At 63.7% G+C, this 52555-nt stretch carries 45 protein-coding genes, 2 tRNA genes and 1 pseudogene; 20 read left to right on the top strand and 28 right to left on the bottom strand.

Features of this window, described 5'->3' with window-relative positions; all coding sequences use genetic code 11:
• Nucleotides 1-214: 214 nt before the first annotated feature.
• The 3 genes and pseudogenes from AB1451_12770 to AB1451_12760 form a co-directional block, all read right to left on the bottom strand.
• A pseudogene (locus AB1451_12770) lies at nt 215-319 on the bottom strand (nucleotidyltransferase).
• Nucleotides 316-606: a nucleotidyltransferase family protein gene (locus AB1451_12765; protein MEW6683775.1), complete on the bottom strand. Its 291-nt coding sequence runs from the start codon at nt 604-606 to the stop codon at nt 316-318. The pseudogene AB1451_12770 and the gene AB1451_12765 overlap by 4 nt, the downstream one beginning before the upstream one ends.
• Nucleotides 607-650: 44 nt before the next feature.
• Nucleotides 651-725: transfer RNA gene (locus AB1451_12760), tRNA-Cys, on the bottom strand.
• A gap of 100 nt (nt 726-825) precedes the next feature.
• Between AB1451_12760 and hisS the strand changes: the two genes are divergently transcribed.
• Together hisS and AB1451_12750 are read left to right on the top strand one after the other, a co-directional pair.
• Nucleotides 826-2094, top strand: a complete 1269-nt coding sequence (hisS, locus tag AB1451_12755) for a histidine--tRNA ligase (protein MEW6683774.1) — start codon at nt 826-828, stop codon at nt 2092-2094.
• Between the two features lie 28 nt (nt 2095-2122).
• Nucleotides 2123-3850, top strand: coding sequence for a hypothetical protein (locus AB1451_12750; GenBank protein MEW6683773.1), 1728 nt, complete (start codon nt 2123-2125; stop codon nt 3848-3850).
• On the opposite strand, the gene AB1451_12745 is transcribed toward AB1451_12750, so the two are convergent.
• The 5 genes from AB1451_12745 to AB1451_12725 form a co-directional block, all read right to left on the bottom strand.
• Nucleotides 3847-4767, bottom strand: a complete 921-nt coding sequence (locus tag AB1451_12745) for an LD-carboxypeptidase (protein MEW6683772.1) — start codon at nt 4765-4767, stop codon at nt 3847-3849. The two genes, AB1451_12750 and AB1451_12745, sit on opposite strands and share 4 nt — an antisense overlap.
• Complete coding sequence (gene mpl / locus AB1451_12740; protein MEW6683771.1) at nt 4764-6200, bottom strand: UDP-N-acetylmuramate:L-alanyl-gamma-D-glutamyl-meso-diaminopimelate ligase; 1437 nt, start codon at nt 6198-6200, stop codon at nt 4764-4766. The genes AB1451_12745 and mpl overlap by 4 nt, the downstream gene beginning before the upstream one ends.
• Before the next feature lie 196 nt (nt 6201-6396).
• On the bottom strand, nt 6397-7029 hold the full coding sequence (locus AB1451_12735) for a DJ-1/PfpI family protein (protein MEW6683770.1): 633 nt from the start codon (nt 7027-7029) through the stop codon (nt 6397-6399).
• Nucleotides 7019-7942, bottom strand: a complete 924-nt coding sequence (locus AB1451_12730) for a kelch repeat-containing protein (protein ID MEW6683769.1) — start codon at nt 7940-7942, stop codon at nt 7019-7021. Before AB1451_12730 ends, AB1451_12735 begins: the two co-directional genes overlap by 11 nt.
• Nucleotides 7939-8502, bottom strand: coding sequence for a YqhA family protein (locus tag AB1451_12725; GenBank protein ID MEW6683768.1), 564 nt, complete (start codon nt 8500-8502; stop codon nt 7939-7941). Before AB1451_12725 ends, AB1451_12730 begins: the two co-directional genes overlap by 4 nt.
• Before the next feature lie 171 nt (nt 8503-8673).
• On the opposite strand from AB1451_12725, the gene AB1451_12720 reads away from it, so the two are divergent.
• The 15 genes from AB1451_12720 to xerD all read left to right on the top strand — a co-directional run bounded on the left by AB1451_12720 (nt 8674) and on the right by xerD (nt 24305).
• On the top strand, nt 8674-9657 hold the full coding sequence (locus tag AB1451_12720) for an EamA family transporter (GenBank protein MEW6683767.1): 984 nt from the start codon (nt 8674-8676) through the stop codon (nt 9655-9657).
• Nucleotides 9654-10205 (top strand): NUDIX hydrolase, encoded by a 552-nt coding sequence (locus tag AB1451_12715; GenBank protein ID MEW6683766.1) that lies wholly within the window; start codon nt 9654-9656, stop codon nt 10203-10205. The genes AB1451_12720 and AB1451_12715 overlap by 4 nt, the downstream gene beginning before the upstream one ends.
• A 19-nt stretch (nt 10206-10224) precedes the next feature.
• Nucleotides 10225-13179 (top strand): proline dehydrogenase family protein, encoded by a 2955-nt coding sequence (locus tag AB1451_12710; GenBank protein ID MEW6683765.1) that lies wholly within the window; start codon nt 10225-10227, stop codon nt 13177-13179.
• A 62-nt stretch (nt 13180-13241) separates the two neighbouring features.
• Nucleotides 13242-13793 carry a YIP1 family protein gene (locus AB1451_12705; protein MEW6683764.1) on the top strand — a complete coding sequence of 184 codons (552 nt, stop codon included), beginning with the start codon at nt 13242-13244 and terminating at the stop codon, nt 13791-13793.
• A gap of 4 nt (nt 13794-13797) precedes the next feature.
• Nucleotides 13798-14364: an orotate phosphoribosyltransferase gene (gene pyrE, locus AB1451_12700; protein MEW6683763.1), complete on the top strand. Its 567-nt coding sequence runs from the start codon at nt 13798-13800 to the stop codon at nt 14362-14364.
• Between the two features lie 45 nt (nt 14365-14409).
• A complete protein-coding gene (locus AB1451_12695) occupies nt 14410-14595 on the top strand; it encodes a hypothetical protein (GenBank protein MEW6683762.1) in 186 nt (61 codons plus the stop codon).
• 73 nt (nt 14596-14668) lie between these two features.
• Nucleotides 14669-14905 carry a hypothetical protein gene (locus AB1451_12690; protein ID MEW6683761.1) on the top strand — a complete coding sequence of 79 codons (237 nt, stop codon included), beginning with the start codon at nt 14669-14671 and terminating at the stop codon, nt 14903-14905.
• Nucleotides 14906-14962: 57 nt separating this feature from the next.
• Entirely contained in the window at nt 14963-16225 is a 1263-nt protein-coding gene (locus tag AB1451_12685) for a ChaN family lipoprotein (protein ID MEW6683760.1), read from the top strand.
• On the top strand, nt 16213-17103 hold the full coding sequence (locus AB1451_12680; protein MEW6683759.1) for a pyruvate, water dikinase regulatory protein: 891 nt from the start codon (nt 16213-16215) through the stop codon (nt 17101-17103). Before AB1451_12685 ends, AB1451_12680 begins: the two co-directional genes overlap by 13 nt.
• A gap of 176 nt (nt 17104-17279) precedes the next feature.
• Nucleotides 17280-19229: an acetate--CoA ligase gene (acs, locus tag AB1451_12675; protein MEW6683758.1), complete on the top strand. Its 1950-nt coding sequence runs from the start codon at nt 17280-17282 to the stop codon at nt 19227-19229.
• A gap of 41 nt (nt 19230-19270) precedes the next feature.
• The gene (gene rpiB / locus AB1451_12670; protein MEW6683757.1) at nt 19271-20977 is read left to right on the top strand and encodes a ribose 5-phosphate isomerase B; all 1707 of its coding nucleotides are present in this window, start codon (nt 19271-19273) and stop codon (nt 20975-20977) included.
• Nucleotides 20978-21088: 111 nt separating this feature from the next.
• Nucleotides 21089-21571, top strand: a complete 483-nt coding sequence (nrdR, locus tag AB1451_12665; GenBank protein ID MEW6683756.1) for a transcriptional regulator NrdR — start codon at nt 21089-21091, stop codon at nt 21569-21571.
• 80 nt (nt 21572-21651) lie between these two features.
• Nucleotides 21652-22722, top strand: coding sequence for a histidine kinase (locus tag AB1451_12660; protein MEW6683755.1), 1071 nt, complete (start codon nt 21652-21654; stop codon nt 22720-22722).
• A 14-nt stretch (nt 22723-22736) separates the two neighbouring features.
• A complete protein-coding gene (locus tag AB1451_12655; GenBank protein MEW6683754.1) occupies nt 22737-23411 on the top strand; it encodes a response regulator transcription factor in 675 nt (224 codons plus the stop codon).
• Between the two features lie 6 nt (nt 23412-23417).
• Nucleotides 23418-24305 carry a site-specific tyrosine recombinase XerD gene (xerD, locus tag AB1451_12650; protein ID MEW6683753.1) on the top strand — a complete coding sequence of 296 codons (888 nt, stop codon included), beginning with the start codon at nt 23418-23420 and terminating at the stop codon, nt 24303-24305.
• Nucleotides 24306-24352: 47 nt separating this feature from the next.
• Here xerD and AB1451_12645 read toward each other — a convergent pair whose 3' ends face one another.
• From AB1451_12645 to ald, 7 genes are all read right to left on the bottom strand, one after another.
• On the bottom strand, nt 24353-24979 hold the full coding sequence (locus tag AB1451_12645; GenBank protein MEW6683752.1) for an outer membrane beta-barrel protein: 627 nt from the start codon (nt 24977-24979) through the stop codon (nt 24353-24355).
• Nucleotides 24980-25001: 22 nt separating this feature from the next.
• The gene (locus AB1451_12640) at nt 25002-26798 is read right to left on the bottom strand and encodes a fibronectin type III domain-containing protein (protein MEW6683751.1); all 1797 of its coding nucleotides are present in this window, start codon (nt 26796-26798) and stop codon (nt 25002-25004) included.
• A 6-nt stretch (nt 26799-26804) separates the two neighbouring features.
• Nucleotides 26805-27317 (bottom strand): adenine phosphoribosyltransferase, encoded by a 513-nt coding sequence (locus AB1451_12635; GenBank protein MEW6683750.1) that lies wholly within the window; start codon nt 27315-27317, stop codon nt 26805-26807.
• Nucleotides 27318-27339: 22 nt separating this feature from the next.
• Nucleotides 27340-28398 carry an RNA polymerase sigma factor RpoD/SigA gene (locus AB1451_12630; GenBank protein ID MEW6683749.1) on the bottom strand — a complete coding sequence of 353 codons (1059 nt, stop codon included), beginning with the start codon at nt 28396-28398 and terminating at the stop codon, nt 27340-27342.
• The gene (locus AB1451_12625) at nt 28391-28675 is read right to left on the bottom strand and encodes an acylphosphatase (protein ID MEW6683748.1); all 285 of its coding nucleotides are present in this window, start codon (nt 28673-28675) and stop codon (nt 28391-28393) included. The genes AB1451_12630 and AB1451_12625 overlap by 8 nt, the downstream gene beginning before the upstream one ends.
• A gap of 15 nt (nt 28676-28690) precedes the next feature.
• A tRNA-Pro gene (locus tag AB1451_12620) sits at nt 28691-28764 on the bottom strand.
• 11 nt (nt 28765-28775) lie between these two features.
• Entirely contained in the window at nt 28776-29879 is a 1104-nt protein-coding gene (gene ald / locus AB1451_12615) for an alanine dehydrogenase (GenBank protein ID MEW6683747.1), read from the bottom strand.
• 347 nt (nt 29880-30226) lie between these two features.
• Between ald and mtnA the strand changes: the two genes are divergently transcribed.
• The gene (gene mtnA / locus AB1451_12610) at nt 30227-31312 is read left to right on the top strand and encodes an S-methyl-5-thioribose-1-phosphate isomerase (GenBank protein ID MEW6683746.1); all 1086 of its coding nucleotides are present in this window, start codon (nt 30227-30229) and stop codon (nt 31310-31312) included.
• A 23-nt stretch (nt 31313-31335) separates the two neighbouring features.
• Here the strand turns inward: mtnA and mscL are convergent, their stop codons facing one another.
• The 12 genes from mscL to AB1451_12550 form a co-directional block, all read right to left on the bottom strand.
• Nucleotides 31336-31779, bottom strand: a complete 444-nt coding sequence (mscL, locus tag AB1451_12605; protein ID MEW6683745.1) for a large-conductance mechanosensitive channel protein MscL — start codon at nt 31777-31779, stop codon at nt 31336-31338.
• A 78-nt stretch (nt 31780-31857) separates the two neighbouring features.
• On the bottom strand, nt 31858-32205 hold the full coding sequence (locus AB1451_12600) for a diacylglycerol kinase (protein MEW6683744.1): 348 nt from the start codon (nt 32203-32205) through the stop codon (nt 31858-31860).
• 192 nt (nt 32206-32397) lie between these two features.
• Entirely contained in the window at nt 32398-33867 is a 1470-nt protein-coding gene (locus AB1451_12595; protein MEW6683743.1) for a galactose oxidase-like domain-containing protein, read from the bottom strand.
• An 84-nt stretch (nt 33868-33951) separates the two neighbouring features.
• Nucleotides 33952-34305, bottom strand: a complete 354-nt coding sequence (locus AB1451_12590; protein MEW6683742.1) for a hypothetical protein — start codon at nt 34303-34305, stop codon at nt 33952-33954.
• A 183-nt stretch (nt 34306-34488) separates the two neighbouring features.
• Complete coding sequence (locus AB1451_12585) at nt 34489-36966, bottom strand: glycosyltransferase (GenBank protein ID MEW6683741.1); 2478 nt, start codon at nt 36964-36966, stop codon at nt 34489-34491.
• A 269-nt stretch (nt 36967-37235) separates the two neighbouring features.
• Nucleotides 37236-37847 carry an FmdE family protein gene (locus AB1451_12580; protein ID MEW6683740.1) on the bottom strand — a complete coding sequence of 204 codons (612 nt, stop codon included), beginning with the start codon at nt 37845-37847 and terminating at the stop codon, nt 37236-37238.
• Entirely contained in the window at nt 37844-38206 is a 363-nt protein-coding gene (locus tag AB1451_12575; GenBank protein ID MEW6683739.1) for a hypothetical protein, read from the bottom strand. The genes AB1451_12580 and AB1451_12575 overlap by 4 nt, the downstream gene beginning before the upstream one ends.
• A 167-nt stretch (nt 38207-38373) precedes the next feature.
• Nucleotides 38374-39900, bottom strand: a complete 1527-nt coding sequence (locus AB1451_12570; protein MEW6683738.1) for a sigma 54-interacting transcriptional regulator — start codon at nt 39898-39900, stop codon at nt 38374-38376.
• Between the two features lie 116 nt (nt 39901-40016).
• Entirely contained in the window at nt 40017-41426 is a 1410-nt protein-coding gene (glnA, locus tag AB1451_12565) for a type I glutamate--ammonia ligase (protein MEW6683737.1), read from the bottom strand.
• Nucleotides 41427-41622: 196 nt separating this feature from the next.
• Complete coding sequence (locus tag AB1451_12560) at nt 41623-48396, bottom strand: CARDB domain-containing protein (protein MEW6683736.1); 6774 nt, start codon at nt 48394-48396, stop codon at nt 41623-41625.
• A gap of 99 nt (nt 48397-48495) precedes the next feature.
• Entirely contained in the window at nt 48496-48855 is a 360-nt protein-coding gene (locus AB1451_12555) for a hypothetical protein (GenBank protein ID MEW6683735.1), read from the bottom strand.
• Nucleotides 48856-48967: 112 nt separating this feature from the next.
• Nucleotides 48968-49435 (bottom strand): hypothetical protein, encoded by a 468-nt coding sequence (locus tag AB1451_12550; GenBank protein MEW6683734.1) that lies wholly within the window; start codon nt 49433-49435, stop codon nt 48968-48970.
• A 67-nt stretch (nt 49436-49502) separates the two neighbouring features.
• Between AB1451_12550 and AB1451_12545 the strand changes: the two genes are divergently transcribed.
• Nucleotides 49503-50024 carry a winged helix-turn-helix domain-containing protein gene (locus AB1451_12545; protein MEW6683733.1) on the top strand — a complete coding sequence of 174 codons (522 nt, stop codon included), beginning with the start codon at nt 49503-49505 and terminating at the stop codon, nt 50022-50024.
• Nucleotides 49949-50524 carry an IS630 family transposase gene (locus AB1451_12540; protein ID MEW6683732.1) on the top strand — a complete coding sequence of 192 codons (576 nt, stop codon included), beginning with the start codon at nt 49949-49951 and terminating at the stop codon, nt 50522-50524. Before AB1451_12545 ends, AB1451_12540 begins: the two co-directional genes overlap by 76 nt.
• Here AB1451_12540 and AB1451_12535 read toward each other — a convergent pair.
• The coding region (locus tag AB1451_12535; protein MEW6683731.1) for a transglutaminase-like domain-containing protein at nt 50490-52555 on the bottom strand (2066 nt) is incomplete at its 5' end. The two genes, AB1451_12540 and AB1451_12535, sit on opposite strands and share 35 nt — an antisense overlap.

Raw genomic sequence — 52555 nt, 5'->3', positions numbered from 1 at the left:
CGAATGCCTTTCCCGGCCTTCGACAACTCCACGGCACGACGACGACGCCTTTCCAAGCTCGCGGCTGATCCGAGGGGGCGCATGCCTCATAATACCACCGTTCTATTACTTACGCAAAACTCAATAAGAAACCGTTTGTACAACTCCCATAGTTCCGACTTCGACACGTCTTCCCTCTCGTTCTTCAGTCAGCCCCTGTTGTCGTGATGGACAGAATCAGTTCGTCTTGTCCAAAGGCGTCTCGCCCACGTTTCGCGTAGCGTTCGATATACTCGATCGCTCCCAAAATGTCGCGAAGGCGTTCTCGGGGATCTCTCACAGACCGACGGCCTCTCGAAGAATCCGTTCCCGGATGCGCGGCTTCAAACCACGCACCGAGACAACGTTCACGTTGCGGCCGAGCAAGTCGCGGAGGTCCATGAGTAGCCCCCCCATATCGAACAGGGTCCGTCCCGGCTCCATCTCGACAAGAAAGTCCACGTCGCTCTGTTCATCGGCCTCACCGCGCGCCACGGACCCAAACACCCGGATGCTACGCACCCCGTGTTTCGCGGCAATCCGCAGGATGTCTTGCCGCTTCGCCTTCAGGAGGTCGTCAACGCCCATTGTTCAGCTTCCGAGGACTCGATCGGAGATGTAAGGAATTCAAATGGAGGCGGCGAGCGGGTTCGAACCGCTGCATCGCAGTTTTGCAGACTGCTCCCTTACCACTTGGGTACGCCGCCGCGGACGTTCCTTATAACAGAGAGCGGAAAATCGTGTCAAATTGACTTCCCGCACAACTGAACGGTAGGATTGGCATCCTGCAGGACGGGCCCGGTCGAGGTGAGCACTCCCAAAATCCAATCCATCCGCGGTGTCAAGGACATCCTGCCCGGCGAGATTCCATTGTGGCATCTCCTGGAAACGACCACCAGGCGGCTTCTGGAAACGTCGGGCTACGCGGAGATCAAAATCCCCGTGTTTGAGGCCACCGAATTGTTTGCCCGGAGCATCGGGGCCGCCACCGATATCGTGGAGAAGGAGATGTACACCTTTCCGGATCGCGACGGCAAATCGCTCGCGCTTCGGCCGGAAGGCACGGCGTCCGTGATGCGCGCGTACATCGAGCACCACATGTGGGCCGAGTCCCCGCTGACCAAACTTTACTACGTTGGGCCCATGTTCCGTCACGAGCGGCCGCAAGCCGGCCGGTTCCGCCAGTTCCACCAGATCGGGGCCGAGGCAGTGGGGTCGTCCAGCCCGTTGCTCGACGCCGAGCAAGTGATCGTGTTGGACCGGTTGTTTCGCGCGCTGGGCGTTACGCCCACCACGCTGCTGCTCAACAGTCTTGGCTGCCCGCTCTGTCGCCCGCGGTATCGGGAAGCGCTCAAAGCGTTCCTTGCGCCGCGGGTCAGCCGTCTCTGCGACGCTTGTCAACGCCGGTTCGAGACCAACCCGCTGCGAATCCTGGACTGTAAACGCGAGGAGTGCCGCGCCGCCACCCAGGGCGCGCCCGCCATCACCGACTACCTCGGCCCGGAGTGTGTGTCGCACTTCGACGCGGTGAAAGCCGCGCTCACCGACGTCGGCGTCGCGTTTCGTATCGAGCCACGCCTGGTCCGCGGCCTGGACTATTACACCAAGACCGCGTTCGAGTTCACGGCCGAGGGGCTCGGCGCCCAGAACACGATTGCGGCTGGCGGGCGCTACGACGGCCTCGTCGAGGCTTTGGGCGGCCCGCCTACGCCTGGGGTTGGGGTCGCGTTGGGAATAGAACGCGTGGTCGCGCTGTTAAAACAGGGGAGCGCAGCCCCCCGCCCTCCCGGCGTCTTCATCGCCACCCTGGGCGAGGCCGCCGGTCGTCGGCTCGCGCCGTTGTTGACGGCGCTACGCGATGCGGGGATCCGGACCGAAACCGACTATGACCGGGGCAGCCTCAAGAGCCAACTACGCAAAGCGGACAAGCTCGGCGCCCGTCACGTCGTCATCCTGGGCGACGACGAGATCGCCGGGGAAACAGCCGTTGTTCGAGACATGGAGACCAAGGCGCAGCAACAGATCCCGTTCCGCGATCTGCTCGCGTACCTCACCGCACGGGTCTTGTCTCGCTGATTATCTGGCGATTCTCACCACGCTGGTGATGCTCCTCGCCGGCTGCGGGAGTCCGATCGAGCTTCCCGCGCCCCCGGCGCCGCCGTCACCCGCGCCTCCGGCAGCTCCCCCGCCACCGCCCGTCCAAATCGTTGCCGCGCCCGTGCTCGTGGCCATGCCGTCGAACCTCTCGGTGACGGCAAGCGACGGGGCCGCGGATCTGTTGTGGGATCTCGTTAACGGCGCCCAGTCCTACCGGCTCGACTGGTTCTCGGACCCGGAACTTCTGGCGGGCGCTGCCAGCGGAACGGTCAGCCACGACACGCTCACGAACGGCCTTCGGTACGTCTACACCGTCGCGACCGGCGTGCAAGAGAGCGTGCTCTCAGCCGCTCCGGTGGCCGCTGACTCGACCGCGCCGTCGCAGGTGTCCATTTCGGCCGGCCTGAGAGACACCACGGTCTCCTGGTCGGCGGTGGCGGGGGCGACCGCCTACCGGATGTACTGGAGTTATGAGCCGAACGTTTCGCCATCCACCGGCGCGCGCATCGACGTCGACGGCAGCCAAACCGCGTACACGCACAGCGGCCTCGATCCCGAAACCCACTACTACTACGTGGTGACCGCGATCCTGTCGGACGGAACACAGGGCGTGGTGTCGGCTGAAGTGGGAGCGCGACCCGGACAAACCGCGGCGATCACGGCCACGGCGTCCGACGGCCGCGTGGACCTGACCATGCCGAGCAACGTGAGCGGCTCGGTCGAGGTGTCCACGTCTCGCACGTTCGACGTGCCGTTCCTTCCGTTTCCACTCCAGGATGGCGAGCCGGTCCCGATCCACGTTGGCGACCTGAGAAACGGAACTCGGTACGCGTTCCGCGTGCGGCCCGTCTTTACCGGAGGCGCGGGCCCCGCGTCGACCACGGTGTACGCCACGCCCAAAGCTTCTGCGTCCGACATCCCGCAGACCGTGACACTCACGGCTGGACGGGGCGTGAACACGCTATCGTGGACGCCTGTGACCAACGCGTCGAGCTACGACGTCACCTGGTCGGTCGTTTACGAAGACGGGCAGAGCGACTTCGGATCAGTGACGGTGGACCAACCCCTGTTCCGGCACTCCGAGCTTCGAATGTGCTCAACGTTCGGACCCGCCTGTCAACCCTACGTGTATCTTGTCCGCGCTTCGTCGTCCAGCGAAATCGCCCCGGTGACCGAGGCGCTCCCGGTTGATCTGCGTCCAGTGCCGCCATTGGTCACCAACACGCCCTATGTCATCCTGGCAGGGGTCAAGCCGTCGGGATCGCGTGTCGAGATCAAGGACGCTGCCGGCTTGGTCATTGAGACGGTCCCGTTCGACCGTGAGACGGGCTGGACCGCCACGGTACCCCTCGCGTCGAATGGCACATTCGTCTTCCGGCTCGTTGCGATCGACGAGACCGGCCTGGCGAGCACCGAGACCGTGTACCAGGTGACCCGCGACATGGACCCGCCGAACGCGCCGGCTTTTCAGATCGTCTCGTGCGATCCAATCACGACATCGCCCCGAGAAGTCACGCTGTCCGGCGACAAAGACTCGGGAAGCGCCGTGTTCCGACACCTGGAGCCGAACGACCCGGATCAACAGATCGTCGGCGCAACCGTCGGCACCACGTGGTCAGGGGTCATCGAGGTGGAGGGTCAGACCTTCGAATTGATCGCGAAAGATGCGGCGGGGAACAGCTCCGATCCAGTCCTGGTCGATCTCGCCGACCCTCTTCCCGCCGGCTGTTCCTAGCTGACCGGCGCTTCCAACACGCTCAACGTCGTCCCGTCCACCGCCGCCCGCACGCCGAACGGCAGCGTGAGGTTGGTGCCCCCGTGCCCGGACGGGAAATCAAGAAGGATCGGACACGGCAGGTCGCCGAGCGCGTCGCGGACCACGTCTTCCAGCGTGTACAGCTCGTGGGGCGACGGATGGCAATCCGGCATCAGGCCGAAGATGACCGCCCGCACCTTGTCGAACTTTCCGATCTGCTTGAGATACGTCAACATCCGGTCGATGCGGTAGGGCGGCTCGTTGATGTCTTCCAGGAAGAGGATCGCGCCGTCGGTCGAGATCTCGTACGACGTGCCGATCGTCTGGCACACCAACGAGAGGCACCCGCCGGTCAGCACACCCTCCGCGCTGCCGGACTTGAGCGCCTTGACGCCCTGCACCTCGAACGGTCCCGGCGGTGTGGTCGCGCCGAGGATCCGTGCGAACGCGTCGCTGGTCGCGGGCGAGGAATACTTCCCGAAGTTCGGGCTGACCATCGGCCCGTGGAACGCCACGAACCGGCAGTGCGTCTGGAGACAGTGCAGCAACAGCGTGACATCGCTGCTGCCGACCACGATCTTGGGCGTGCGCGCGATGGCCTTGAGATCCAGTAACGGGATCACGCGCGACGTGCCGTAACCGCCCCGAGCCGCCACCACGGCCCGGACCTCGGGGTTGGCGAACATCTCGCTCAGATCCGCGGCGCGATCGCAGTCTCGCCCCGCGAGATAACGCACTCGCTGGTACACCGAACGACCGAGTAGAACCCGAAACCCGAGTTCTTCCAGCCGTTTGATCCCGGCGCCGAGGTCGTCGGCTTTGACCGCGCCGGCCGGCGCCACCACCCCGATGAGATCGCCCTTGCGAAGCGCCGGCGGCTTACGAAGCGGCGTCATGCCGATTTGGCGGTCGGCGCGGACCGGAACTCGGTCTCGCGCAAGGCGGCGAGCAGTTTGGCGTGGATGCCGTCGAACCCCCCGCTGGACATCACGCACACCAAATCTCCGGGCGCGAGTTGGGGGGTAATGGTGCGGACCATGTCGTCGGACGTCGGCACGTAGGCCGCGTGCACGCCCCGACGGCCCAGATCGGACACCAACCGCTTGGCGTCCAACCGTTGGTCGGGCGGGAGCTTGTCCGAGGCGAACGGCTTGGCAATGACGACTTCATCAGCCAGATCGAAGGCCTCCGCGAATTCCTGCTGAAACACGGCTCGACGGCTTGTGGCCGAACGCGGCTCGAAGATCGCCCATAGGCGGCGGGCGGGGTACCCCATCTTGACCGCGGCGAGGGTCTCGCGAATCGCAGTGGGGTGGTGGGCAAAGTCGTCCATCACGATCACGTCTCGCGCGGTGCCCACGATCTCTTGCCTTCGTTTGATGCCGCGGAAGGTTTTGAATCCGTCGGCGATCTCCGTTGACGTCAGGCCGACGCCGTGCGCAGCGGCGATCACCGCCAGCGCGTTCATCACGTTGTGGCGTCCGATCAGCGGAAGGTGAAACCGGCCAAACAGGGTCCCGGCCCGCCGCACGTCGAACAAGACCCCGCCGTTCTCGGCGCGAAGTCCCTCCGCCGTCCAATCGCTCCCCGCCTCGAACCCGTACCGCTCGACCCGGCTCGCCGTTCGGTCCGCCACGGCGGACATGCGCTCGTCGCCAGCCGCGGCGACCAGCAACCCGTCGCGCGGAATCAGCGCCACGAACCGTTCGAACGCCGCAACCACGTGCGGGAGATCACGGTAGATGTCGGCGTGGTCGAACTCGATGCTGGTCAGGATCGCGGTCCGGGGACGGTAATGAAGGAACTTCGGGCCCTTGTCGAAAAACGCGGTGTCGTACTCATCCCCCTCCACCACCACGACACGTCCGCCCCCTACTCGGAAATTGCCGCCGAAATTATTGGCAGCCCCCCCGATCATGGCCCCGGGGTCGCGACCGGCGGAGGTCAACACCCAGGCGAGCAACGCGGTGGTCGTGGTTTTGCCGTGGGTCCCGGCCACCACCATCGAATGCCGGTCACGAATAAAGAATTCGGCGAGCGCCTGGGGAAACGACCGGTACGGAAGCCCCCGCTCCAGCATCGCCGAGACTTCGAGGTTGGTTTTGGAGACCGCGTTGCCGACGATGACGAGATCCGCACCGTCCAGATGCTCGGGCGCGAATCCGGAGTAAGGGACGATGCCCTGTTCCGCCAGCCACGTGCTCATCGGCGGGTAGACGTTCTGGTCCGATCCCGTGACGTGGTAGCCCGACGCCTTGAGCATTCCCGCCAGAGACCCCATCCCGGTTCCGCAGATCGCGATGAAATGGATGTGTTTCACGGAGGGCATCGGCGCAGCTATTATAGGTCGCCGCCTGGCGGTTGTCACGGTGCCGTCAACAGGCCGCTGAAAAAGTCCATCTGCGGCGTTCTCGGTCGTCGGAAATCCTCACGTACGACCCAGTACGCTCCGGTTTCCTCCGACCTGCGGCCTTGCAGCTGGAGCTTTTTGAGCAGCCTGCACTTTGGAGTATTTCTAGCTACTGCTAAGGCGAGGGGTCTTGTTCCCCGAGTTCCGCGGCAACGCGGCGGGCGACCGCTTCGCCCCACAGGTTGCCGATCACGGTGAGCCCCAGCATGACGCCCCAGCTACCACTTCTGGCGGTGCAGAGCACGCCATCCTCCACCACGGCCGTCTCGCGCGTGGTGACTCCGCTGAACCGAGCCAGCCGATCCAGATATTTCAGATGCGTGGTGGCGGTTTTGCCCGAGAGGACTCCGGCTTTGGCCAACACAAACGACCCGGTGCCGAGCGCTCCCAAACAGCGAACCTGTCCAGCCCGTTCATGAACGAATTCCCACAGTCCACCCTCTTCCATTTCGGGCACAGTGGGTTCTCCGATCTCGCTGGAGCCCGGCACGATCAGCACGTCCAGATCAGGGCACATGGCCAGATCGTAGTCGGGCAAGAACCGGAGACCGTTCGCGCCGTGAACGATCCCCGGTGTTCTGGTAATCGCCAACACGTGGGTCTCGGGAAACGTCGGATCGTTGGTCTGGATTTGCAGCCGGCGCATGGCCGCGAACACCGCGTATGGGGCCGCGAAGTCCAGTTCGTCCACGCCGTGGAAGAGAACAATGCCCGCTACGCAGGTCGGGGGGGAGGTTTCAGCCGTCACGCCAGGCTCGAACACTCGCCATCACCGACCGATCGGCCGCCCAGCCGCCGACGAGTACCAGGCGGCCGCTGATGACGGCGCTTCCCATGGCGGCGCGCGGTTCCGGAAGCGAGGGAAGGTTGCTCCACGGTCCCGGTTGATCCCTCGAATCCAGGTCGCAGATCGCCGCCCCAGCCGCGATGCCCGCATCCCCCGAGAACCCGCCGCACACCACCAACCGCCGTCCCAGCACGGCCAGTGCGTGAGCCGCCGCGGTCCATGGGAGCGACCAGGAGGCTCGCTCCCACGCGTTGCGCGCGGGCTCGTAAGATTCCACACGGTCGAACTCCATGAAACCGGAGGGCGTGAATGCCACGCCTCCCGCCACCTCCAACCGGCCGCCGAGGACCACGGCCGCGGCCGCGAACCGCGGGGTGGGAACAGGCGGCAGTTCCTCCCACGTTCCATCGCCCGGGCGCCATCGCTGGGCAAACGAGAACCCCGGATCGGTTTGCGGTCCCCCTTCGGTCGCAGCGGGGTGATGGCCGGTCGCGATGTACACGCGGCCATCGAGCAGGGCACACGCGGGATAATCATGCGGTTGCAGCATATCTGGACCGGCCGACCAGCGATCCGTGACCGGCTCGTAGAACTCCACGGTGGGCAGAAATCGGAACTTGCCGTCGGGCTTCTTGAAGCCCCCGCCGATCACGGCGATCCGGTCATCGAGCGTCACTGCCATGGCGCCTGACCGTCGCGTCGGCATCGGCCGTACCGCCAGCCAGCGTTCGGTCTTGGGATCAAAGACTTCGACCGCGTCGAGGCTCGCAAACCCCGGCCCTCCGCCTCCGATCGCATAGAGACGGTCCCCGTGGACCGCCACCGCGGGATGCGACCGCGCCACCGCCAGATCCGGCAACCGCTCCCAGCTCACTTCTCGGCTCCGTGCCCGGATTTTGCGGTGAAGTACAGTGCGAGCGCCACGAACAGGATCCCGATGCCCAGATACAGGATCCCCAGCGGCTCGTGAAACTCCGTGTGAATCACGTTCTTGAAAAACGTCACGATCAAGATCATCAAGACCACCTTCGCCAAACGGTCCTTCAGATCGTCCAGCGTCTGGATCAGGAGGATCTTGGAGCTGTGCCGCACGTCTTCCTCCGCCACGTCGATTTTGCTGATGAACAGCTCATAGAGGCCCAACGAGAAGATGAGAAGAACGGTCGCCAACAGGTAATCGTCCACCGCGCTGATCACGTGTCCCACCACCACGCTGTGGAACTCGTCGTATTCTTCGATCGAGTGAGGAGCCGCGGCCACGTAGGCCACGGCCTTGTATGCAAGCCTCGCGACATCTGCGCTGGCCCAAAGGAATAGGATCACGGCCGATACGAGGCTCGCCACCACCGCGAGTATGACGATAAATCGGCTTCGCCACAACGCGGCCTCGAACACTCGTTCCCAGGACTTCAACTCCGTTCGTTCTTCCGTCATCACGCGACTCCTTGGCTCGCGAAGGTGGCATTATACGGAAGGCTGCCCGGGTTGTCGATTGCTGCGCCACATGAGCGGCGGCCTGACGGCGCATGGGATTGCGCGTCACGTCGTGGCGCGCTGCATGTTGGCGGCGCGGCAAAGCGCTGTGGTACGATGGGGCCGTTTCCGATGACATCCCGACCCGCGATGCCCGCGCCCGCCTGGTTGATCCTGCTCGCCTACCTGACCGTGTACCTGATCTGGGGATCTACCTATCTCGCCATCCGGTTCGGAATCGAGACCATGCCCCCGTCGCTGCTCTTTGCCGAGCGCTTCCTGTTGGCTGGAGTCCTGAACTTTGCGCTCTACCGCGCCGTGACCGCCTGGCGCGGTCAGTCGCCGCTCGCTCCGACCCGGGTCCAAGTACGAAACGCCGCCCTCATCGGGTGTTTGCTCCTGGTCGGGGGCACCGGGCTGGTCGGGTGGGCGGAGCAAACGGTCGATTCCCATCTGGCGGCCTTGATCATCTCTTCCACGCCGCTGTGGGTCGCGGCGTGGGATCAACGCTTTGTCCGCCGTCGATCCGCCTCGTGGCCGCAGATCACCGGCATGATGCTCGGGGTGGTCGGCATCGCCGTGCTCACCGGAACAGCCGGCGACTCCTCCGGGTCGTCGGGCGTCGGGATCGCGCTGCTGCTCTTGGCCGCGTGTTGCTGGTCGGGAGCGAGCAGCGCCTCGCACGTGGTCGACCTCCCGCGCGACGTGTTGCTCACATCCTCCATCCAGATGCTCGCGGGCGGAGCCGCGTTCTTGATCCTCGGCGCGGTGATGGGCGAGATCACGCCGTCGACCGTCACGTCGGTCGGAGCGCGTTCGTGGTGGGCGATGTGGTACCTCACCGTGTTCGGATCCACCGTGGCGTTCACCGCGTTCGCGTGGCTGTTGACCGTGGAACCCGCTCACCGCGTCGCGAGTTACGCGCTGGTCAATCCGATCGTCGCGGTGGGGTTGGGCGCGTGGCTCGGTCACGAGACGGTCGGTCCCCGCGTTTGGATCGCCTTGCCGCTCATCGGCCTCGGCTTGGCGCTCCACCTCCTGACGGCCGATCGAACCCGGCGGACGCCTCGGGCGATGGTTTCGCGATCGTCGAGTATGCCCGCGGAGCGAGGATGAGCGTGGAGCTGCACGAAACCCTCATCGCCACACGCCCGGTGTACCAAGGTCACTACCTCCGCGCCGAGGAACGCACGGTGCGCCTCCCCGACGGGCGCGAGGCGAAGCGCGAGGTCGTGGTTCCGCCGAACGCGGTGGGCGTGCTCCCCGTGACCGACACCGGAACCGTGTATCTGGTCCGGCAATACCGGACCGCCATCGAGCGCCCGATCCTCGAAATTCCCGCGGGGATTCTCGAACCGGGGGAGGACCCGGCGCAGACCGCGCGTCGGGAATGCGCGGAAGAGATCGGCCTGGCGCCGGGTCGCCTCGACCCGCTCTTCGGGTACTATCACTCCGTGGGATTCTCGACCGGACGCATCGAGGTTTTCCTGGGGCGCGACCTGCAGCCCGCCCCCCACGAACACCCGGACGGCACCGAGTTTCTCGAAGTCGTCACCATGCCGTTCGTCGAATTGCTCGATCGGGTCCGCCGCGGCGAGATCGTGGACAGCAAGACCCTGCTCGCCACCCTGTGGTACCGCACGTTCCTGGCGCAGGATCGCTGATCCCGGGACCCCTGATCCCATGACACCCCCGGATCTCGAACCCGACATCCAACGGATCGGTCGCGAGATCCTTGATCGGGTCGGCGAGCAACGGGCCTCGCTGTTCGACACCGCGCGCTGGGCCGGGCGCGTCATGGAGTGGGCGATTCACGACGAGGCGTTTAAGGTCGCCTTGTTTCGGTTCGTCGACGTGCTGCCCACCCTCACCAACGCCGGCGACGCGGCCGCGCTGTTTGGCGAGTACGTTGAAGGCATTCGTCTTCCCCCGGTCTTTGAGTGGGGGGTCAAGCACCTCGATTCCTCCTCCGTGGCCGGTCGCGTCGCGGGCCGCACGCTCCAGCGTCAGGTCAAAGCCCTGGCCTCGCTCTTCATCGCGGCGGATTCGATCGACCACACCGGGAAGGCTTTGTCGGCCATCTGGCGTCGCGGACAGGGCGCAACCATTGCCTTGCTGGGCGAAGCCAGCGTCAGCGAACCCGAAGCCGATGCCTATCGGGAACAATACGGCCGCTTGATCGCGGAAGCCGCCGAGACCGCGCGCAAGGGGCCTCCTCACGCCGGCTCCCATCCGCTGGCCGGCGTACCCGCGGTGGACGTGTCGGTCAAAGCGTCTTCGCTCGATTCACAAATCGATCCCGCGGACTGGGACGGTAGCCTCAACCGGTTGGCGGCGCGCCTTGGTCCCATCCTGACCCAGGCGCACGCGGTGGGCGCGCACGTTCACATCGACATGGAGCAGTACGGCCTCAAGGACCTGCTGTTGGCGCTCTGCCAAAGACTGTTCGAACACGGCGAAGGGGCCCACGCGCACGCCGGGCTCGTGATCCAGGCGTATCTTCGCGACGCGGAACCTGATGTGCGCTCCGTAATCCGCTGGGCTGCGGATCGGCGGCCGCCGCTGACGATCCGCCTGGTCAAGGGTGCGTACTGGGACGCGGAGCTGATCACGGCCGGGCAACGGGGCTGGCCCGTCCCGGTGCTCACGGATAAGGCCGCCACCGACGAGCAGTTCGAGCGGCTCGTGCGCCTGGTGTTCGACCACGCGCCGGCGATCCGGCCGGCCGTCGGGTCGCACAACGTGCGAAGCCTCGCCGCCGCGATCGCGTATGCGGAGCGCCGCGGCCTTCCCAGGTCCGCATACGAGCTGCAACTCCTTTATGGGATGGGTGACCCGATCGCCGCGGCATTGACCGACATGGGGTACGGGGTCCGAATCTACACCCCGGTGGGCGACCTGATTCCCGGCATGGCGTACCTGGTGCGCCGGCTGCTGGAAAACAGCGCGAACGAATCGTTCCTGCGGCGACGATTCCAAGAGCACCAGGATCCCCTGGTCCTGCTCGCGCCTCCGGCAGGGTCTCCCGCTCCGGTCGCCCGCACGACGACAATCACCGGCCCCGAAGCCTTTGCCAACGAACCTCCCACCGACTTTTCTCGCGCCGATGCCAGAGAGGCCATGCGGCAGGCGCTGGCACGCGTGCGGCAACGTCTGGGCGACTTCCACCCGCTGGTGATCAACGGCCGCGCACTCCACACCGACCGACAGATCTCCTCGCTGAATCCCGCCCAGCCGTCGGAAATCGTGGGTCGCGTGGCGCAGGCCGGCTGCGACGAGGTCGAGGCAGCCGTGGCCGGCGCGGCGGCCGCCTTCTCGGAATGGCGACGGGTCCCAGTGGCTGACCGCGCCCGGCTGCTGCAAGACACCGCGCGCCTGTTGCGCGAGCACCGGTTCGACCTGGCGGCGCTCGAAGTCATCGAGGTGGGTAAGAGCTGGCGCGAAGCCGACGCGGACGTGTGCGAGGCGGTCGATTTCCTGGAATACTACGGCCGCGAGATGATCCGCCTCGCCGGGGTGCAGCGGATGGGCGACCATCCGGGTGAAGACAACCGCTACTGGTACGCGCCGCGCGGCGTGGGCGTGGTCATCGCCCCCTGGAATTTTCCGCTGGCCATCCCCGCCGGGATGATCGCGGCCGCGCTCGTTTCCGGCAACACCGTGGTGTTCAAACCGTCCGGTCTCTCGTCGGTGCTGGGAGCAGACTTGGTCGACCTGTTCAGCAAGGCCGGTTGTCCCGCAGGCGCCCTGCAGTTCGTCCCGGGAGCCGGGAGCGAGATCGGCGACTATCTGGTGGAGCACCCGCAAACCGACTTCATCACGTTTACGGGTTCGAAGGACGTGGGATTGCGCATCATCGAGCGCGCGGGACGACCACACCCCGGGCAGCGGACCGTCAAGCGCGTGATCGCGGAGATGGGCGGGAAAAACGCGATCATCGTGGACCGTACCGCGGACCCGGATGAGGCCGTCCCCGGCATCCTGGGGTCTGCGTTCGGGTACCAGGGCCAGAAGTGCTCGGCGTGTTCCCGCGTCATCGTCGAGGCGATCGCGGCCGACGCGCTGACCGCACGGCTCAAGGCCGCGATCCAAAGCCTGACCATCGGGCCGCCGGAAGACCCTGCCAACCGCATCGGCCCGGTCATCGACGCCGCGGCGCGCGACCGCATCCAGCAGACGATCGCGCAGGGCGTCGGCGATGGACTCGCCTTGTACGTCGGAACCGCGCAAGGCTTGCCGGGGTACTACGTCGCGCCCGCATTGTTCGGTCCGGTCCCGCCGAGCCACCCGCTGGCCCGCGAAGAAATTTTCGGTCCCGTGCTCTCGATCCTCGTTGCCAGGGACTTCGACCACGCGCTCGCGCTCGCGAACGACGCCCAGTACGCCCTGACCGGCGGCGTGTACTCCCGAAGCCCCGCCAACATTCGCAAAGCCGCAGACACGTTCGAGGTGGGCAACCTCTACGTCAACCGGCCCATCACCGGCGCACTCGTGGGCAGGCAGCCCTTCGGGGGATTTCGCCTCTCCGGCGCGGGCTCCAAGGCCGGCGGGCCGGACTATCTGCCGCAGTTCGTGATCCCGAGGAGCTATTCCGAAAACACGACCCGCCGCGGCTTCGCGCCCGGCCCAACACCCTGACGCGGGATTTGTTGTACTCTGCGGACCGCTCTGTTAAGATCACCCGGCCCACACGCGACGCAATGGCCCAGACGCTGATCACTCGCATGATCCGCGCGGCACGCCTCGACGCCGCGCTCTACGAAGAAGTGGAGGCCGATCGTCGCGCCATGACGCAGGCGCTTGCCGCCGTCCTGCTCTCGGGGCTTGCGGCCGGGATCGGCGGACTGGGCAAAGCCGGACCCGTGTCGTTGGTGCTGGGAACCGGCGGCGCGATTTCAGGCTGGCTCGTCTGGGCGTTTCTGGCGTATGTCATCGGCGCGAAGCTGTTTCCCGACTCGGACACCAAGACGGATCTGGGGGAAATGCTGCGAACCATCGGGTTCGCCAGTTCTCCGGGCGTGGTGCGCGCCGCGGGCGTGATTCCCGGATTGACCGATGGGGTGTTCGTGATCGCGGCGGTGTGGATGCTCGCGGCCATGGTCGTGGCGGTACGTCAGGCCTTGGACTACCGGAGCACCTCGCGCGCGGTCGGCGTCTGCGTGCTGGGTTGGCTGGTTCAAGCCACCGCGTTCCTGCTGCTGTTGCGATCCCAGGGCATCGACCCCCGATCGCTCGGTCAATTGGGAGGCTGACGACGTGGAGCGACACGAACGCATCGGCGTCCGGCATCAGTTGCTCAAGAAACTTCGCGACTCGTTCCTCTACAGCAGCGAGCAGGCGTTCACCCTTTCGTCCGGCCGGAAGAGCCGTTACTATATCGATTGCAAAAAGGTCACGCTCGACCCCGAGGGCGCCTTCCTCATCGCGCGGCTGGTCCTCGACGCCATCAGTGAAGACGAGGTGGACGCCATCGGCGGGATGACGCTGGGGGCCGACCCCATCGCGGTCGCCACCGCCGTAGTCAGCTACCAGTACGACCGCCCCATCTCCGCGTTCGTGGTCCGCAAGGAGCCCAAAAGCCACGGCACCACCGCCTTCATCGAAGGGAATCTGCCGCGAGGGGCGCGGATCGTGGTGGTGGACGACGTGCTCACCAGCGGCTCTTCGACCGAGCGCACGATCGGAATCCTCAAGGACGCCGGATGCCGGATCGTGAAAGTCCTGGCCCTCGTGGACCGCAAGGAAGGCGGCCGCGACCGCTTGACGGCCGCCGGCTATACCGTGGAATGTCTGTTCACGGTCGAGGACCTGCTCAAAGCCTAGTCACTTCATTATTGTGAGGTACCGAGATGCGGTGACATCGCTGCCATGATTCGCATTCTCTTTCACCCGTTGGTGCTCGGGCTGCTGGTGTTGGCCGCGGTCGGTCTCTGGTTGTGGGCCCGGCGCGTGAATCTTCGGGTCCGGTTGACCCGACCCCCGACCCGTCAGGAATGGGCCGTCATCACGATGCTGGCCCAATTACTCCGGTGGCTGTTCCGGTTCCGCTTCTGAGCCGCGTCTAGCTATCCGTGAAGCCGTTGGTGTATGCTTCATCGTGTTAACAGCAATCGTCAGGGTCCTGTCAATGACTAAGTCCAAAGCATCAAAGTCGACTCCAGACCCCGAGGCTCGCCACGGGACCGAACTACCCCTGGCCCCGTCGAAGGTCGAGGGTGAGGCGGACCAGCCGCCTCACCCTCCAGAGCCAGATCCCCTTGCCAAATGGCGGGCGGCGCGCGAGATGGAAGAAGAAATGGCCGACATCTTCGACGAAGATCGCGTCACACACCAACACGGGGACGCCGAGCCGGAAGCTGATTGACCCCTCCGACGTCGCCAAGCCAGGGTGCCTGCGCTGGCCCGACAGCCGTGTGGACCCATGACTGACCGAGTGCCCGCCACCCGCCTCGTGGTTGGCCTGTGCATGGTCGCGGCCACGCTGAGCGCAGTCGCTTGTGCGGGCGTGACCGCACCGACCCCGGGGCAGGTCCCTCGGACTCCAAGCCCCTCACCGCAGAACGCCTCGGCCGAGTCGCCCTACCGCCCGATCGAAGGCTTGCCCGAGGGCACGATTCTCCATGTACCGACCGGGGTCGAGTTGACCCGGCCCCAACTCTTCGACCTGCTCGCCGGCGCCCGCGTCGTGTACGTCGGCGAATCGCACGACAACCTGCGGCACCACCGAATTCAACTCGACATTCTGCACGAACTGAGCGAACGGTTCCCCGGCCAGGTCGCGGTCGGGATGGAAATGTTCCAACGTCCCGCGCAGCCGGCGCTCGACCGGTGGACTCGGGGCGAACTGAGTGAGAAGGAGATGGTGTCGCTCTGGTACGACAACTGGACCGAGGACTACGGGTATTATCGGGAGATCGTGGAATTTATCCGGGACCACCACGTCCCGCTGGTGGCGCTCAATGCCTCCCAGCGCACCGCCCACGCGCTCTCCGCGGGGGGCCCCGGGGCGCTGTCGCCCGAGGACCGGGCCGCCTTGCCGGATATCGACACCGAAGATCCCTACCACCGGCGGCAGATGGAGGCGGTCTTCGGCGCACACGCCCACGGCGCGGGGTTCGACCCGTTTTACCGGACCATGCTCCTGTGGGATGAAACGATGGCCCAAACCGTGGCCGAGTTCGTCACGAGCCCGCAGGGCCGCGACAAGCGGCTGGTCGTGTTCGCGGGGGGAGGCCATGTGGCCTACGGCTTTGGAATCCCCCGGCGCGCGTTCCGACGAGCGCCTGTTCCCTACCTGACGGTCCTTCCTGAAACGGACGTCGCCTTGGCGCCCCTCGACCGGCCCGACGCGGTGATGAACGTGGAGTCGATCGAGATGCCCTTGCCGGTTGCGGACGTGGTCTGGACGGTCGGATACGAGACGCTGCCTCCCGGAGTTCGACTGGGGGTGCGCGTTGAGCCTCACGAGGGCGGCGTGGTGGTCACGACCGTCCAGCCGGACTCCGCGGCGGCGCGTGCGGGCCTTCGCGAGGGCGACGTCATCCAGTCGTTCGACGGCGAGTCCGTGCGCCTGCCGATGGACGTGGTGCGACTGGTGCGCTCGCACGCGCCGGGCGATCAGGCCCGCCTCACGGTCAGTCGCGGGCAGGAGACGCTCACCGTGGACGTGTCGTGGCCAAAATAACGGACCGCGTCGAGCCCGACGAGCGACCCGACGCGCCGGCCGGCGCAGCCTTCCATGTGTTCCTGATTTCCGACGCCACCGGCGAAACGGCCGCTCGCATCGCGGACGCCGCGCTCTCCCAGTTCGACGGCCGCAACGTGGTCGTGATCCGTCGCCCCCACGTTCGCAGCGAGGAGCACATCAAGGCCGTGGTCCGCGAGGCGCAGTCGGTCCATGGAACCATCCTTCACACGCTGGTCTCCTCGGCGACGCGCGCCCGCATGGTGGAGCTCACCCAGCTGCACGGGGTGCCGGCGATCGACTTGATCGGTCCGCTCCTGGCGCACCTGGAATCGTTTTTCGGCTCGCGCCCCAAGGCCAAACCCGGCCTGCTCCATCGTATGGACGAGGAGTACCTCAAGCGCATCGAAGCCGTGCAATTCACGGTCCAGCACGACGATGGTCGGAATATCCAGACCATCCACCAGAGCGACATCGTCCTGGTGGGCGTTTCCCGGACCGGCAAAACGCCGCTTTCCATCTACATGGCGCAGTACGGCTGGAAAGTCGCGAACGTCCCGATCGTGTTCGGCGTTCCGCCGCCCAAGGAACTGTTCGCCATCGACCCCGCCAAAGTGGTGGGACTGACCATCTCCCCGGATAAGCTCCTCATGGTCCGATCCGCGCGCGCGAGAAAATTCGGACACCACGATCTGGCCTACGCGACGGACGAGGGCATCGCGCAAGAACTGGAGTATTGTCGCTCGCTCTTCACGGCCAACCGTGGGTGGCGGGTGCTCGACGTCACCACCCGAGCGGTGGAGGAGGTCGCCGCCGACATCTTGAGCGCGCTGCCGCGCCCGGTCGGCGGCCGCGCGACCACCGGCTCCTCGCTCTGAACGGGGCCTGATCCCCCTCCCCTCTACGCACGCGCCCGTCGCAGGCGGTCAATTCTGTCGATTGACAAGCGCGTAAGCCCTTCCCTACAATGCTCCACTCGGCGCTGCGGCCACCCGACAGGGGTAGCCGCCTTCTCTCCACATTCGGACCTCTGAACGTTAAGGAGACCCCTGCGATGTCGCAACCGGAGATCGAATCCGTTCTGACCGAACGCCGCGTGTTCAAGCCCAAGGCCGCATTCAGTCGCGCGGCCCACGTCAAAAGCCTGAAAGAGTACGCCAAGCTCGCCAAACAAGCGGAGAAGAATCCCGAGAAGTTCTGGGGCGACCTCGCCAAGGAATTGTTCTGGTTCAAAAAGTGGAAAAAGGTGTTGGAGTGGAAGCCGCCCTTCGCCAAGTGGTTCATCGGCGGTCAGACCAACGTGGCGGTCAACTGCCTGGACCGACATCTCTACACGTGGAGGCGGAACAAGGCGGCGATCATCTGGGAAGGCGAGCCCGGCGACACGCGTACCCTCACCTACCAGGACCTCTATCGCGAAGTGTGTCGGTTCTCGGCCGTCCTCAAACAGCTCGGCGTGCAGAAGGGCGATCGCGTCGCCGTTTACATGCCGATGATTCCGGAATTGCCGATCGCGATGCTGGCGTGCGCCAGGATCGGCGCCACCCACAGCGTGGTGTTCGGCGGGTTCTCCGCCGAGGCGCTCAAGGACCGCATCAACGACGCGCAGGCCAAGCTGGTGGTGACCGCGGACTCCGGCTATCGCAAGGGCGCCGCCGTGCCGCTCAAGGAGCAGGTGGATCGGGCGCTCGAGCAGTGTCCCTCCGTGACCAAGGTCGTCGTCTGCCGCCGCACCGGCGCCCCCGTCGCCATGAATCCCGAACGGGACGTCTGGTGGCACGACGTCATGCGCGACGCGCCGATGCGTTGCGAAGCCGAGCCACTGGACTCCGAGCATCCCCTCTTTATCCTGTACACCAGCGGGACCACCGGCAAACCCAAAGGCATCGTGCACACCACGGGCGGGTATCTGCTGGGCGCCGCGATCACCACCAAGTGGGTGTTCGACCTCAAGGACGACGACACGTTCTGGTGCACCGCCGACATCGGCTGGGTCACGGGCCACAGCTACATCGTCTACGGGCCGTTGGCCAACGGGGCGACCGTGGTGATGTACGAAGGCGCGCCGACCCATCCCCAGCCCGATCGCATGTGGGAGCTGGTGGACAAGTACCGGGTCACGGTGTTCTACACCGCCCCCACCGCGATTCGCGCGCTGCTCAAGCTGGGCGACGAGTGGCCCAAACGCCACGATCTCAAGAGCCTGCGACTGCTCGGAACCGTGGGAGAGCCGATCAACCCCGAGGCTTGGATGTGGTACCACCAAGTCATCGGCAAGGGCCGCTGTCCCATCGTGGACACGTGGTGGCAAACCGAAACCGGCGCGATCCTGATTACGCCGCTCCCGGGGGCCACGCCAACCAAGCCCGGTTCCGCGACCAAACCCTTTCCCGGAATCGCGGCCGAAGTGGTCACCAAAGACGGGCGTCCGACCAAACCCAACGAGGGCGGGTATTTGGTCATCACCAAACCGTGGCCCTCGATGCTGCGCACGATCTACGGCGACCCCGAGCGCTACAAGAAGCAATATTGGAGCGAGATTCCCGGCGTGTATTTCACGGGCGACGGCGCGCGACGCGACAAGGACGGGTACTTCTGGATCATGGGGCGGGTCGACGACGTGATCAACGTCGCCGGCCACCGATTGGGGACGATGGAGATCGAGAGCGCCCTGGTCAGCCATGAGGCGGTCGCTGAAGCGGCCGTGGTCGGCCGCCCCGATCCGGTCAAGGGAACCGCGATCTGCGCGTTCGTCACCTTGGAGCACCTGCACAAACCCTCGGACACCCTGCGCGACGCGTTGCGCGCCCACGTGGTCAAGGAAATCGGCGCGCTGGCTCGGCCGGACGACCTGCGATTCACCGACAACCTCCCCAAGACCCGCAGCGGCAAGATCATGCGCCGCCTGCTGCGGGACATTGCGGCCGGCAAGGAAACCCTCGGCGATGTGACCACGCTGGAGGACCTTGCCGTGCTGGCCCGGCTCCGGCAGGATGAGGAGTAAGGTTTGATTCCCCACCGACGATTGTTTATCATGGATTGTCTATGAAAATTGCGATCGGCAGCGATCACGCGGGTGTCGGGCTCAAGGACCGGATCGGCGCTCTCTTGGCCCAACTCGGCCAATCCGTCCAGGACCTGGGCACCAACGGCATCGAGCCGGTGGACTACCCCGTTTTCGGCGCCAAAGTCGCCGAGGCCGTGTCCACCGGTGCAGTCGACCGCGGCATTCTGGTGTGCGGCTCCGGGGTCGGCATGTCGATCGTGGCCAACAAGTTTCCGGGGGTGCGCGCCGCCCTGTGCTCCGACACCCAGATCGCGCGCAGCAGCCGCGCACACAACGATGCCAATGTGTTGGTCCTCGGAGAGCGCGTGCTCGACGCGGACGGCGGCCTTGAAATCGTCAAGGCCTGGCTGGACACGCCGTTCGACGGCGGCCGCCACGCTCGACGCCTGCAGAAGATCGAAGAACTCGAACGCCGCTTTCACCCTCGCCCCGAGAGCGAATCCATGTCCGTATTGAAGACCGTTGATCCCGAGGTCCACGAGGCGATCCAGTCCGAAGCCCGCCGCGAGGAGGACAAGATCATCCTCATCGCGTCGGAAAACTACGTCAGCCGCGCCGTGCTGGAGGCACAGGGCTCGGTGCTGACCAACAAATACGCCGAGGGGTATCCCGCCAAGCGGTACTACGGCGGGTGCGAATTCGTCGACCGGGCCGAATCGTTGGCCATCGAACGGGCCAAAGCCCTCTTTGGCGCCGACCACGCCAACGTGCAGCCGCACTCGGGCTCCCAAGCCAACATGGCCGTCTACCTCGCGATGCTCAAACCCGGCGACACGGTCATGGGCATGAACCTCGCCCACGGCGGGCACTTGACCCACGGCAGCCCCGTCAACTTCTCGGGATTGCTCTTTCGGATCGTCTCGTACGGCGTCGGCAAGGACACCGGGCTCATCGACGACGATGACGTCGAACGGCTCGCCACGGAACACCGTCCGAAGTTGATCATCGTCGGAGGAAGCGCCTACGCCCGTATTCCGGACTTCAAACGTTTTCGCGCGACCGCGGACAAGGTCGGCGCGTGGCTCATGGCCGACATCGCGCATCCGGCCGGCCTCATCGCCGCCGGACTGCACCCCAACCCCGTGCCCTACGCCGATTTCGTGACCACCACCACGCACAAGACCCTCCGCGGTCCCCGGGGAGGCATGATCCTGTGCAAAGCGGCACACGCCAAGGCCATCGACAAGGTCATGTTTCCCGGCATCCAGGGCGGCCCGCTCATGCACGTCATCGCCGCGAAAGCGGTGGCGCTCAAGGAAGCCATGTCGCCGGACTTCTCGACCTATCAGCGCGCGGTGCTGGAAAATGCGCGAACGCTCTGCCGCGCCCTCAAGTCTCGGGGGTATGACATCGTGACCGGCGGCACCGACACTCATCTCTTCCTGGTGGATCTGCGGTCGAAGGGGCTGACCGGCAAAGACGCGGAAGCGTTGCTCGATGCGGCCGGCATCACCCTCAACAAGAACGCGGTTCCGTTCGACGACAAGCCGCCAGCCATCACCAGCGGAATCCGGATCGGAACCCCCAGCGTGACCACGCGCGGCATGGGTGTCGCGGAGATGGACCAGATCGCGGCCATGATCGATCGCGTGCTGACCCATAAATCCGATCCCGCGGTGATCGCCGAAACCAAGGCTGCGGTCCAAAGCCTGTGCGAGCGCTTTCCCGTTTACCGAGGGCGCTAATCCTGGGCCGAACCGGCGAATCGGTGAACGGGTGAATCGGAGTTACCGCGAAGCGCCCATTCTCCGGTTCACCCCCTCTCCCATTCTCCGTTTCCTTTCTCGGTGTCACTGATGCGGTGCCCCTACTGCGCCGAGCAAGAAGACAAGGTCGTGGATTCCCGCGTCAGCCGGGATGGAATCCTCATTCGACGTCGCCGGGAATGCCTCGGCTGCCACCGGAGGTTCACGACGTACGAGCGCGTCGAAGACGTGCTGCCGGTCGTGGTCAAGAAAGACGGGCGCCGGGAGCCTTTTGATCGCGGCAAGATTCTCCAGGGACTCAAGAAAGCGTGCGAAAAGCGCCCGGTGCCGGTGGCGGTTCTCGAAGAGATCGCCGACCGGGTGGAGAAACGCGTCCAAGAATCCGGCGAGCCCGAAGTTTCGAGCCGCGTGATCGGGGAAGACGTCATGGCCCAGCTGCATCGGGTCGACCAAGTGGCCTACGTGCGATTCGCCTCGGTATACCGGGAATTCAAAGACGTCACCCAGTTCATGGACGAACTCGCGACCCTGCTCAAACACGAACGTCATCCCAACGAGAGGTTGCCTTCCTGAAGCGGCGAGCGCGCTCCACCGGTCCGATCCGCGCACGGCTGGCCGTCGAGCCCCGCGTCACCCCGCCGACGCGCCCTCGCGTGCCCAAGCCCAAGACCCGGCGGATCCCCGCCGATCAGATGATCCGCGTCGCGATCATCGGAGCCGGGCGGGGCGGCACATCCCTGATCCGTATGCTCCACGACGATCCGCTCGTGACCATCGTCGGCGTGGCCGACTTGGACGCTCAGGCGCCGGGAATGCAACTGGCCCGTCGGCTCAAGATCCCCACGACCTCCGGCTACCGTCGCCTGCTCAAGCTCCCTTCCGTGGACACCATCATCGACGTGAGCGGCAGCGACGAGGTCGCCGAGGCCCTGCTCGAACTCGATCGGCCGGAAGTCGCGGTGGTCGGCGGTCCCGGCGCCAAGTTCATGTGGCAGTTGATCGAAGAGCGGATTCGGAGCAAACACGAGCTCGAGCGGCATCTGCACGAGTACCAGTCCCTCTATCGCCTGTATATGAAAGAGGTCCGCCACGCGATCAGCGAAGAACGGACCAGGATCGCGCTCGACATTCACGACGGACTCGTGCAGACGCTTGCCGGCTTGAGTTACAAGCTCGACCTATGCCGCGAGTTCCTCTCCCTTGATCCGGCTCGTTGCGAGCACACGCTCCGTGAGACCCAGGAGGTGCTCAAGAGCGCGATCGAGGAAGCCCGACAGGTCGTGTTCAATCTGAAGCCGCTGCACTTCGAGCGGCTCGACCTCCATACGGCGCTCAAACATTACGTGAAAACCTACTCCAAGCAGTACCAGATCCTCACCTCCTTCAGCTTGCGCGGAAGCGAACGGGCCTTGTCGGCCAAGACCAAAATCTTTCTGTTCCGGATCATTCAAGAAGCTCTCTCCAACGTCCAAAAACACGCGGGCGCATCCCGGGTCCACGTTCGCGTCGCGATCGAATCGTCCCGACTCACCGCCACGGTCCAAGACGACGGCCGGGGGTTCGATCTGCAGGAGGTCTCGGCCAATCCGGAGAAGTGGGCATCGATGGGCCTCAAAGGCATGACCGAGCGCGCCAGGTTTCTCGGCGGGCGCGCGCGCATCGAAACCAAGCCGGGACAGGGGACGACGATCTCGGTCGAAATCCCGATGAAGGCTCAGGAGTAAGGAGGTCCTTGCCCGTGGCGAAAAAAATCCGGGTGTTGATCGCGGACGACCACCAGGTGGTGCGCGACGGTCTCTCGGCCATCCTCCAGACCAAAGACGACATCGTGGTCGTGGGAGAAGCCAAAGACGGCGTCGAGGCTGTCGAGAAGACGCGCCAACTTCAACCCGATGTCGTGCTGATGGACATCAGCATGCCGCGGATGAACGGCGTCGAAGCCACCCGGCGGATCAAGGAGCAGTGCCCAGCCGTCCGCGTGGTGGTGCTCACCATGTACGAGGAAGATGAGTATATCTTCGACCTCGTGAAGACCGGAGTCGCCGGCTACCTCTTGAAGAATTCGGACTCCGCGCAGATCGTGAAGGCGATTCGCGCCGCAGCCAAAGGGGAGTCTTTTTTACACCCCACCATCGCCGGCAAGATCCTCACCGAGTTCTCCCAACTGGCCGAAGGACGCGGTCGGAAGACGGCCAAAGGGAAGAACGACCTGACCGAACGCGAACAGGGCGTGCTCCAATACATCGCCGAGGGCAAGACCAACAAGGAGATCGCCAACGCGCTCTCCATCAGCGAAAAGACGGTCAAGAACCACGTCCGCAATATCTTCCACAAACTCGACGTGTACGATCGCACCCAAGCCGCGATCCAGGCGATCCGCCGAGGGATCATTCGCATCGACATGCCGAAATAGAGGTTCATGGACGAATCCGTCCGCCGCTTTCTTCAATACCTCTCGGTTGAAAAGGGCCTGGCGCCGCTCACGCTGGAAGCCTACGGCCGCGACCTGGGACGACTCATTGGATTGCTTGGTGACCAAGGCGTCACGGCGTGGAGCGGGGTTGAACGACAGCATCTTCGCGTCTGCCTGACCGCGCTCCACCGCGACGGACTCTCCCCCCGGACCATCGCGCGGACCGTCACGGTGCTGCGCGGTCTCTATCGGTTTCTGCTCGACGAAGGACGGGTTGCGGCCGACCCCACGGCCTCGATCGAGTCCCCCCGCGGCGCGCTGCGGTTGCCTAGGTCGCTGCCCACGGGCGACGTGGAACGATTGCTGATGCACTCCAGGGGCACCGCGCCCCCGCACCTCCGAGATGAAGCGATGATCGAGTTGCTCTACGCCACGGGCATGCGGGTCTCCGAACTCGTCTCGCTGACCCTGCGGGACATCAACCTCGAGGTGGGGTACGTGACGCCGTTGGGGAAGGGTTCCAAGGTCCGGATCGTGCCGATCGGCGACGCCGGGCGCGAGAAGTTGACTCGTTATCTGAACGGCCCGCGCGGGGTGCTGCTGGCCGGCCGCGACTCACCGCACGTGTTCATCAGCAATCGCGGCGAGGCCATGACGCGGCAGCGGTTCTGGCAGATCCTGCGGGAGTATGCGCGCGCCGCGGGCGTCACGGTGAAGTTCTCACCCCATACGCTGCGCCACTCGTTCGCGACCCATTTGCTCACGCGCGGCGCCGACCTCCGCTCGGTCCAGGCCATGCTCGGGCATGCGCAGGTCACCACCACGCAGATCTACACGCACGTGACGCGTGAGCGCCTCAAAGCTCTCCACGAAAAACTCCACCCGCGGGGATGACTCTCCCCCTTTGAAAAGGGGGGCACGGGGGGATTTGCTTTTCTCCCCTAGAACTCGAAGCGCAATCCCGCGAGATACGTAACCCCGCCGAGGTCGATGTCGCTGCCGCCGGTTCCCGGCGCCTCGGCCTTGGCCCACTGGGCTTCGAGACGGAGGTACGACCGCACGACGCCGTAGTCTTCTCTCAGGCCCGTCGCCGAAGACGGGTCCAGAGCGTTCAACAGAATGTCGAACCCTCCCCGCCCGACCCAGCCGTTGGCCCCGCCGCTGATGGTGTCGTTGTCACCGACTTCCAGGCGGTATGAGACGTGGCGGTAGCCGGCGCCGACGAACGGGACGAACAACTGCGCCGGATCGAACCGCAGGCGGTACTCAAGGCCGACGGTCGTTGGTATGAGCGTCAGCTCCTGCTCCTCGATGCTCGGTTGGCCGGTAATCGCTCCCTTCGCAAAGCTGCTGGCTCGGAAGTAGCTGACCTCTGCAGCGACTGACCACCGCAGCGACAGGGCGTATCCGGCGGAGAGGTCCGGCACCAGGCCCCCACGATCATCGTAGTTGTCCTCCCAATCCTCGGTGGCCGGAAGGAAGTACCCCACTGAGAGGCCGACGGTCCAGGGGTCTTCCACCGCTGTCGCCTGGCCGGGTAATCCGCAAACAACACCGGCCGCTAACACAGCCCAGCGCAGCCAGCCGAGCCTACACACTCGCGGCTCCGCGCAGCTTCACCAGGACAAACCGCACCGAGAAAGCAGCCAGCCCAACTACCAACAAGATCAGCCACCACGGTCCGTACACCACCATCCAAGCCAGGCCGACAAGAGGCCAAAGCAGGACCCTGACCACGAGGCGCAAGCCTTCCGACGATCGAATCACATCTGCGAACGGCGGGCTCCAAGTCTCATACAAACGGATCACAACACGACCCGACGCATAGGGACGGAGGTAGTGTTCTCGGAACGCCCGCAGGATGTTCACCTGGGGCGCCAACGGCGACCCGTACGCCGCCGTGGCGATGAAACACCCGCCCTTGTCTTCCAGCGGTGGGAACGCCACCACTGGCTGCGGAGTACTCGATACCTCCGGGGAAAGACCGCTGAAGGCGGGCGTGCCGTACACGACCGGATCGGCGGCTTCTGAGAGCTCGCTCACACCCACCGTAACCGTGCCCGACACGTCCCCGTACACTGATCTGACCGCCGTATAAAATGTCGGCTGGTTCACCGCACGCACGGCGAAGTAATACGGTGTGCCATTGCTGAGGTTCTCGACGGTCTGGGTGGGCTCTGAAGGGTTGAAATTGGGTGTTCCAGGCACAATGGAACCTGGCGTCGTCGCCACATATACTTCATACCTCGTGGCTCCCGATACGGCCGGCCAATCAAGTTGCACCTTCGAGTCTCCAAAACGTGCGGTGGGTGCTGAGGGGTCAGCAGGCGCCGTTCCAGTATCCACCAACGAGCCCACCACCACTGAACACACCGGAGGCGGGTCCGAGGAGACCGCGCATTGCCCGGCAGCATTGGTGACCGGCGTGGTCACGGCGTAATCAGGATTCGGAGCAGACGGAGCGGATGACAGCACAAGATATCCCTGCACCTGATAATCAAGATTCCTTGTCCACGAGACCGTGCATTCAGCCGCCGGAGAACTGACACAGGTGACGGAGGGCTTCCCCGGCGGAAATGGTACGTCCGTCTGTGAGGTCAACCCTCCATAAGCCCCCAGGTCAATATCCGGATCGAACGGCTCAATGGCAGGCGATCCTTCTTGGAGGTGAAAGTCGTTGTTGTCGCTGTCGACGAACCTCGGGTCGGTGCTACCACCCTCAGTGTCTACCTCATTCTCTCCATGCTCGCCGCTGATTCCGCTCGGGTCGAAGAGGTTAAACTGAGGCAGGGTGGCTCCGGGCACCGTAAAGAACGAAATGCCGATTCCCGATACAATTGAGAAAATGTTGTTCCTGATAGGGATTGTCGACGTCGGACAATCAATGCCATTGGTCACCCGAAAAAACGTGACATGGTCGACGGAAGCCGTTGTTGTTTGGACATCACAGCGAATCGCGGTTGAGGCAAACGTGATCACAAGGTTTCTGAGGACTATGTTGGCGGAGTTATTGATCCGCACCCCGGTCCCCGCCGTCCTCAGGATGAGTCCCTCCAGGGTGACAGTGGTGGAGGCCCCGCCGATATCAACCAAGGGGTTGCTGGAGGACGCCGCCTGGATAAACACTTTGGCCCCGTCGTCGCCTCGGATGGTCAGCGACTTTGAGATCACCAGGTTTTCCGTGTAGGTTCCCGTAGACACCTCGATGACATTACTCGAGTCGTCGTTGTTTTCAGCCAGTGTGATGGCTTGGCCAATTGTTCTTGCGTCTTCGCCTGGCACCTGGAAGGTCTCCCCGAAGCTGTGCGTTGCCGGGAGCGCAAACGCCAGGCAGAAGACGAAAGCCGCCGGTCGAATGATGCGACGGGTCAACCCCAGGGCCGACATGATGCCTCAGTAACTGAGGAGGGAGACGACGTGCTGGTCTTTGAGCTTGTCACGTCCACGGAGTTCCACCAGCTCGATCAGGACGGCGACGCCAACGACCACGCCGCCCAGTTCGCCCACCAGGTGGACCGTGGCGGCCATGGTACCGCCAGTGGCCAAGAGATCGTCGACGACAAGGACTCGCTCGCCGCGGTCGATCGCGTCCCGGTGGATGGCCAAGGAACTGGACCCGTATTCCAGCTCATAGGTCTTTTCATAGACCTCGGCCGGCAGTTTGCCGGGCTTGCGAACCGGGACGAACCCCACGCCCAATTGCAGCGCCAGCGGAGCGCCCAGGATAAACCCTCGCGATTCGATCCCGACGACCTTCTGAATGCCTTCCCCGCGGTAAAACTCCGAAAGCCTGTTGATCACGCGGGCAAACGCCTGCGCATCACGCAACAGGGTGGTCACATCGTAAAACAAGATGCCCGGTTTGGGAAAGTTCGGGACTTCCCGAATTTTAGCCTTGAGGTCCATGCACCGCTCTGGGAGGGGACGGTTAAATGATTTCGTCGGCCGTGATGCTCTTTTTCCCGATCACGCCGCGAAGCTTGGCGAGCGCACCGGCCTCGATCTGGCGAACCCGCTCTCGGGTGAGACCAAAGACCTTGCCGATTTCTTCCAAGGTGTGGGGTTCGTCGCCGTCGAGGCCGAACCGCATGACCAGCACTTTCTGCTCGTTGGGCTTCAGGACCTTCATCCACCGAATGATGTCCTCGCGTCGCCTGATCCCTTCCGCGGTCGTGGCCGGCGACACTTGAGACGTATCTTCGATGATGTCTTTGAGCGTCGTCTCCTGCGCGGTCCCGATCGGGCTCTCCAACGAGTAGGTCTTGCGGATCAACTGCTGGAGTTGGACGACTTCATCGACCGGAATCCGCAGGCGCCGGGAGATCTCCTTGGCGTCGGGATCCCGATCGTACTCCTGCATGAGCGCATCCACGGCCTGCAGGAAATGGTTCACTTTTTCGACCACGTGGACCGGCAGACGAATCAACTTGCTCTGGTTGATGATGGCGCGCTCGATCGACTGCCTGATCCACCATGACGCGTAGGTGGAAAACTTGAAACCGCGCCGATAGTTGAACTTCTCGACCGCTTTGATCAGACCGATGTTCCCTTCTTCCAGGATATCGGAGAACGGGAGGCCTCGGTTGATGTAGCGTTTCCCGATGCTGACGACGAGCCGCAAATTGGACTCGATCATCTGCTCGCGGGCTTTGGCGTCACCCTGCTCGATCAGTTTGGCGAGGCGTTGCTCGTCGGCGAAGGTGAGCAGCGTGGAGCGGCGGATTTCCTTGAGGTAACTCTTGACCGCGTCCATGCCGCCGCTGGGCTCGGACTCGGCCTCGTTCTCAATAACGGTCTCATGGGCTTCGAACTCGACGTCGTCGTTTCCGCTCCGCTCGCCGTCGTCTTCGTCGAGTTCGGCTTTGAGAGGAAACGTCTCGTCGGTCGCCGCCTCCGGCGCTTCGACGGGTTCGTCGTCGAGCGTAACGTCTTTAGCTTTGCGTGGCCGCTTGGGAAGAACCGCCTTTCGAGATTTGGGATTAGGCAACGCTGAACCCTCTCGCCCCTGACGAACCCGTCTGCCACCTGACATCGACCGACTCGACGCGCGCCGCGCTGGGGCCGATCCGCAGCCGTCCGATGACCGTTTCGATTACTTCGCGGGAGCCCTCCAGTCGCACCTCGACCCGCCCGTCACGGAGGTTCTTGGCGTGACCGCTGAGGCCCAATCGATTCGCCTCCGCCGCGGCGAAGTTCCGGTAGCCGACTCCCTGGACCCGCCCGGTGACGTGGACAGTGGCTTGGTAGACCTTGGTGTCGCTCATCTCGTCACGGGCAAATCGGGGTGAGAGGATTTGAACCTCCGACACCCAGCTCCCGAAGCTGGTGCGCTACCAGGCTGCGCCACACCCCGTCCTCGTTCGGTTAGTGCCACGACTCCAGCCGCATTCCGTGGGCTTCAGCGACGCCGGAATGCACCACCCGGCCGTGATACACGTTCAGCCCGGCGCCCAGGGTCGGATCCTGGGTCAGCGCCGGCTCAATGCCGCGTTCCACCAACTTCATCACGTACGGCAGAGTCATCGCGGTCAACGCCTGCGTCGACGTCCTCGGGACGGTCCCGGGCAAGTTGGCGACGCCGTAATGGATCACGCCGTGCGCCGTATACACCGGGTCGGCCTGCGTGGTTTTCCGCGCGGTTTCGACGCAACCACCCTGGTCGATCGACACGTCGACGATCACCGATCCCTTTCGCATCTGCCCCACGGTTTGCGCCGACACCAAATGCGGCGTCCTCCCCCCGGAAACCAGCACCGCTCCGATCACAAGATCGGCCTGGACCACGGCGTTGTGAATGGTCTCAGGGCTCGCGACGAGCGTCGTAATGCGGCCTCCGAACAAATCGTCCACCGACCGCAGGCGATTGGGATCCTGCTCCAGCACCGTGACCCGCGCGCCCATGCCAACCGCCATCTTCGCCGCGCTGGTCCCAACCACGCCGCCCCCCAGGATCGTGACCCGGCCGCGCTCCACGCCGGGGATGCCGGACAGCAACACCCCGCTGCCGCCGTTGGTCTTCTGGAGATACGACGCCCCGATCTGCACTGCCAGGCGTCCGGCGATATCGCTCATCGGCCGCAGGAGCGGCCGGACGCCGTCCGCCAGCGTGACCGTCTCGTACGCGATCCCCACGACCCCCGCCGACAACAGCGCGTCGGTCAACCCGCGATCAGCGGCCAGATGCAGAAACGTGAAGAGGGTTTGCCCCTTCTGGATCCACGGGTACTCTTTGGGGAGCGGCTCCTTGACCTTCACGATCAAGTCGCACATCTTGTACACGGCTTCCGTTGAGGCGACCAGCATGGCTCCCGCCTCCTCGTAGGCCCGATCGGAAAACCCGCTTCCCTCCCCGGCCCCACGTTCCACGAACACTTGAGCCCCAAGGTGGGCGATCGCGCGAACTCCCGCCGGCGTCATCCCCACCCGGTACTCGTGCTCCATGATCTCACGCGGAACGCCGACTTTCATCGCGCCCCCCACACGGACGTCCTTGTCCGAATCGAGCTAAAGTACCAGGTCGGCCCGCGAAAAGTCAACGGAAAGTCGGCGTTGCTTCGCCACGTGAGAAGTGGCCCGCGGCCTATGGTCATGGCCGCCACCGGGCAGCGCGCTGCACGTTGCTGCGCCACGCGAGCAGTGGCCTGCGGCGCTATCGTCACGGCGCGCCACATCGTGGCGCGCTGCGCGTTGCGTTGCCACGCGAGCAGTGGCCTGCGGCGCCATCGTCACGGCGCGCCACATCGTGGCGCGCTGCGCGTTTTGACAGTGCATCGACTCGGGGCGTAGAATCCTTCAATCGTTGAGAGGCCGGAGCAATGCAATCCGAAGGACCCACCACCCCCTTTGTAACCGTGGCATGGCACAGCGGCCGCGTTCGCCTGCTCGATCAGCGCCGTCTCCCGGAGGAGACGGTGTACATCGAGTGCGACGACCACGCGGAGGTCGCGGACGCGATCCGCACCCTTGCGGTCCGCGGCGCGCCCGCGATCGGAATCGCGGCGGCCATGGGTCTGGCCCTGGGGGTGAAGACGCTCTCCCCCGGCTCGCCCGACGAGATCCAGAGCGGCCTGGCGAAGATCGCCGACGAACTCGCCGCAACCCGGCCCACGGCCGTCAACCTGTTCTGGGCTCTGGACCGGATGAAGCGGGTGGCGGCCAGCCACCGGCACTTGGACCACGGCGCCCTGGTTCGTCGCCTGACCGAAGAAGCTCAAAGCATCCTTGAAGAAGATGTCGCGATGAACCGCACCATGGGGGCGATCGGCGCCGGGTTCATTCACGATGGGGATACGGTCCTCACCCACTGCAACGCCGGCGCGCTGGCCACCGGCGGGTACGGCACTGCCCTCGGGGTGATCCGCGCCGCGTGGAGCAGCGGCAAGCGTATTCGGGTCGTGGCCGATGAAACGCGGCCGGTGTTGCAGGGCGCGCGGCTGACCGCGTGGGAATTGATGCAGGACGGCATCCCGGTGACGCTGATTACCGACAACATGGCGGGAGCGCTGATGCGGCAGGGGCGCATCCGGGCGTGCATCGTGGGCGCGGATCGCATCGCCTCCAACGGCGACGTCGCGAACAAGATCGGCACCTATGGCGTGGCGGTGCTCGCCCGCCACCACGGCTTGCCGTTCTACGTGGCAGCGCCCACCTCCACGCTCGATCTGTCCTTGCGCTCGGGCGCAGATATCCCCATCGAGTCCCGGAATCCCCGCGAGGTCACGCACGTCAATGGGCAAGCTTCCGTGGCGCCCGCGGGAGTCGCGGTCGACAACCCCGCCTTCGACGTCACGCCCGCGGAATTGATCACCGCGATCATCACGGAAAAGGGCGCCTTCCGGCCGGAGGACATTCGGCGCCTGGGCGGCGAGGAGTCAGCCCTCGCGCCATACCGTCTCGCGTAGTTCCCAACATCTTGAACCGTTGCTCAGGCCGCCTTCAGTTCCGAGGTGCACTGCGGACAGCGCGTCGCCTTGATCGGCACCGCCGAAATGCAGTGTGGACAGGTCTTATTCGTCGGCGCGGGCGGCGGACCAGCCTCTTGTCGCTGCAACCGGGCGAACTGTTTGACCAAGAAAAAGATCACCGCCGCGACGATCAGGAAATCGACCACCGAGTTGATGAACATTCCGTAGTTCAGCGTCGGAGCGCCTGCGGCCTTGGCGGCCTCGAGCGTTGGATACGTGGTCTCCGAGAGGTTCACGAACAGGTGAGAAAAATTGACCTTCCCGACGATCAACCCGATCGGCGGCATCAGCACGTCGCTGACGAGCGACGATACGATCTTCCCGAATGCCGCGCCGATGATGATTCCCACCGCCATGTCCAGGACGTTCCCACGCAGCACGAAGGCTCTGAAGTCTTTCAGCATCGTCCCCTCCTTGGGTTGAGTTGATCTGACGGGTAGGCGAGTCGCGGCTGGGAGATGGATCGACCCCGGGATGGTGAATCAGAGAAACCGTTCAACCAGGATCAGCAACCACACGAGTCCCGCGTTGACCAGCGCGACCAAGACAATGGCGGACCCCACGTCTTTGGCTTTCTTGGAGAGTTCGTGGCGATCCGGTCCGATGCGGTCCACCACCGCTTCGATCCCCGAATTAACCAACTCGGCGATCAGAACGAGAAATAAGCTGCCGACGAGCAGCGCGCGCTCAACGCCACTGCGCCCCAGCCACAGCGCGAGTGGAGCAAACGCGACGAACACCACCAGATCGACGCGAAAGGCCCATTCGGTCCTCCACGTCGCCTTGAGGCCATCGATTGAGAAACCGAGGGCTCGAATCACCCGTCTCACCGCTCCGGTCGGCTCGGGTTTGTAGCCAAGCCACGACGGTCGGACGCGATCGGAAGGGCCGGGGCCGGTCACCGCCGTTTCAGGTCCCAGTCCGGTATGTCGTCATAAGGCGTGGCTCTGGGGTGCTGCGGATGCTTGTGAGGGGACTAGGATAGCACAGTGGACTGCTGGTCCGCTATGTGGAACTATTGACTACACCGTGATTTGTATGATCCGCCCTTCCGATGGGACCCCCTGCTTGGTGAGAATGAATAACATGTAGTGCCCCGGAGGCGCCAGGTTCCTGTTCGAGGGCACGGCAACCTGCAATCCCCCTGCTGTCTGAGAAAATGACAAGCGGTTGATCCGTTGATTCTGATCGAACCCGTGGGTCACCGAGGGGAGTCGTATCCAATGGACGTTCTCGATCTCAACGGCAACCGAGGTCTCCACGAAGAACTTTTCACCGTACGTCACGGCTGAGGGAGTTGCGCCGATGGTCGGCCGCTTCCCTTTAAAAAGATAGGGTGGCGAAAATATTTCAAAGGTGGGATGCGCATGCGCCTCTCCCGACGACGTCGGTTGCCCTCCCCCTCCGACCAATACCCGTCCGTCCGGCAGAAGCAAGGCGTTCGAGTGATACACCCGACTCTCCTGCATCTCCGCGAGAAGGGTCCACGTCTCAGTCTGCGGATCCCACAACTCCGCGGCGTGCACCGCGCCGGTCGCGTTGTTGAAATCTCCTGACATCGTCCCGCTCGTTACCAACACCCGACCGTCCGGAAGGATCGTGGCCGTATGATATTTCCGCGGGTACGCCATTGGAGCGACGTATCGCCACGCGGGAGACGGCACATTGAGGTCGATGATTTCGGCCGTACTTGTCGGCGCATGCGGACCTTCTTCGTCGTCATCGCCGCCGACGACGAGAACCCTGCCGTCGTCGTACATCACGGACGATCCTTCAAACCGCGCACCGTAGTTGTTCTCCGCAACGGGAATCCATTGCCCAGTCCCGGAGGTATCGAGGTACTGGGTGATCTGGTTCGGACCCGCGTTGAACACCCATCCGACCGAGGCTAGGTACATGAATGGATACAAGGGGAGCGGCAACTGGGCTGTGCTGAGGTCCCTCCATGTACCGCTCGCCGGTTGCCACACCTGGGGCAATTCGTTCACAACTCGCGACGGGACATCGGTAATTTCCCCTGACACCACGAGCACGTCGCCGTTTGCCAGTGTGGTGTTCGTGGGATACCAACGACCAGCATTCATATCGGGAAGGGGTATCCACGAATCTGTAAACGGATTATACATACCAGCCTTTTGGAGACCGACCAAATCCGAAATGTGTCCGCCCGTGACAAGCAAGTTCCCATCGGCCAAGAAGGAATGGCCGCTGCAGAAGATATCGTATCCTGGAGGAGTCGCGGTTCTGATTGTTCCTGTCGTCGGATTCCACAGGCGTGGATAGGGATCTCCGATGTCGCCTCTCTGCCAATACATGACTTCCCCGGTGGGAAGCGCGTGCATGTCGATAGGAAGTACCTGCGCATCAAGGACCGGACTCCACTCGCCAACGGTCCCTCGCGGGTCCGCGTCCACGTCTGATCCATCGCCGGCACAGGCATGCATGAGGACGCCGATCAGACACACAACCGCGCGCACGCAAGCTTTGTTCATGGGAGTCTCTGTGTCACTGAATTGGTTGGATGGATCGCGGTTCTGTTCAAGAGGCGGGGCTGGATGAGTCGGGTGGAGTCATCGTCACTTCAGATTCCAGTCGTGGTACCACCTCAGATAAAATTGAAACCTGTTGGAACGTTCCTCCAATTCCGGATATTGCTCCCAATAGTAGTCCACGCCAAGATGCCACGGCGAGCGACGGAGTTCCGCACCGAGTGCTGGTCCGTAGGCGTTATAGAACTCCTTGTTGTTTTCTCGAAACCGGTACCGCAGTTCCGCGAACGTATTCACCTTCAAGTCTCCAGGCAACGTGGTCCAGTCGATCCCTTGATTGACGTAGCCTATGATACCGGGTCCCGCAATGTCGGCTTTTTCATACGAGGCTTGGCCCCATGTAGAACCCGGTAGGCCCTCGAAACCGAATGCCGACCTCATCCCACCAGCAACAGTGCCCATCATAATAACCACCAAGCTGACCACGAGCGGTCTAATACTGGTACGCCATATCACGTGTGTACCTCCAAATGGTCCATCCGTTGGCATCGCGAGCCTGCGCATGTTCGCGACGCTCACCGCCATTGCACAGGCCCCGTCCCACCCCAGCACCCTGCTTCACAATCAGCCTACGAACGCGCCCCCGCCGCCGACCCCGGATCGGGACGATTTGGCAAATTCGATCCAGCTCAAGAGAAAGGGACTCACCCGCTCTTCGAGTTGGACGCCTGCGCGCACAGGCAGACCCTTCGGAGCTTTCCACACGATTCGCCCTCGAAGCGTCAGCACGTCGGAGCCCGGGATCAACCGGACGGAACAGACCTCGGGAACGGACCCGGTCAGATCTCGGAGTCGAATGAGGAGCCCCGCTTCGCTGATATTCTCTGTGGCTCCTGAGAGCACCATGTCTCGTGATATCACTTCACACGGAATCTCCACTGGGCTTCGAGGATCTCGCCGACGGAACGATTGGATGTCGCGGCCGAAGGCGTGGAACAGCGAGGTTCCGAGCCAGAGGAACGATCTCCACGCACTCGTGTCGACGTGCGGGCGCCCTGCCCATATTCCTGGATCGCTGTACATCTGGAGAATCACGTGTCGCAATTGTGATTCAGAGAGCTCTCGGAACTCAATTCCCACGATCGCCCGCTGCTTGTCCAACAAGTCGTTGCGAACCACACGCCCGCTGACCGCGGTCCGCTCGCCGGCGGCGTCGATTAATCTAACTTCCACCGCTTCAGGAAGAGAACGTGGTTGACTATGGAGGAGACGGATTCCTGCTTCGCTCAGATCGACCACCCGGGCCGGCAGAACAACGCTGTCCGCTAGGAGTTCACACGAAAACTCTCGCTCCAACCTGGGTGCGGTCCGGCGCTGCGGCCTCTCGCGAGCGACGGCGGCAGCCGCGGCGCACACGAGTAGATTGTATCCGGCCCACAATAGACTGACCACGATCGCCGAGTCAGCCGCACGCCATTTGAAGAGCTCGACCAGGCCAAAGCCGATACCAGCGGCCAACGCCCCGGTTAGAACGATGTATGGGAGACTCGGCAGAAAGCGAAAGACCGATCGCGACGAGCGGATCCCCTTGGGGGTGACGTGGAACACCGACCTGCGCCTGAACAGAACCGATCCAATCAGCGTCCCTGTCAAGTAAAACGACATCACGGTTTCATAGACGTCGGCCCAGAACGGGTTGCAGAAACCCCGCGTCATGGCGGAGAACGCCACCAGAGTTCCCACGTATGCAGTCAGATAAAGGGTCAGCAGCGTGAGCGGATCGGCATAGATGATGTACTGCCCGAACAGGAGCAGCGCCAAAGGGGCCGCAATGTACACCAACCGAGCCGGTCCATGCAGGAAGTAGTACATCGAGGCGAAGTAATCGATGCGTTGGACGAGCGTGAGTCCTCGAATCAGCAGCGGGTTGTGCCGCGACAGGAAAATCTGAAACGCTCCGCGAGCCCATCGTTGACGTTGTGTCAGGAAACTGGTGTATGTTTCGGGAGCGAGACCGGACGTCAGGACCTTGTTGAAATAGATCGACCGGTATCCTTTGGCGTGAAGCAAGAGGCTCGTATGGATGTCCTCGGTCACCGAGTCCGTCGCAAATCCCCCGATCTCCTCTAGATACCGCCGCCGAAATATCCCGCCGCTTCCCGTGTAAAACGCAGAGTTACGGCCGTCTCGTCCCGGCTGGACCACGCGGAAAAACAGATCCTGCTCATTGACGAGTTTGTCCTCCAGGCGAAGATTGCGTTGGAAGATATCCGGGTTGGAGAAGTGATGCGGCGTCTGGACGAATGCGACCTTGGGGTCATCGAACGCACCCAACGTTTCTTTCAGGAACGTCCGGACCGGAATGTGGTCGGTATCGAACGTGACCACGATTTCACCGGCCGACTGTGCCAATGCGTGGTTCAAATTACCGGCCTTGGCGTGAACGCGGGTCGATCGACTCAGATAGACGCACCCTAACGATGCGGCCAGCAGGCGAGTCTCTTGACGTCCGCCGTCGTCCAGGACATAGATCTTCCTTCGGTCGGCCGGGTATTCCATGGCCAGGCAAGCGACCAACGTACGTCTGAGCACTTCAACGGGTTCATCAAAAATCGTGACGAAGACGTCCACGGAAGGACAGCGATCTACGTCGACCGGAGGGATCGTGCGTTGAGTGGGTTTGAGAATCTGCAGATAGAAGAATAGGGTCCCCCCGAATCCATAGAGTTCGGCCAAGAACAACGTGAGACTTAAACCGAGACCAATCGGCTCCTCGGTATTGAGCGTATAGAGGCCACGCCAGACCAGATAGCGGACGCTCAAGACGAGGCTGATCGCGACAATCACCCATTGCAGCCGTGATGGTCCGCGATACCGGGCCACGAGGATCAGCAGGGCCGCTAACGCCACCCCAGACACCACCACGTCGAGCAGCGTCACCGGACCGCCCATCAATGCCGATCGCCAGAACTCGCTGGCGGACGGACTCGTCGAGTCCGCGCCCCACACTGTCATGCCGACCGGGACAAGGAAGACCGCGATAACAAACACTCCGGCGACCAGGCTCCATCCCAAACTTGGGACGGCCTCGTACCAGACCATAGCGCGTGGTCGCTTGCGATGAACGATGTTTTTCTCTCCCATCATGACCCTAGCGTGAGTGCAGTTTTATCACACGGTCGCCACAGACGCCAATGTTAGTAAAGAGACCGCCGAAGGGCCCACTTTCCTCCGGAGTCCGTCAAGATTAAGCGGGGCGTTTCTCACTGGTGGCGGTGTGGCAGAGCCCGAGCCAGCTAGACCGTTCGCCGGACTCCGGGACGGGATCGTTCAAAATTGTGCGATGGCAACTAAGCCGCTGGCGGATCGCCTCAGGCGTCGCCACGGCAGGGCGGGCACAGCCGTTTTCCGTCGACCGTGCCGAGACGAGTTTCCATCGTCCATTCCCCGCAGCGCTCGCACGCCGCAGACGCGAAAATCCTGGCTCCGGGCGGAGGCGGCACCGCGACGGGAGACACCGAGAACAGGTCGCGTTCCGGCAGAGCCAGGACTTGGTGGGACAGGTTGGTCATCTCGCGCCCGAAGCGCTCCTGTTCGGCTCGCGACGCCCCACCCGCCAGTACCCGGTTCATCAAGGCGGTAAAGGCTACGCCTTCTCCGCGGTCAAAGGTTTCCCAAAAATGGCAATAGATTCGAACGGAGCGGCCGAACCGGCGGTCCACGAACGTATAGGCCGCTTTGCCGTACGGACGGTACACGAGATTCCCCTTACCGAACGTACAGCCCGTTACGGCCTGGACCGCGTCCACCGAGCAAGAATCGTTTTCCACGATGGCCACCAGTTCCTCGTCGCGCGGCCGCTCACAGGATAACTCGCGGAGCGCGGCTTTGGCGACGCGGTACCCCATCGCGATATCCAGACAGAGGTGGCCGTGAAACGCGACCACGGCGTCGAACTCGGAATCGGGTGGCGCCTCGCTCACAAGCCGCTCCCGCCGCTCAGCGAGCGTGTCACACATTCGAGGATGCGGAACGGTCGGGCGTTGCGGCACTGGCGACACGCGATCTCCAAACAGTCGCGCTGGACGTCAACGGTCTGCACCGAGACCGCCGCCAGGTGATCCGTCGCACATGTGATCAGCTCAATGGCTTCCTCCGTGGCGGGACGAGTCGCCCCCTCTGTTTCCGTAGGGTCCCATGGGCCGAGGCGCGCGGCGTGCCGAATCTTGCAGGCCTTGCAGCTGACCACCACTCCGGACGACGTGACCCGCTTGACCACCAGATCGTATCGGTGCATGGCGAAACACTGTTGCAGAAACGCTGTACTGAGAAACGTGGTCATTGTCTGCCGATCTAAGACTTTATCCGACTCACCGCGAAAGCGGAGCCTGTTCAGGAAAGCGCCGGATGCAAGGCGGCGCGAGAACCGGAGCGGAGCATACTGGATTCGTATATGTGAGCACCGGAAGCGCAGCGCCAACGCAGCAGATGACCATTCCCGGACAGCCTCTATGAGGCCAGGCCGTACTTTCTGAGCCGATATCCCAATTGCCGCGGGGTGATGCCGAGCGATTTCGCGGCTTTCGCCTGCACGCCCTTGGCCTCTTCCATGGCTTTCACGATTTGTTGTCGCTCCAACTCTTCGACCGAGGAGGTCAGCGAGGCATCCCCCTCAGCGCCGGCGGATGACGACCGCCTTCGCTCCCCGACCACCGCTATCACATCCTGCAGCGTGATTTGCGGTTGCCGCCCCATGATGACCATCCGCTCCAACGTGTTCTCCAACTCGCGGACGTTCCCCGGCCAATGGTGTTCGACCAGACGCGCCAACGCGTCAGGCATGATCGTGGTGGGTTTCTGGTGTTCCTGCCGCAGGCGCTTTAAGAAATGGTCGACCAGCAGCGGGATATCTTCCTTGCGTTCGCGCAACGGAGGCACGCGAATCGGCACCACCTTCAACCGGTAGTACAGGTCCTCGCGGAACGATCCCTCGGCCACCGCGCGTTCCAGGTCCCGGTTGGTGGCGGCGATCAGGCGGACCTGCACCGTCATCGGTCGGTTGCCGCCGACCCGCTCGAACGTGCGTTCCTGCAACACCCGCAGCAGCTTGGACTGCATGGCCAGCGGCAGCTCGCCGATCTCGTCCAAGAACAGTGTCCCGCCGTCCGCGAGCTCGAACCGTCCCTTGCGCAGCGCGGTAGCGCCGGTGAACGCGCCTTTTTCGTGTCCGAACAACTCGCTCTCGATGAGGTTCTCGGGCAACGCCGCGCAGTTGAGCGTGACAAAGGGGCCGTCGGCTTGCGGGCTGTTGTAGTGAACGGCGCGGGCGATGAGTTCCTTGCCAGTTCCGCTCTCCCCGAGCAGCAGCACCGTGGCCCGGCTCCCGCCCACCTTTTCGATCGCCTCGAACACCTCGACCATGGCGGGGCTGCGCCCGACAATGGGCGACGAACGGTATTTGGCCTGCAACTGGTGTTGCAGGGAGAGATTCATCGCCTCGAGTTTGCGGCGCTCGTCGTCAACCACGCGCTGGAGTTTGGCGGCCTGCCCGATGAGCGATGCCACCACGGTGAGGACCCGCACGTCCTCGTCCAAGCTGACCGTGGGGTCCGGGGCCGGCCGATCCACGCTGAGCACCCCGAGGGTTTCTCCTTGCGCCTGGACCGGCACCGCCACCAGCGCGAGTTTAGACAGATCAGCCCGCGATTGCGTCCGGTTGAGGAACAATGGTTCCTTTCCGAGGTCGGGCACGATCATGGGCTCACCCGCGGTAAACACCGCCCCGGTCACGCCTTCGGTGGGTTTGAAGCGTCCACGCGCCATCTCCTCATCCGTCAGCCCGTATGCGGCGGTAATCACGAGGTCATCGGTCCCCGGGTCGTGCAGGGCGAGCGCCCCCCGCGTCGTGCCGAGCACGGTGCCGAGGATTCGAAGCACCTCGCTGCTCGTTTCTCTGATATCGAGCGAGGTGGCGAGCGCACGCGCCACCTCGTACAAACAGGTGAGTTCTTGAACCTTGCGCTCAAGAGGGGTCATCGGGGAACCGCGTCAGGAGTCCTTAGGCACGTCGGGGCGTTCATGTGAACGCCCCGACGTGTGTGATCGGGTCCGCGGCGCTCAAGGCGCACAGCCCTCCGCCTTGAGCCGCGGGGTCAAATGTCAAAGTAGAGGAAAAACTCGTACGGGTGCGGACGCAACCGCATGGCATCGACTTCTTTCTCCCGCTTGTAGGTCATCCAGGTTTCGAGCGCATCTTTGCTGAACACCCCGCCCTTCAGCAGAAACGCGTGATCACGGGCCAGGTTCTCCATCGCCTCGTCGAGGCTGCCGGGCATGGTCTTGATCCGGGCGGCCTCCTCCGCCTCCAGGTCATACAAATCCTTCTCGATCGCAGGGCCGGGATCGATCTTGTTCTCGATGCCGTCAAGCCCGGCCATCAGCATTGCGGCAAACGCCAAGTATGGGTTGCAGGAGGGATCAGGGAAACGCACCTCGATCCGCTTGGCTTTGGGGCTGGGGGAATACATCGGGATGCGGACACCCGCCGAACGATTGCGGCTCGAGTACGCCAGGTTGACCGGCGCTTCGAACCCGGGCGTCAGTCGCTTGTAGGAGTTGGTGGTCGGGTTGGTGATCGCCGCCAGCGCCCCGGCGTGCTTGAGAATCCCGCCGATGTAGTACAGGCACATCTGCGAGACGCCCGCGTACTCCTTGCCCGCGAACAGCGGTTTGCCGTCCTTCCAGATCGACTGGTGTGTGTGCATGCCGGAGCCGTTGTCCCCGAAGAGCGGCTTGGGCATGAACGTGACGGTCTTATTGTGGCGCTTGGCCACGTTCTTGATGACGTACTTGAACGTCATCATCTTGTCGCCCATGTTGACCAGCGAGTCGAACCGGATGTCGATTTCGGCCTGACCCGCAGTCGCCACCTCGTGGTGTTGCCGCTCGACCGGGATGCCCATCTTCTGCAGCTCCAGCGTCATCTCGGTGCGGATATCGTCGAGCGCGTCGGTGGGCGACACCGGGAAGTAGCCTTCCTTGTGGCGGGGCTTGTAGCCCTTGTTGTCACCCTCCCGCCCCGCGTTCCAGATCCCTTCATCGGAATCGATGAAGTAGTAGCCGCTGTGGCTGTTCTGATCGAACCGGATGGTGTCGAAAATGAAGAATTCGGCTTCAGGTCCGAAGTAGGCCGTGTCGCCGATTTTGGTGGACTTGAGATACTTCTCGGCCTTCTGCGCGATGTAGCGCGGGTCGCGGTCGTATTGTTCGCGCGTGATCGGATCGACGATGCTGCAGATCAGACTCAGCGTGGGCTGTTTCATGAACGGGTCCATCACCGCGGATCCCGGATCCGGCACGACCAGCATGTCGCTGTTGTTGATCGCCTGCCAGCCGCGGATGGACGACCCATCGAAGCCGAGCCCCTCTTTGAACACGCCGTCGGTCAGTTCTTCGATCGGGATGGAAAAATGCTGCCAGATTCCGGGGAAGTCGACGAATTTCAAGTCGACCATGGTTGCCTTGTTCTTCTTCGCGTACTCCAACACTTCCTTCGCCGTCATCTCCCTCTCCTTTCGGTCCGCACCATACCCTCGTTCCTCACTCGACCCACGTCGACAGCAAATAAAAAAGACGTCCCAGGCGCACCTGAACGCCTGAAGGACGTCTTTGTCCTCCGGGTGCCTAGCCCTTGGGGCTAGGAAATGAGCCGCTTATAGCACGCGCGAAACACGAGTGTCAAGCAGCGCCCGATACGCCCTACGGAGGGAGCACCCGAGCCGTATCCCGGCCGATCACCAGGCCGTTCCCGATCAGGGTGGCGGTCACCTCGGTGTGCTCGGTGATCCGGAGCGCCCCCTGGGCATCGGTGAAGCCCGCGACAAACAGGCTGCGCGGGAACTTGAGCGTCAGTTCGTACTCGTCCGCGATTCCGTTTTGGTCTTCGTCCTCCGCCTCGACCCGATCGTCGCCGGGGTACTCTTCGTTCGGAATGGTGAAGACCACGGTCTGGCCCGCCGCGTCCACGTACTGGATGGTCAACTCGAACGAGGCGGTCACCGTGACGCTGTCGGGCGCGGTCAACGGCGCGAACGCGGACAGCACATAGGACTCCAACTCCGCGGTCAATGATTTCGATCCGCCCTGGCTCTTGAGGTTGATGGTCTCCGGATGCAGGTCCACCTCGACCGGCGGATTGACGAACGCGAAGACGCGGTCCTCCGGACTCGACACCGTGCCGTCATGCACGATCAGTCCGAGCTCATACGTGCCGTCCGCATCCGGCACGAACGACGGCGTGGGCGTGGCGGCGCCGGCCAGCGACGCATCCGTGAGTTGGCTCGCCGTCGGAATCGCAACGAATCGCCACGCGTAGGTTAGCGGATCATTGTCCGGATCGCTGCTCCCGGTCCCGTCCAAGGCGATCGACTGCCCCACGTACCCGACCTGATCCGGTCCCGCCTCCGCGGTGGGCGCGGTGTTGGGGCTGGGCTCGATCGTGAGTCCCGCGCTCGCCAGCGACTGGGTCACCCCCGCGGTGGTGCCGCGCAGCACGATCAGGTACGCCTTGGGCAGTAGGCCCGCGCTCTCGAACGCAATGGAGGTCTCATAGACTTCCCGGCCGTTGAGGGACGCCTCACCGGTGATGGTGCGTACGGCCGTTTCGGTGTCCGGATCCACGACCAGCACCTCCGTCTGGATCAGCGGCAGATCGATCTCATTGCCGATGTTTTGGATGGAGTACGTCAGGGTCGTGTGCTCGGTCTCGATGATCGTGTGCGGCGTGACGTCGAGGGTTCCCGCCAGGGCCGCGGCCTGGGCCACGCTGGAGAGGATTTCAAACGCGGCCTGGCTTGCAGCCGATAAGCCGTCCGCGCCCTGGACCGCGAGCGAGGCGGTGTACAGCCCGGCGGGGTGCGTGCCGGTGTCGACGGAGCTCTTGAGCTCGATACGGGCCTCGGGCAGCAGATCCAGGACTGATCGTGTCTCGGTGAAAAGGACCGCACTGCTGGGATCGGTCACAGTGATGGTCGCGGTCACGCCGGTCAGCACGTGGTTGGGGCTCTGGCTGGTCACGGTCGTAGTGAGGGTGACGGGTTCGTGCGCGGAGTAGGCTTGTTTGTCCGCGACCAGCCGCGCCTCGGCCTGCACCACCGGAAGGATGGTGAAGGCGCTCGTCGCCTCGGCCACCACCGCGCCGGCCTCGCGCGCGCGCGCCCGGACCCGGTAGGGGCCCGCGAACGTGTTGCCGGTGCCAAACGTCAGGCCGGTGATGACCCGCGTTTCAGCGTCGCCCAGGGCCAGCCCGACCTGATCGGTCACGGTCTGCACCAGGACACCCGACGTATCTTCGGCGATCACCTCCAGATCCACGGCGCGCGCGGGCCCTGAGTTGTACAGGGTTACGGTAATCGTTGCGGTCTCGTTTGCGGTGTACGACGGCTGGTTGGTGCTGACGACCGCAGCGAGCCCGCTGGGCAGGACCGTGACGGTCGCCGTGCCCTGGTTGTTGCTCTCATCGAGCTCCGGGATCGTGGCGCCGGGGTCAGCGAGAGCGACCAGTTCGTGGCTACCCGATCGGCCCAGCGTCTCGACCGACCAGGTCACGGTCGTGGCCTGGCCATGCGCCAGGATGGTGGGAATGGACGCCATGCCCAGGCTGACGCCGCCCGCGGCGGGATCGCCCAGGGACAGCGCCACCTGCGCGCCTCCCACGTCCGCGCCGCGGTTCGTCACGTGAGCCGTGACCGTCAGGGCCTCACCCTCAGGGACGGTGGGCAAAGAGACCGCGACCTGCGCGATGGTCAGATCAGGCTGCGCCGGGGCAGCCAGGTCCACGGCAATGAGCGCCGTGTTGTTGGCGGTGGTCGCTTCGCTGACCGTCTGATCGGGATCCACCTGGGCGTAGAGGTAGTTCGTGCCGGTCGCGCCCAGGCTGTCCCACATGACGTCCACCGTGGCGCTCGCGCCAGCAGCCAGGGCCGGCAGTGTGGCTCGGCCTAGCTCCAAGCCGCCCTGCGTGGGATCGCCCAGGGTCACGCGAACCGCTGTACTCGGCGCATCCGCCCCGCCTGGGTTGTGCGCGGTCACGCGCACCGGGATGAGGCGGCCCTCAGAGAGCGCCCCCAACGCCTGCACGTCGCTCCCGGTGATGCTCAGGTCAGGCAGAATGGAAACGATTGTGGTATTCAGGCTCGCGCGGTTGTCCGTCACGTCGCAGTCCGGTCGCGTGCCGTTCGGATCCACCACCGCCACGAGCGTCCGTTCCCCCACGCTCGCCCCAGTCCATGCGAAGAAGATGTCCTGATAGTCGCCAGGCGCCAAGGCCCGCGTGGTCTGGCCCGTGCCGATGAGCACGCCACCCGCCTCGGGATCGCCGTCGTAGAAGGCGACGACCGTGCCCGAGGCCGCAGACACGGCCCCGCCGTTGCCGATACGCACGGTCAGCGTCACGCCTGTGCTGGTTTGCACTGCGCGCAGGTACGAGGCGGTCAGATTGGGGGCCACGTACGGATTCGTGACCTCGCCGACCGGCGCCTGGACACGGTAGGTGTTGTGCACCAGCCAGCTCGGGGCTTCGTACGATGGGATGGTGCCGTCGTCGTGGACGTTGGTGACGTGATAGTCGGGCTGATGGCGAATCCGGCGGGTGGGCACCCAATCGTTCCCGGCGGCGCCGTAGACGCGCAGCCCGTCGCCGCTGAAGGACCACCCGAAACCGAACGCCACGGCCTCGGCCTGCTGATCGCCGTCCACGTCCGCGATCACCACGTTCTGATAGCTATTGAACGCCGCCCCAAAGCGCTCTTCGTAGAGCAGGGTCCCGCTGGGGCCGTCGAAGATCCGGAAATAGCCGTTCTTGTTCATCAGGACCTCGGGCCGGCCGTCCCCGTTGAGATCGAACACCGTCGGCGCTGAGTAGAATCCGTCCCCGAATCCTTGGTTATACGGAGCCGGATAACTTGCGACCACGAGGCCGTCCGCATCGAGCGCAAAATAGCGATCGTGACCGCTTACGCCGATATCGGGTCGCCCGTCTCCATTGAAATCCGCCACGACCGGTACTCCCCCCAGTCCGGCAGCCTGGGCCGTGGGTTCCAGGCCCCGGAGCGTCACCGGCCCCCAGCGGATCGTGCCGTCGTGCTCCAACTGAAACACTTTGCCCCCGGCAGGTTGTCCCACGATCGTTGCGTACGTAACCATGACGACTTCCGGAGCGGCATCGTCATCGAAATTGGCGATGGCGGTCAGCCCGTCCGGGAGGCTGGTATTCCGCCACAGGATCGTACAGTCGGGCCGATACGCGGTATTGCCGGTCACGATCTCCTGGCGTCCATCGCCATCCAGATCCGCAAGACTGGGCCCATACCAACCGGCAGATCCGACGCCACCGCCTGACTGGGCGTCGCGCACGCATCGGATGGAGCCGTCGGCGTTGATGATGCTCCCGCCCATCACGATCTCCGGGATGCCATCCGCGTCGACATCGGCCAGCAATGGCGTGCCGTTTGTGTTTGTCGTGACCTGCTGGAACAGATGCGATTGATTCCAGGCCGCGACCAGAGCCGCATTGTCCCATTTCAGGGTCCCGTCGTGTTCAAAGGCAAGCAGCCCAGGCGCCCCTACTTTGGACGTCACCAACTCGACTAGCCCGTCCCCATCTAAATCCCCGGAGGCCAGGGACCCGATGTAATACGGCGCATGATCTGGATCCCGCACAGCAAAGAGTTGCGCCCCGGTGTCGCCGCGCAATGCCCGGAGCGTCCCGCGTCCCTGAGGATCGGTGCTGGCGATGAACGACAGGTCGGGAATGTCCGTGTTATCGATCCGCCCATCGCCGTTATCATCTGTGAGGTTCACGATCGCTGGCGGCATGGTGATCCCGGTCGAATTGAAATCGTTTCCAACCGCTCCCCGCCACTTCCACTCCACCACCGGCTGGATCGGCTGCGCCGGTCGCACGTCGCAGTCCGTGCCCGAGCGCATCACATTGTTGGTCTCGTCGGTCTCGGCCAAGGCATCGTTCGCGTCCACCAGGACGTGCAGCGGCGCGTCCAGGAAGCGGACCGCGCCGGCCAGCGGCACGGTTACCAATGTCGCGCCCTCGGGCCAGAGGGTCTGGGTCGCGCCCGCGGTGCCGAGGAGCGTATCCACGCCCGCGGTGTAGCGGCTGTCGAAGTCCGTGTCGTCGAAGATCAGAACCGAGGACGGCGTGGTGATCTTGGCGTCGCCCGTGTTCTGCACGGTCACCAAGACACTGCCGCTGATGGCCAGGGTCTGGTTGTCAGTGGTCGCGTTTTCGACATCGATCTTCAGCGCGATGAGATCCGGTCCCAGAATTTCGCCCGGGGCTTTGATGCGCAGCGAGCGCATGGCCTGGTTGTTGCCCTCGTCCAGCTCGGTGACCTGGCCGTCCGCGTCTGCCACTACGTAGAAGCGATACGTGCGGGCTTCGGCGGTGAAGGTGTACGTCACGGTGGTGTTGGCGTCGCCCAGCAGGTTGGGCGCGGGATACGTCTGCAGGAGCAGGCCGCCGCTGGCCGGATCGCCGTCGTAGAGCGCCACGCTGAACGCGCCGCTCTCTCGGATGCCGAGGTTGCGCACCGTGGCGGTGAAAGTCACCAGATCGCCGATCACGGGATGGCTTGGCGTAAAGGCCAGGTCCGTGGCCGAGACCAGGAGGTCGACCAAATCGGGCATGACACGCAGGACCGCCTGGTTGTTGGTCTCCGTGATCTCGACGAGTTGGTTGGCCCGATCCAGCACCACGTAGAGGTCATGAATCCCGGCTGTGGCGGTCCAGGTCGCGGTGAGGGTCTGCTCTTCGCCCGGCACCAGCGTCCGTGTCTCGCTCGTGAGCAGCGTTCCGCCCGATTCCGGCGCGCCGTCGAACAGTTCGACCGTGACAGTGCTCGCGACTTCGGTGCCTTCGTTGCGGAACCGCGCCGTGACTTGCACGCTCTCACCGCTCTGCGGCCTGGGCGGGTTCAAGGTGATGTCCATCGGCGTGACCGCGAGGTCCGCGGCCATGGGCGTGGCGCCGACTTGCACGGTGACCGAGGCCTGGTTGTTGGTCTCGGACGACTCGGTGATCTGGTTGGTGGAGTCCGCGACAACATACAACGTGTGCGCCACCGCCGAAGTCAGCGTGATGCCCACCGTACTAGTCCGACTCCCCGCCCCACTGACACTTGAGAGTTCTTGAGTCGTGAGCAATACCCCACCCGCACTCGGATTGCCGTCGTACACGGCCACGGTCAATGGCCCAGTGCCCGCCTCGCCCAGGTTACGCACGGTGTATTCCAGAGCAAAGGCGGTACCGGGTACCGGGGTGAAGGTCGCAGGCACGATGTCCGCAGTGAAGAGCACGAGATCCGGCGGAGTGGCCACCCAGAGGCGGCTGGGGGTGAGGTTGTCACCTTCGGACGTTTCGGCGATGGCATTGGCCGGATCGACTTGGACGAAGATGGTGCGGCCGCCCGTGCCGGTAAACGTGTGGGTGATGGATGCTGGCGCCGAACCACCTGAAGGGATCGATCCGATGATCTGATCCGTCCCGATCTGCGCGCCGCCGGCGTTGGGATCGCCGAGGAAGAACCGGACGAGCACGTTGCTGGCGTCTTGTAACCCGGTGTTGTGCACCGGGATGGTGAGGGTCACAGCCTGGCCGTCTTGCGGGGTCGCTGGTATGGCCGAAAGCGTCGCCGCGCCGACGAGCAGGTTGGGCTTGATATCGGCCAACGCCCGAATGGCCAGTGCCGTAGAGTAGGCATCGTCGCCCCAGCTCCCATTGGCAGCCTGGCTCGCCAGGAGCGCTGTGATGGCCCGTTGGCTGGGGGCCGGGTCCACGATCGACCGCGCCAAGGCCTGCAGCGCAAGCGCGGTCTCAAACGTCGTGCCGCTCGGCTCGCCAAAGGTGCCGTCGGGATGTTGCTGGGCAACGAGAAACGCACTCGCCGATTGCAGCGAACCGTTGAGCTGGAACGTCGAGCGAAACTCGGCGAGCACGAGCACCGCCTGCGCGGCATAGAACACCTCGCTGGCCCGCCCCCGCGCCGCGCCCCAGCCGCCGTCGGCATTCTGGGCATCCAACAAATAGCCCAACGCCCGTGCGACGGTGGCCGAATCCGCCGCACCCGCCGCGCTCAGCGCGCGCAGCACGGCCAGCGTATCAACAACCTCATTAGGGAACACGTTGGTCACGTCTGCTCCCCACCCACCCTCGACCTGCTGCAAGACCTTCAGCGTGGCAACGGCAGTCGACACATCGGCTTGGGAAGCCGCTAGCACCTCGGCCTGGTTTGCCCGGTCTTCCACCGATTCAAAGGACTGCGCCGTCAGCCACGCGACGGCGCTCGTCACCGCCGGCTCTGACGCACCTAAAACCTGAAAGGCCCGGGCGGCCGCCGCAGTGGTCTGCGTTTCCGCCTCCACGCTAGCCACCCATGCGCCAGTTGGCAGTTGCGCCGCGCGCAGGTAGGCCAGACCAGCGTCGATGGCGGGCTGCTGGGCGCGCGCCGTGCCAGGACTCATGGCCCATCCAGCAAAAACCATGAACGCGATGAAGAACTGTGCCAAATTCAGCTCGCTATTCCGCTGGCTCCCACAACTAAAGCCTTTCCGCTCCAGCCTTCAAGATCGCTTGAGATGTGGGACGCGTGAGAGAATCTCACGCATGATTTCCGCATTCACACGATCATGAAACATCACCCAAAACTTGATCACGCCATGATCGGTCTTGATATGCATTGCGGCATTCGGAGCCCCTACCCACGACACTTCACGCACGTCGCTCCATGAACTTTTAATTTCAATTGGAACAGATCGGAAAATCATCCAGGGATGGAGTTTGATAGCACGATAAACTATACCGTTCTCATTGAGCACTAATACTGTGCGGACTACGACGGACCAGAAGGTTAGACAGTAAGGCATCGCAAATAAAACTCCCACAAATGTGTAAATCACCGCTACCCGGTTAATCTCTCCCATTAGCACAAGCCTTATGGCCAAAAACACTACAACCAGGGATGGTATCAACCAAGGGAAGATTAGTGCGAAACCGATCACTCCTGGGTAAGCCTTATACTGTCTTTGCCAACTACTAGACATATCTTCTTCTTTCTGCCCACCATCTCCAAGCGTAAAAGGCAAATAAATAATCAGCTACAATCGCCGCTATGACGACTATTCCTAATAACGCTAAAAGCGGGAAAGCTATAGACGAAACGGGGGCAAGAAGGCCGAGGGGTAAAAGCTCTATCGAAAAATTCAATATGAATCCCGTGACCATCCCAGAGACCAACGCCAGAAGCGTCGCTCCAGCATTAAATCCGCTGTCTCCGGTCAGGCTAAGCTTTAGGCCAGCGATTGCAAGCGTACCAACAATACCGAGGACAACTGATAGGATAGGAAACGCCAGAAGACCGGCGGTGAATGATGCAAAGAAAAACGCCCCCCAGACTAAACCTACGAGTATATTTGCTGCTACATCCGCCAGCCCACCATTACTTCCTCCAATGATATAGGCTCCCGCTCCGGTCTCAGGATCAATGGCCACATACCCCAGCACCGCCCGGCCCTTATTGACAACTGCATAAGTAATGCAATAGTATAGAGCCTCCAGCCGGAGGCCGCCCATGCGTCCGAAAGGTTCTGCCGCACAACTGGAAGCCCGCCGCCATCTGGCCCTCAAGCTGTTGGATGAGGGGCTGTCCCTCAACGAAGTGGGTCGGAAACTGGGGTGTGCCCCGAGTTCGGTCATGCATTGGCGCAATGCCCGGCGCCGCGGTGGCCGGCGGGCCCTCAAGGTCCGCCCGACCCCGGGACGTCCGCCGCGGCTCACGCCCACGCAGCACCGCCGATTGCTCCGCCTGCTCCTGCAAGGGGCCATGGCCCACGGCTTTCGCACGGAGCTGTGGACCACGCAGCGCATCGCCGACCTGATCGGCCGCGTCTTTCGCATTCGCTATCATCGCGATCATGTCGGCCGTCTGCTGCATCGCCTCGGGTGGAGTGCCCAGAAGCCGGAGCGCCGAGCCCTGGAACGGGACGAAGCGGCCATTGCGCGGTGGAAGCAGACGCGGTGGCCGCAGGTAAAAAAAACGCCGCGCGGCTGGGGGCCCACCTCGCGTTCCTCGACGAATCGGGCTTCGCGCTGACGCCCAGCGTGCGCCGGACCTGGGCCCCGCGCGGGCAGACGCCGCTCGTGCGCGCCTGGGCCCGTCGCGACAAGCTCTCGGTCATCTCGGCGCTCACGGTCAGTCCGCGCCGCCAGCACCTCAATTTGTACTTCGATGTGCATCCGAAAAATCTCCAACACGCCGAGGTCTGCGCGTTTCTCCGTCACCTGCTGCGGCAGCTGCCGGGCCCGGTGATCGTGCTGTGGGATAACGGGCGGATCCACAAGGGCGAGCCGCTCCGCGCCCTGTGCCGTGCGTACCCGCGTCTGCGCCTGGAAGCCTTCCCCACCTACGCACCAGAACTCAATCCGGACGAAGGCGTCTGGACGGCCACCAAACGCACGCTCGCGAACGGCCGTCCCGATGAGGTTGTCGAACTGGCCACCCATCTGCTGGACGCCCTGGATGCGTTGCGACGGTCCCCAGCGAACCTCCGGGCCTGTATCACGCACTCCGAGTTGCCCCCTTTTTTGCGCTGAGTATTGTATTACTTATACAGCAGTCAATAAACACCACCATGGTTTTCGACACGGTCACGACATTCCCCGCATTGACGGCATCTTTGATGTCGTTCAGGAATGGGGCCGGAATCGCCAAGTTCGGCAGCACGCTGGCCGCATTGAGCGGCGTGATCGTGTAAATGGGTATCCCTTGGCTGTTGGCCACCGATAAGGCCTTGACGGCAGAGATAGCCTCGACCGGCGCCGACGAGGTCGAGAGCACCTGTTCGGGCACCGAGTGCTCCAGCGCCGAGGCCATGGGTCCTGCGACCAGGCCGAATTGCCAGGTTGTGCTCGGATTTCCATCCCTGGCCTTGACGGTATAGAACAGCCGTGGCACATCCATGGTCATCCCGGCAGGGCTCACAGATTTCGGAACACCGAAGAGAAAGTTGGTCTTCAGGCTCAAGATAAAGGCGCCTTCAGACGGCAAACGCAGGTGGACAGCGCGCATTATCTGGGCCGTGAGCTTGTCGAGGACATCTGTTTCATAGAAATACGTGACGATGACGCTATTCAGGAGATCGCCGATCAGGTCGTCCTTTGCGATACCGGCCACGTCCTGTGCCTCAATCTTGGCCTTGAGAGCTTCCAACCGAGCCTGCTGATCCGTCAGTGCCTTGATCGAGACGCCACCCGCATTCAGGACCACCGCAAGGTAGTCTCCCGCTGTCACGGCATGGGCGACGCGGCTGATCCCGCCTCCAGCGGGATCAGCAAACATGATAGTTAAATCGTGTGACGTGCCCATGCGAATGGCCTCGCCCGTCGCCACGACCACACCGTTGACGCGCAGTTCCGGCGTCAGGTTGATCAAATATGCCGGAAAGGCGGCGGGTAGTTCCTCAGGCAGGATGGGGCTCCCGTCCGCATGCGGCGCTGGAAAGAGGGCAGCGATCACCTCCTGATCGGTCGAGGTCGCCGGCGCGTAGCTCAGCGTCACACGCCGGCCCGCCATGCTCGGCAAGGCAATCGCGTAGGACAGACTGGGGCCGATCGAGAGCGGACCGCCAGACACTTCCATTGTGATCAGGTGCCGGGTCGCCCCGGGCAGGTCGGCGCGCGTGGCTCCTTGGGTCGCCACACGATACGGCAGCGTCGCAGGCAATCGCGGGAGAGCCTGGACGACCAAGTGTCTACCTCCAATTACGTCGCCGACCGTGGCGTTCGGCATGGTGTCGGTGACGTGTGTCGTGAGCTGATCGCGGAGGGTACGCAGCGCGGCTTGAATCGCCGTGGCGTCGATATTGGTGGCGGACGACTCGGCTTCGTTGACGGTGGCCGTTGCCGTAATCTGGTCAATGAACGCCTGGGCATCAAACAACATCGCGGTTTGAAGGTTTACCCCCTGCTGGTACGTGTATTGTTTGAAGCTAGCATCCAACGGAATCCAGGTATCGCCCTGCTGATGCCGAGCCCCCCGGGACGGGATAAAGTCCACATACGCCTCGACCCACACGTGTTCGAGGAACACCGTGGACACTTTTCCTCCCGAGAAACTCCCCATCGACACCGGGGTCCCCGCGCTCGCGATGAAGTCCAGCGCCGCCCGTTCATCGGTAAATCCGCCCACCCAGTTCATCACCTGGGCCATGGGGACTTCGATCGTGCCCATCACATAGCGGGCCGCAATGCCCGAGGCCCGCAGCAGCGCAATCAGCAGCGACGCCGTGTCCATGTCGTTGCACTGCTTGGTCAGCAGGCACATGTGCGCACCTTGGATACTGCCGTACGTCGGCACAAAGTCGATGCTATTTCGCACCCAGTTGTAAATTTTCACCGGGTTATGCTCCAACTCGATGGCCAGGGCCTGAATCTCGGGCGTGAATTGTACCTCGATCGTTTCGGCCAAGTCAGCGGGTGTGGGTACGTCGGGGTTCGCTTGCGCCAGCATCAGATTGGCTGGGTCTCCGTTGTAGGCCAGCCGAATCTGGGGCTGGAATTCGGCGAATTCCTCTTTTTTGAGTCGCGGCTTGCGCTCTTGGGGCTTGGGTGTGCGGTGCGGCAGGT

It is taken from the genome of Nitrospirota bacterium (genome assembly GCA_040757335.1).
In the GTDB taxonomy this organism is placed as follows: Bacteria; Nitrospirota; Nitrospiria; order 2-01-FULL-66-17; family 2-01-FULL-66-17; genus JBFLXB01.
The sequence above is the reverse complement of the archived record's forward strand: the minus strand, read 5'-3'. Positions and strand labels throughout refer to the sequence as shown.

Bases quoted from the DNA above. Each gene is read 5' to 3' on its own strand.
- AB1451_12765 (MEW6683775.1), bottom strand. From the start codon at position 606: ATGGGCGTTGACGACCTCCTGAAGGCGAAGCGGCAAGACATCCTGCGG.
- AB1451_12750 (MEW6683773.1), top strand. From the start codon at position 2,123: ATGCTCCTCGCCGGCTGCGGGAGTCCGATCGAGCTTCCCGCGCCCCCG.
- AB1451_12745 (MEW6683772.1), bottom strand. From the start codon at position 4,767: ATGACGCCGCTTCGTAAGCCGCCGGCGCTTCGCAAGGGCGATCTCATC.
- mpl (MEW6683771.1), bottom strand. From the start codon at position 6,200: ATGCCCTCCGTGAAACACATCCATTTCATCGCGATCTGCGGAACCGGG.
- AB1451_12725 (MEW6683768.1), bottom strand. From the start codon at position 8,502: ATGACGGAAGAACGAACGGAGTTGAAGTCCTGGGAACGAGTGTTCGAG.
- AB1451_12720 (MEW6683767.1), top strand. From the start codon at position 8,674: ATGACATCCCGACCCGCGATGCCCGCGCCCGCCTGGTTGATCCTGCTC.
- AB1451_12715 (MEW6683766.1), top strand. From the start codon at position 9,654: ATGAGCGTGGAGCTGCACGAAACCCTCATCGCCACACGCCCGGTGTAC.
- AB1451_12710 (MEW6683765.1), top strand. From the start codon at position 10,225: ATGACACCCCCGGATCTCGAACCCGACATCCAACGGATCGGTCGCGAG.
- AB1451_12705 (MEW6683764.1), top strand. From the start codon at position 13,242: ATGGCCCAGACGCTGATCACTCGCATGATCCGCGCGGCACGCCTCGAC.
- AB1451_12695 (MEW6683762.1), top strand. From the start codon at position 14,410: ATGATTCGCATTCTCTTTCACCCGTTGGTGCTCGGGCTGCTGGTGTTG.
- AB1451_12690 (MEW6683761.1), top strand. From the start codon at position 14,669: ATGACTAAGTCCAAAGCATCAAAGTCGACTCCAGACCCCGAGGCTCGC.
- AB1451_12685 (MEW6683760.1), top strand. From the start codon at position 14,963: ATGACTGACCGAGTGCCCGCCACCCGCCTCGTGGTTGGCCTGTGCATG.
- acs (MEW6683758.1), top strand. From the start codon at position 17,280: ATGTCGCAACCGGAGATCGAATCCGTTCTGACCGAACGCCGCGTGTTC.
- rpiB (MEW6683757.1), top strand. From the start codon at position 19,271: ATGAAAATTGCGATCGGCAGCGATCACGCGGGTGTCGGGCTCAAGGAC.
- nrdR (MEW6683756.1), top strand. From the start codon at position 21,089: ATGCGGTGCCCCTACTGCGCCGAGCAAGAAGACAAGGTCGTGGATTCC.
- xerD (MEW6683753.1), top strand. From the start codon at position 23,418: ATGGACGAATCCGTCCGCCGCTTTCTTCAATACCTCTCGGTTGAAAAG.
- AB1451_12640 (MEW6683751.1), bottom strand. From the start codon at position 26,798: ATGTCGGCCCTGGGGTTGACCCGTCGCATCATTCGACCGGCGGCTTTC.
- AB1451_12635 (MEW6683750.1), bottom strand. From the start codon at position 27,317: ATGGACCTCAAGGCTAAAATTCGGGAAGTCCCGAACTTTCCCAAACCG.
- AB1451_12625 (MEW6683748.1), bottom strand. From the start codon at position 28,675: ATGAGCGACACCAAGGTCTACCAAGCCACTGTCCACGTCACCGGGCGG.
- ald (MEW6683747.1), bottom strand. From the start codon at position 29,879: ATGAAAGTCGGCGTTCCGCGTGAGATCATGGAGCACGAGTACCGGGTG.
- mtnA (MEW6683746.1), top strand. From the start codon at position 30,227: ATGCAATCCGAAGGACCCACCACCCCCTTTGTAACCGTGGCATGGCAC.
- mscL (MEW6683745.1), bottom strand. From the start codon at position 31,779: ATGCTGAAAGACTTCAGAGCCTTCGTGCTGCGTGGGAACGTCCTGGAC.
- AB1451_12595 (MEW6683743.1), bottom strand. From the start codon at position 33,867: ATGAACAAAGCTTGCGTGCGCGCGGTTGTGTGTCTGATCGGCGTCCTC.
- AB1451_12590 (MEW6683742.1), bottom strand. From the start codon at position 34,305: ATGAGGTCGGCATTCGGTTTCGAGGGCCTACCGGGTTCTACATGGGGC.
- AB1451_12585 (MEW6683741.1), bottom strand. From the start codon at position 36,966: ATGGTCTGGTACGAGGCCGTCCCAAGTTTGGGATGGAGCCTGGTCGCC.
- AB1451_12575 (MEW6683739.1), bottom strand. From the start codon at position 38,206: ATGACCACGTTTCTCAGTACAGCGTTTCTGCAACAGTGTTTCGCCATG.
- AB1451_12570 (MEW6683738.1), bottom strand. From the start codon at position 39,900: ATGACCCCTCTTGAGCGCAAGGTTCAAGAACTCACCTGTTTGTACGAG.
- glnA (MEW6683737.1), bottom strand. From the start codon at position 41,426: ATGACGGCGAAGGAAGTGTTGGAGTACGCGAAGAAGAACAAGGCAACC.
- AB1451_12560 (MEW6683736.1), bottom strand. From the start codon at position 48,396: ATGAGTCCTGGCACGGCGCGCGCCCAGCAGCCCGCCATCGACGCTGGT.
- AB1451_12555 (MEW6683735.1), bottom strand. From the start codon at position 48,855: ATGGGAGAGATTAACCGGGTAGCGGTGATTTACACATTTGTGGGAGTT.
- AB1451_12545 (MEW6683733.1), top strand. From the start codon at position 49,503: ATGCGTCCGAAAGGTTCTGCCGCACAACTGGAAGCCCGCCGCCATCTG.